We start from the raw sequence: 56,672 nt of genomic DNA on the forward strand, positions 1-56,672 counted from the left end.
GCGGTTGAAACGTTTTCCGCGTTCCATAATAGGTTCCAGATCGACCACATTATTTCTATTTCCGCTGGCACCTTTGGATTTGGCTACCAATGCGAGAATTTTTTTATCCCGAAGAACAGTACCAATACCACCACGCCCAGCCTGTTTCAGACGAACAATCTTACGACGCATATCGTAAAAACTGAAATTCAGCATCCCAATAAGGGAATGTTCGGCTGCACTTCCGGCAGAAACCACCGATACATTATATTTTCCCTTTTCGCTATCTGCATACATTGTGGTAAGTTCTTCTGCCAAAATATGGCTGTCGGCAGGTAGCCCGTTTGCTTCAAGAATTTCTATCACCTCGCGGGTTTCATCTATCAGTACCACTACGTCTTTATCAGCTTTGCCCTGTACTTCTAATGAATCAAAGCCGGCAAATTTCATAAACGGGCCGAAGAATCCACCTACATTGCTGTCAATCACAATATCGGTTTGCGGAGAAATGGTAACAACGATGGATTTTCCGGTACCGGAATATTGGGTGATTCCACAAATGGGTCCTGTATTGATAACAATTTCATTATCCGGATCGTTCCATTTTGTATCCGGACGGGTGGCATCCCACAACAGCTTCAATCCAAAACCTTTTCCCCCGGTAAATTTTTCTATCATCTGTTCACTTACCGGCTTTTCTTTGATCTCGTTGGTGCCAACATTTACATACAAAGTTCTTTTATTATATCCTTTTTCAATAGGATTCCAGGTATATTTCCAGGAAGCAATGAGTTTTAAGGCATTTTTATCTTCACTCATAGTTTATATGGGTTAAATTTAGTCAGTTTATTTTGGTGTACAAAGGTAAAAAACTGCATTTAATCTTTAACAAAGTATTGAAAATTTTCTCGTTATGTAATTTTATGCATAACAAAAAACCCTTTCCCGCAAGGAAAGGGTTTTTGTAAGTTACATTAGACAAACACTATTACAAAATATTTACTTTCAATGTTTGAATGGTGCTTCCTTTAATAATTTTCAGAAAATAAGCCCCCTGATGTAGTCCTGCAGTGTTAAGCCTATAGTTTTCAGAAATAGCATCTGCTTTTCTGACAATGTTTCCCAACATGTCATATAACAATATATTGCTATTACCCGCATTGGCAACTACCACATACGAGGAAGCGGGGTTGGGATAGATGTAAACTTTATTGGAGATAGATTTTTCAATTCCGGTTATCAGGACATCGGCAAATGCAGATTGCAAAATTCTCCGGTTTGAATTATCCTGAACGAAAGCAACAACCTGCAAATCATTCATGTCTTCAACAAAAGTTGTTGACATATCTACTGTAAATGTGCTGTCGAAAGGCACACCGTCGGTAAAATTCAGAAGCAGCCCTTCTGCGTCGGGAACCATCTTCATCATCACATGATGGAACTCTGTTTCCCCGTTATTTCCTACGTTTTCTGTAGTAATTTTTTCTATAACTGCAATTTGTATAGTCATGTCATTTACAGTAAGGTACGGAAGAATGTGCAGGGGAATCTGTACTTCGTTTCCTGAGTAAGTAGGTTGTATTCCGAGAGATACAAAAGCCGGTTCGTCAGATGCCTGCGTAAGAGCTGAAGTAAGACCACCGGTAGTCATTGGTGCAGTATTTCCCTGAAGAAACAGAGTTGGAACAGCATTTACGCCATAGAAATATCGGCGGACTCCACCTTCTTCGGTGTAGTAAGGGTCGCCGGGAGCAGGCCAACTCATTTGGTATTTAATAAGTGAAAACTCGTTTGGATGAGCATTGCAGAATGGGATGAAAACTGTAGAATTAAAATTGGCACACGGTCCGCAGGTTGAGCTTGTAAACTCTTCAAAAAGTGGAAGCATGCTAACATTTTGCGAAGCTACTGCTATTGATGCGTTTATAGTGTCGTTTCCAGGATTGTTATCGGGTCCGGCTCCGTTTATATTGCTAACCCAAACTTTAAAGGCATGATTTCCGACAGGGGCATTCCACAAATCGTTACAAGTAAAATCATAACCACTTCCAAAACTGAGATCCAAACCGCTGAAGGATGTTGTAAAAACCTCGCCTCCATCGGCATTCCAGTTAACATCGAACGAAGTCAAGTTGTCGAGACCTACGTTTTTAACAACACCGGTAATTTCCTTACTTCCCTGCGAAATATAGGCAGGGACGGTAAGCTGCGACATCCTGGCATCGAGAGCCATAGGCTGGTATAGCACAATATCATCTATACACCAATAATTTAGATTATAAGATGCTCCTGAAAAGAAAATACAAAGCTGAAAATCATTAGCTCCGACATCGCCATTATTAATAAGAACTGAAATACTGGTTGCAGGAGTTGTAGAAGGAGTGTTATCCTGCCATACAACATTCCAATTTCCAGACCGTGATTTGGTAGCTACACCTATGGTATAAGTACCGTCATAATGGTCAAGCATATAGCGAAAATCAAGAGCAACATTCTCAATCCCAGTAAGATCTATTGCAGGGCTGATCAAACGGGTAGTTCCGTTGAATTGTGGACTCCAGTTGAGCATACCTTCTGGTGCACTACCTCCAGCCTGCGCCGTATTGGAAATTTCCCAGTTTCCAGCATGGGTATCTATTGTCCAACCAGTAGGCGGCATTTGAGAATCTGAAAAACTTTCGGCAATGTAAGTTTGCTGTGCATTAAGCAATATACACACAAACAACATGCTAATTAAAAGTAAAATTTTATTCATATTAAATGGATTTAGATATTTATATATTTTATTCCACAAAATTATTAAACATTTTTACAAAAAATATTAGATAAATGCTTTTTTTTGTAAAAAATAAGAACAATGGCTCAGCAAATAACTATTCCGCTTTCAAAAAGTACATTACGCCCCTTTACCCTACAAGATGCACGCTCTTTAGCGCTGCATGCAAATAATCTTAAAATTGCCAGGAATTTACGTGATGCCTTCCCCCATCCTTACAATCTGGAGGATGCTGAAAAATGGATAGAAACCACCAAATATGAATCGGACAATCTTATGCTTGCCATAGAGATAGGTGGCGAAGTTGTAGGAGCTGTAGGAATGCACAGGTTTAAGGATGTGTACAGGCTAAAAGCGGAAATTGGATATTGGCTAAGTGAAAAATATTGGGGAAAAGGCATCGTAACAGAAGCATTATCAGCATTTGTACGACATATCTTTTCTACTACCGATCTTATCCGGATACAAGCCGAAATTTTTGAGCACAATAAGGCTTCAATGCGAGTATTGGAAAAAGCCGGGTTTGCATGTGAAGCCATTCATCGTAAGGCAGTGATTAAAAACGGAAAAATTCTTGATGAATATATTTACGTGATATTCAGACAATAAAATTCAATATTACAATTAATCATTCTGAGGAATAATTACTTCCACCGCACCCTGCCCATAGTTTGCAAGCGAAGCATCACGATACTGAATGTTTTCGTATTCATTAAGGATGGAGCAAATTGTGGCTTTTAATACGCCATTTCCCTTCCCGTGTATAAAAATTACTTCCCGGTATTTTTCTTTAATGGCACTTTCCAGACAACGGCTGAAATAGTTTATCTGTGTGGTAAGCATATCTTTACTGTTCATCCCGGAAATGTTTTCAACCAATTCGGCTATGTGTAAATCCACTTCCGCTTTTTTAAAGGCAGTCCGGTGCTTGCTTATCAGCGCAGGTTCCTTTACCAGTTGCACTTCAGTTTGCTCCATAGAAGTTTCTTTTGAATTTTTTTCAGGAAATACAAGCAGGCTTTCTAAAGCAACTAATTGAATGATAAAAGATTTTTCTTCAATAAAAGATGAAAATTTATAATTGTCCTCCTTTAAAAATTTAACCGGTTTAATAGAATAGGGTGTAGAAGAAGGAACTTTAATACTATTTCCATTTTCAATATGAAACATAAGTTGTACAACTCCCTGACACCATTTTTCCACCTCCTCATGTTTTATTACTGATAAAAGCAGTTTATTTTGTGCTTCCACCGAACCGTAATCTATTCCCTCAAAACTCCCTCCTATATTTTTTAGAAAAATGTTATAAAGCACTGTATAATGGGTATAATTGATAAGTAGCACATCCAGTAAGCCAGTAATCAGCCAACGCTGTTCGTGTGGTACAAAAGCGAGGTAAACTCCAGGTGCTAACACCATTTGAGAGCTATAACGACCTAATTTGTTAGAATTTTTTTCAACTGGTTGCTCTATTTCTTTCACGGGGAAGTTGTCAGTTGTTTTTTTCACCGGTTCTATAATAATTAGTTCCGATGCCAGTGTAGGTATTTCAAAACCATCTTCTATGGCTACGCTTACCATATTGCCATTCAGTATTTTTGAAATTACGCCACCACCTTTGGCATTTAAAAACCGAACTTTGTCGCCTATGTTGAATCGCATTTTACTTTTTTTACAAAGGTAATTATTTTAATGCCTGCCAGACTTTTTTGATAATTAAGTAAAACCAAGAAAGTTTTTTGTAATTTTACAATCATAAAAATTTAAAATTTATGTTTAAAATTAATTTTTACATTTTACTGTTTCTAACGGCTTTTGTAGTTTTAAGCTGTGAAAAAAATGAAGAAAAGAAATCTCAGGTATTTTTTTCTTTTTCGCAAGAAGTGAATAACAATCCTCTTATTTTTGATAGCATTATGTATGTAAATGCTGCCGGAAACAACTTTATGATAACCGAAATTCAATATTTTGTTTCGGATTTTACGTTTTGGAAAGATGGCAAGAGTTACCCTTTCACTTCGCAGAAATTTATTAAATATGTTGATACAAATATTCCGGCTACATTGAACTGGGACTTTCCCGAAAAGTTGCCTGTGGGCAGTTACGATTCACTGTCATTTACTTTTGGAATAGATTCTGTTAAAAACCAGTCGAATATTTTTGCCAATCCGCCTGAGCGTGATATGTTTTGGCCCGAAATGATGGGCGGAGGTTATCATTACATAAAGATGAACGGCAAATGGATACCTGAAGGACAAAGTCAGGCCCAAGCGTTCAACCTTCATATTGGCATTGGCCAGATTTATGCTAACGACAGCTCGTCAACGGTAGTAAAATTTGTACAAAATTATTTCAAGGTAGTTATGACTAAGCATTTTCAAATTTTTGAAAATTCGAATTACCTTGCAATTGTGATGGATGTTAACAGTTGGTTTGACACGCCCGAAGTTTACAACCTCGATTTCTGGGGTGCTCATATCATGCAGAATCAGAATGCAATGCATGCAATTTGTCTGAATGGAAAAGACGCATTCAGCCTGAGACAATTTTACAAAGATAAATAATTTTTGCAAAATAATATAATGTCAAAGCATATTTTATTTGGTATAATAATAATTTTAATAGGTATTTTATCATGTAATAAAGATAATAAAATCTTTAAACCAACTCCTTACACAATTGAAGTACCAGCATTTTTTCCAACAGAATTGAACATTACCCCCGATAATCCTTTGACTTTAGAGGGGATTACCCTGGGAAGATTTTTGTTTTACGATGGTCGCCTTTCCGGAAGAACGGAACCCGATTCATTGATGAGCTGCAGCAGTTGTCACCTGCAGTCGAATGCTTTTGAATGCGGAATCAGCCATTCTAAATATACTGATGGTCACCCTTATGGCATTACCGGAATTTTTACTCCGCACGTAATGCTTCCGCTTTTCAATCTGGTTTGGAATCCAAACGGCTATTTCTGGAACGGTTTTATTGGTACCGAAAATCCAAATCCAGCAAAACGTACCCTCGAGGATGTTGTCTGGATGGGAATTACTGCACCTCACGAAATGAATGGTGATACCGGTAAAACTGTAGCATTGATACAATCTATTCCTGGTTACCCCGAATTATTTAAAAAAGCTTTTGGCTCAGAAAAAGTTACAATGAAAAATATCAGTCGGGCGATAACGCAGTTTATACGAACCATTATTTCTTCCAATACAAAATTTGACAGGTATTTAAGAGGAAAAGAGCAATTAGCCGAAAATGAATTGAACGGATTTGTGTTGTTTACTTCCGAAAACGGTGGTGATTGTTTTCATTGCCATGGCGGAGAGGGAAATCCGTTGTTTACCACCAACCTATTTTATAATAACGGAAAAGATACTGCTTTTACGGGTGCTCACGAAGATTTGAGAGACCGGTATCACGTAACCGGAAATCTGATGGATATTGGAGCATACAGGGCACCAACACTCCGAAATATTGAACTGACAGCTCCTTACATGCACGATGGAAGGTTTAAAACGTTAGACGATGTGATAAACTTTTATTCCGAAAACGTTGTATGGTCGCCATATATCAGTACTTTGATGCATCATGTGGGAACTTCCGGCATTCGCTTAACCCTTAAAGAAAAATCGGATTTAAAGGCATTTATTCATACATTGCAGGATGATGACTTATTGTCGAACCCTGCCTATTCCCAACCTGCCGTTTTTCCGGATGGGAGCTACAAATAAATGTTCTATTCATTTTTAAAACTGGCTGTTGATGTGATTTCCGGTTTAGTCGTTTGAATTAAAAAATCAGTAAACGAGTCGTTAAAACCGACTTCTACCGGTGTTTTTAATTGGGTGGTATTTCAGGTAGTAAATCCATTACACCCATAAGCTTGCTGCTCATTGAAATATAAGTTACACAAGGTAATGCCAAAGAAGAAATCTCCGGAGACAAGTATGAATGTACCGAAGAAATAGCATGCGTTGTAGCTACCCGGTTTTCAGCTTTCAATAAAGGAACGGTTAGAAAAGGATTGTTAAAGTTAAAAAAAATTGTGTTCGCATTCGCATGGGGCATTTCCCGAAAACAAATTTTCAAATAACAAAATAAAGTACATACGGGTATTTTTTAGTAACATCACCCCCCTTCCACAGCAATTCCATTAAACTTAAAGAAGATGCCCTGTTTTGTATTTTTTTGAGCCATTCGATTTTCAATCATGTGCATTATCTGGTAATGTCGCACTTTATTCCACCGAGGAGCAATAATATAATGTAACGGGGCTTCTGAGGTAAAGCGTTCAATGACAAAATCCGGGTGTAAATTTTCCAGAAATTCTACGATGAAATCAATGTAGGAATCAAGAGAAAAAAGAGAAAATCTTTCGGGGTATTGTTGGTATTCTTCAGCCATTGCAGTGTTTTTAATAATCTGTAACTGATGAAGTTTAACAAAAGTTAAAGGCAACTTCGAAATAATTTTTGCCTGTGCAAGCATTTTTTCTCTACTTTCCCCAGGAAGCCCAAAGATAAGGTGGGCACCGGTATTTATCCCTTTTTGGGCAGTAAGCAAAATGGCATTTTCGGATATTGCATAAGTATGGGCTCTGTTTATCCGGGTCAAAGTATCGTCATAGCAGGATTCTACCCCATATTCTATCTGTACATAATTTTTTCGGGAGATAGAGGCAAGCAATTCAATTTTTTCTTCATCAATACAATCAGGGCGGGTTCCGATAACAATTCCTGTAATCAAAGGATGGTTAAGAGCTTCCGTATATTTTTGTTCAAGCTCCGCAACAGAAGCGTAAGTATTTGAATAAGACTGGAAATAAGCAAGGTATTTTCTTGCAACCTTTCTTCTTCCGCTGTGAAAAGCTATTCCGTCATTAATTTGAGATGTAATGCTTTTTTCAGGTTTGCAATAAAAAGGGTTAAAAGAATTGTTATTGCAAAATGTACACCCTCCTACCGACAAACTTCCATCCCTGTTTGGGCACGAAAACCCTGCATCTATAGAGATTTTATAAACGTTTTCACCAAAAATTTTTTGGATGTACGAGGAATAAAAATTAAAAGCAGGATATGGTCTCTTTTCTGTCAACTAAAAACATTGAATACTGAATTCGGCTAACCTCTTATTGGCTATGGAGCAAAACGTTTTCCATTCCTAAATTTTACAATAAAGGCATCATGCACGTTATTGTCTGTCCTTGTCTCGTACATATACGTTTTTGCTTTTCCGTAATTGTTAAACGAACCGATGGTGTAAATGTAATATCCTTTATAGTAATCTTCTTTAATGGGAACGGTTATGTTGTATTGAGCAGCCAAATCGTCAATATTTGTCTTTTTTTCTCTTACAGCCATAATCTGCACCCGATATTCTATTTCATCACTTACAACTTGTGAAATAAACGTTTCCTTTGTAGTAGGTTTTTTATTTTCAGATAGCAGATCATTTTCCCCAGTTGGTTTAACATTGCCAATAACATTTATTGTATTTGAGAATGCCGTTACTTTATCAGTATTTCCCGATTTCCAGAATAATTTTCCGTTAAAATTATTGATTCCGGGTTGAGGTTGTTCGCACTTGAGAGTGTACAAAACAGAAATCACCGAATCTTCCGGAAGTTGTTCCCATTTTACGGTGAGTAATTGGTTGCCAAAATCCACTAAGCCATTTGTTAATGAGAACCCTGTCCAGGAAAAACCCATTGGCAATGTATGATGTATCTCTGCCGGTCCAAAGATGTCTCCTTTATTAATTGTAAGTTTTACGTCAAATGTACTGCCCGGAACAATTTGCGAGGGCAATTGGCAGTTTACATCTATTTGCGTTGTTTTAGCGGGTTTGTGGGTATTTTTTGAAAAATCCAGCACTTCCATGGATAATGCTTCGGGTGAAGGTTTTACTTCTTTATTTTTAAAATGGTACGAAATGCCCAGGAACGAATAATTATAAGTATCATATTTATAACCACCCTTTGCAGCATCAAGAATATCAGAATTTACAGTACGGATACTGGTTTCCACGTTAACCGACCAGCTATCTTTAAAATGGTAATTCGCACCAAGACCAACAGGGATAACTGTTTCTGTTGTTCTTTTCCCTAAGCCGTTTCCTTCTGTACCGTTGGAACTAACTATTTTCCCAGTCTTATAATTTTTTAGTTCTGCTTTCCAGTTCGACATTCCCAATCCGGCAAAGCCATACAAAGAAATTTTTCTATCGGGTTTACCTGGCGCAATCCAGTTGCTGAAATTAGCAACAGCGCTGATATTATATTCATAAATATCTGTTTCTGAACGTAAATAAGCAGGATTATCGTTACCATAGTGATCTTTTGTACCTTTTATTTTCCCATTTAAAAATTGCCCTCTCAACCCAAAAACAGGATTGAATTGCTTTTGAAGATAAAAACCGTAAGCGGATGCCCAGTCTTTTTTGTACGGAGCCATCTCATAATTATTGATGTCGCCATGGTAAATATTTGTGCCCATGTTTACATTTACTGACCAGTTTTTCCAAAATGAAAAACTTTCGCTTTGCGGTTCCTGAGCAAACAAGGTACTGCATAGAATACAAGATAATAAAATTGCAAATGTCCTTTTCATATAAAATAAGTAATATAGATATTTAACAAAAGTAATAAAAATATTCAATAAAAAAACTTCAATTATATAAATTTTGAAGAAAATTTTATTCCATAGTGCAAAAAAAATGAAAAAAGACTTTTTTAAATCAAATATATACCTATCTTTGCACCCTCAAAAAAATCAGTACTCATTAAGTAGAACCATTAATTATGATTATTGTTCCCGTAAAAGAAGGCGAAAGCATTGACAGAGCGTTAAAAAAATTAAAACGTAAATTTGAAAAAACAGGTGTTGTAAAAGAGTTACGTGAAAGACAAAAATTTACAAAACCTTCCATCAAACGCCGTGAGCAAGTGCTTAAAGCCATCTATATCCAAAAATTAGTTCAGGATCAGGAAAATAAATAAACCCTTAGGGCATTTTAAATAATTACTGAACCGTTCGCAGACATTACGGTGTTTGCGGACGGTTTTTTATTATTTTCTTTTGTTTATTAAAAATAAATGCTTAATTTTAACGTTTGAAATATAAGAGCAATGCCATTTACAAATCAAATGCATGCTAAGAGCTAAGTTTTTGAATTATATTGAAAATGAAAGAAGGTATTCTACACATACCCTAATTGCTTATGCAAATGATCTGCAACAATTTCATGACTACTTACTTCAAGCATACAATCTTGAAAACAGTGTAAATGCAGAGCCGGAAATGATACGTTCCTGGATTGTTTCCCTGATAAACACGCCTTTACAAACCCGAACTGTCAATAGAAAAATTTCTACGCTAAAATCATATTACAGGTTTTTACAAAAAGAAAAATTAATTTCAATAAATCCTGTAAAAACAATATCCGGCCCCAAAACAGCACAGAAGCTCCCTGAATTTATTGAAAAAGATAAATTGGCTAAATTGCTGGACGAATTGTTAATAGGAACAGACTACCATTCGGTAAGGAATAAACTGATTATTGAACTATTCTACTCAACGGGAATGCGATTGTCTGAACTTGTCCAACTTAAATTTTCCGATTTTGACTTTAGCCGTTCAACTGTGAAAATCAATGGAAAAAGAAATAAACAGCGACTGGTTCCAGTAACAACTACCGTTTTACAATTATTAACAACCTACAGCGATATTCAAAAAAAAGAAACGGAGAACGAATATCATGTATTTGTATTTTCTACGAAAAAAGGAAAACAAATGCATCCGCGGGTTGTTTACGGAATTGTAAAAAACACCCTCGAAATGATTACATCACTCGAAAAGCGTAGCCCTCACATTTTAAGACATTCTTTTGCCACCCATTTGCTTAACAACGGAGCCGACCTGAACTCAATTAAAGAATTATTGGGGCACGCAAACCTTGCAACAACTCAAATTTACACACATAACTCTTTCGAAAAGTTAAAAAATCAATATAAACAAGCCCATCCAAGGGCATAAAACAAAGGAGGACTTATGAAAATCAACATCAATTCAGTTCATTTTAAATCCGATAAAAAATTAGATCAGTTTATTATCGAAAAAATTGAAAAATTGACCGGAAATTACGACGGTATCATTGGCGGCGATGTGAAGTTAAAACTTGAAAAGTCGGAAGCTCTGGAAAATAAAGTTGCTGAAATCCGTCTCCAAATCAGAGGAAGTGATTTGTTTGCCAAAAAACAAAGCAAAACTTTTGAAGAAGCCACCCTTGAAGCAGTAGAAGCCCTCAAAAAGCAACTTATTAAGCACAAAGATAAGAGCAGAGAATAACTTTTTTTTAAAGTTCTCAAAAAAAATAAAAAATATTTGTTCGTATCTTAAAAGTTTCTATTTTTGCAGTCCTTTTTAAAGGGCTGCTTTTTTATCATACATGCCGATGTAGCTCAGTTGGTAGAGCAGCTGATTTGTAATCAGCTGGTCGGGGGTTCGAGTCCCTCTATCGGCTCAAGTTCTTTAACATAGCTGAAATTAATATTGGGGAGATACCAGAGCGGTCAAATGGGGCAGACTGTAAATCTGTTGGCGAAGCCTTCGGAGGTTCGAATCCTCCTCTCCCCACAAACTGCGGAAGTAGCTCATTTGGTAGAGCGATAGCCTTCCAAGCTATAGGTGGCGGGTTCGAGCCCCGTCTTCCGCTCTAAAAAGCCGATGTAGCTCAGAGGTAGAGCATCCCGATTTAATCGGGAGGGTCAACTGAGCATCAAAGGAAAAAAGCCGATGTAGCTCAGAGGTAGAGCACTTCCTTGGTAAGGAAGGGGTCATGAGTTCAAATCTCATCATTGGCTCAAAAGAATTTAGATAACCAAAATTGTAAACTTTTTAAACATTAAATTAATATGGCAAAAGAAAAATTCGATCGTTCAAAACCTCACGTTAACGTAGGTACTATTGGTCATATTGACCATGGGAAAACTACGCTGACTGCTGCTATTACTCTCGTTTTGGCAGATAAGGGCTTTTCGGAATTCAGGTCATTCGATTCGATTGATAACGCTCCGGAAGAAAAAGAAAGAGGTATTACCATTAATACCGCCCATGTGGAGTATCAGACTGCCAATCGTCATTATGCACACGTTGACTGTCCAGGACATGCCGACTACATTAAAAATATGGTTACAGGTGCAGCCCAGATGGACGGTGCTATTATCGTTGTAGCAGCTACTGATGGTCCTATGCCCCAAACCCGCGAACATATCCTGCTTGCTCGCCAGGTAGGTGTACCTCGTTTAGTTGTATTCATGAACAAAGTTGACCTCGTTGATGATGAAGAAATATTAGAAATCGTTGAAATGGAAATTCGCGATCTGCTTACTTTCTATGGATTTGATGGAGAAAACACTCCTGTAATTCGTGGTTCAGCTCTTGGTGGATTAAACAAAGAACCTGTTTGGGTTGAAAAAATTATGGAATTAATGGAAGCTGTTGATACATGGATTCCTCTTCCCGAACGTGCAGTGGATAAACCCTTCCTGATGCCGATTGAAGATGTATTTTCCATTACCGGTCGTGGTACAGTAGCTACCGGGAGAATCGAAACCGGCGTTATTCACGTTGGAGACCCTGTAGATATTATTGGTATGGGTGCCGAAAAACTGAAATCAGTATGTACAGGTGTTGAAATGTTCCGTAAATTATTGGACGAAGGCGAAGCTGGAGATAATGCAGGTTTGCTTCTCCGTGGAATTGACAAAGACGAAATCCGTCGCGGAATGGTTATTGCAAAACCCGGTTCCATAAAACCCCACAAACATTTCAAAGCCGAAGTATATATTCTCAAAAAAGAAGAAGGTGGACGTCATACTCCTTTTCATAATAAATACCGTCCTCAATTCTATTTCCGTACAACAGACGTTACCGGCGAAATTATCCTTCCCGAAGGTATTGAAATGGTAATGCCCGGCGACAACCTGAGCGTAACCGTAAACCTGATTGCTGAAATAGCAATGAACAAAGGTTTAAGATTTGCTATCCGCGAAGGTGGCCGTACCGTAGGTGCCGGACAGGTAACTGAAATCATTGACTAACTAAATCACTATATGCAAATAAAGGTATCCTCCATAAAAAGGGTATCTTTATTTGCCATATTAAAATTAATGTTTACAATAAAGGCAATACGGGTGTAGCTCAACTGGTAGAGTGGCGGTCTCCAAAACCGTAGGCTGTGGGTTCGATTCCTACCACCCGTGCTAAAAATAAGTAATTCAATGGCAAACAAAGTAGTTGAATACATGAAGGAAAGTTATGATGAATTAATTCATAAAGTTTCCTGGCCCACTTGGAGTGAGTTGCAAAATAGTGCAATTGTGGTATCCGTTGCTTCCCTAATAATCGCAGTAATCGTTTATCTGATGGATATCTCATTTCAAACGTTATTAGAACAGTTTTATAAATTGTTTTAAGTAGCGTTCACTATTTTTATCTATATATAATTGTTTATTTGAAATAACCCTGTCAACTTCAACCAGCAAGTATGAGCGAACAAGTGAAAAAATGGTATGTTGTAAGGGCGGTTAGCGGTGGAGAGAAAAAGGTAAAACAATACATCGAAAGCGAAATTAACCGTCTGAACCTTAAGGAATTTGTTTCACAAGTACTCATTCCGACAGAAAAAGTTTACCAAGTACGTAAAGGGAAAAAAATTAGTAAAGAACGCAATTACTTTCCCGGCTACATTCTCATCGAAGCTGTTTTGATGGGAGAAATACCTCACATTATTCGTAACGTTCCGGGTGTCCTAGGATTTCTGGGTTCAAAAAACGAACCCGTATCCCTTCGCCCCGCAGAAGTTAACCGCATCCTCGGAAAAGTTGACGAACTGAGCGAACTGGGTGAAGAAATTAACGTACCATTTATTGTAGGCGAAACCGTTAAAGTAATTGACGGACCTTTTAACAGCTTCAGTGGTATCATTGAGGAAATTAACGAAGAAAAGAAAAAGCTGAAAGTAATGGTAAAAATTTTCGGGCGTAAAACTCCCCTTGAACTGAGTTTTATGCAAGTTGAAAAAGAATAGGCACAATCAAAAAGACAAAAAATTTTCTATTAACGCATTAGCAAAAGTCGAAAAATGGCAAAAGAAGTTAGTGGATTTATTAAATTACAAATCAAGGGCGGAGCCGCCAATCCTTCACCCCCTATCGGACCTGCATTAGGATCGAAAGGTGTGAATATTATGGAATTTTGTAAACAGTTTAATGCCAGAACACAAGATCAGGGAGGGAAAATTATTCCCGTAATTATTACTGTTTTCAAAGACAAATCATTTGAATTTGTTATTAAAACTCCACCCGTGGCTGTACAGTTGCTTGAAGCAACTAAGCAGAAAAAAGGATCGGCTGAACCTAACCGCAATAAAATTAGTTCGGTAACCTGGGATCAGATTCGTGCAATCGCTGAGGTAAAAATGCAGGATTTAAATGCATTTACTTTAGAATCAGCTATGAATATGGTAGTAGGTACTGCACGTAGCATGGGAATTACTGTTACCGGCGACAAACCTTTTGCTGAATAACAACCGATTTTTATACAAGAGTCGTTATTAAACCTATAACAAATTGCGAAATGGTTAAACTGACAAAAAAAAGAAAAGAAGTTTTAACAAAATTTGACAAGAATACCCAGTATTCTTTATCGGATGCCGTTAAAATTGTAAAGGATATCACCAGTACAAAATTCGACGCTTCAGTTGATTTTGACGTTCGCCTTGGAGTTGACCCCCGCAAAGCCAATCAAATGGTTCGCGGTACGGTAGCCTTACCCCATGGAACCGGAAAAACCATCCGTGTTTTGGTTTTATGTACTCCCGATAAGGAAGACGAAGCCAAAGCTGCCGGTGCCGATTTTTATGGTCTGGACGATTATATCCAGAAGATCAAAGAAGGCTGGACAGATATTGACGTGGTAATCACCATGCCCAGCGTAATGCCTAAAGTAGGCGCCCTGGGTAAAATTTTAGGTCCCCGCGGTTTAATGCCCAATCCCAAAACCGGTACGGTTACAATGGAAGTAGGCAAAGCCGTAAAAGACGTAAAAGCAGGAAAAATTGACTTTAAGGTTGATAAATATGGTATAGTGCATGCAGGAGTTGGAAGAGTATCCTTCGATACTGAAAAACTCGTTGATAATGCAAAAGAATTTTTACAAACCATTATCAAACTCAAACCAACAGCTGCCAAAGGTACTTACGTAAAAAGCGTTTATATCTCCAGTACTATGAGCCCGGGAGTCCGTATTGACCCTAAATCAATCACTTTATAGTAATTATTAAGCTAAATTTAAGGTAAATACGTCATGAAAAAAGAAGAAAAGAATACTCTCATAGATTCCCTGACTAAAACTATCACAGAGAATAACTACTTGTATATAACCGATATCGCTGATTTGAACGTTGAAAAAACCAACAAATTACGTAGGTTATGCTTCAAGAGAAATGTACAACTGATAGTCGTTAAAAATTCTCTGCTCCGCAAAGCAATGGAACGTTCCGGAAAAAACTTCGGCAATCTGTACGAAGTGCTGAAAGGAGCTACCTCCATTATGCTTGCCGATGCTGGCAATATACCGGCAAAATTGATAAAAGAATTTCGGAAAGAAAGTCCTAAACCTATACTCAAAGGGGCTTATGTTGAAGAAATGACTTATGTTGGCGACGACCAGGTTGATTCCCTTATCAATATTAAATCAAAAACCGAACTCATTGCCGATATTGTTGCATTGCTACAATCTCCTGCCAAAAATGTTATTTCCGCCCTTCAATCGGGAGGTCAGAATATTTCTGGCATACTAAAAACCTTATCGGAAAAAGCCGAATAGGTACTCTATAATTTCACAAAAGTAAAAAATTAATTAAATTATTGTAAAACAACTAAATCTATAATAAAATGGCAGATTTAAAAGCTTTTGCAGAACAACTGGTTAACTTAACCGTTAAAGAAGTAAACGAATTAGCAAAAATTTTAAAAGAAGAATACGGAATTGAACCCGCAGCAGCAGCACCAGTTATGGTAGCAGCAGCAGCAGGAAGTGGCGAAGCCGCAGCAGCCGAAGAAAAAACCCAATTTGATGTGGTTATTAAAAGCGCCGGACAATCAAAATTAGCCGTAGTTAAACTGGTGAAAGAACTCACCAGCCTTGGTTTAAAAGAAGCTAAAGAATTGGTTGATGCTGCTCCCAAAGCAATAAAAGAAGGTGTTAGCAAAGACGAAGCCGATGCACTGAAAACACAACTTGAAGAAGCTGGTGCTGAAGTAGAAATCAAATAAGAACCAGATTCGAAAGTATGAAAAGCGATAGACTGCATGCCTGCAAATGGCATTGCAGTCTGTTGTTTACCTGTTTGTACCGGACATGTTTTTATAGTTTTCAATTCTTCTAACTTACAAACCTAAAACCATTTGGCTTTGAATACCAACGAAAGAATAAATTTCAGCTCCTCAAAGATTCAATCTGAATACCCTGATTTCCTTGAGATTCAAGTAAAATCATTTCAGGATTTTTTCCAACTGGAAACCAATCCCGAAAATCGTGTTAATGAAGGACTTTACAAAGTTTTCTCCGAAAATTTCCCCATTACCGATGCAAGAAACAACTTCGTTCTCGAATTTCTTGACTATTTTATTGACCCCCCGCGCTATTCCATTGAAGAATGCATTGAACGTGGTCTCACGTATAGCGTGCCTTTAAAAGCAAAACTCAAACTGTATTGCACCGACCCCGAACACGAGGACTTTGAAACCATCATTCAGGATGTGTATCTGGGCATGATACCCTACATGACACCTAAGGGAACTTTCGTAATCAACGGAGCCGAAAGAGTTGTGGTATCACAGCTCCATCGCTCGCCCGGTGTATTTTTCGGAACAAGTTTCCATGCCAATGGTCAGCAGTTGTTTTCGGCAAGAATCATCCCCTTCAAAGGCTCGTGGATGGAATTTACCACCGACATAAACAATGTAATGTATGCTTACATTGACCGAAAGAAAAAATTACCCGTAACTACTCTGTTACGCGCCATCGGATATGAAAGTGATAAAGATATTCTCGAGATTTTCGACCTTGCAGAAGAAATAAAGGTAAGCAAAGCAGGATTGAAAAAAGTAGTAGGACGACATCTCGCCGCCCGTGTACTCAAATCATGGATAGAAGACTTTGTAGATGAAGATACCGGTGAAGTGGTTTCCATCGAAAGAACCGAGGTTATTATTGACCGCGAAACCATTCTTGAAACCAAACACATTGATTTAATAGTTGATGCAGGGATAAAAACCATACTGCTACACCGCGACGAAAACATTGCGCTCGACTATTCCATCATTTTTAATACATTACAAAAAGATACTGCCAACTCTGAAAAAGAAGCCGTCGAATTCATCTATCGTCAGCTTCGCAACGCAGAACCCCCCGACGAAGAAACAGCAAGAGGTATCATTGAAAAACTCTTCTTTTCCGACAAACGCTATGACCTTGGCGACGTGGGCAGGTACAGAATTAACAAAAAACTTAACCTCGACGTTTCGCTCGAAACCAAGGTTCTTACTAAAGAAGATATCATTTCCATCATCAAATACCTCATCGGACTTATCAACTTACGTACCGAAGTAGATGATATTGACCACCTGAGTAATCGTAGAGTACGTACCGTAGGCGAGCAACTATACAACCAGTTTGGTGTAGGTTTAGCCCGTATGGCACGTACCATACGTGAAAGAATGAATGTTCGCGATAATGAAGTTTTCACTCCCACCGATCTTATCAATGCAAAAACGCTGTCATCGGTAATCAATTCATTTTTCGGAACAAACCAGTTGTCGCAATTTATGGATCAAACCAATCCTCTTGCCGAACTTACCCACAAAAGAAGGGTTTCAGCATTAGGACCCGGAGGATTGTCGCGCGACAGAGCCGGATTTGAAGTACGCGACGTACACTATACCCACTACGGAAGACTTTGCACCATTGAAACCCCCGAAGGACCAAACATCGGGCTGATTTCATCACTTTGTGTGTATGCAAAAATCAACAAACTGGGATTCATCGAAACTCCCTACCTCAGAGTAGAAGAAGGCAGAGTACACTTCGACGAAAATCCTACATATCTTAGCGCTGAAGAAGAAGAAAATAAAATTATTGCCCAGGCAACCACACCAACTATTGAGGACGGAACTTTCAAAGATGAAAAAATTAAAGTTCGTTCTCTTGCCGATTATCCTATTGTCGAAAGAGAAAAAATAGACCTTATTGATGTGGCACCTAATCAAATAGCATCCATTGCAGCTTCTCTCATCCCCTTCCTTGAACATGACGATGCCAACCGTGCCCTTATGGGTTCAAACATGATGCGGCAGGCAGTCCCCCTGCTTAACCCGGAAGTACCTATTGTTGGTACCGGTATCGAAGGCCCGGTAGCCCGCGATTCACGCGTGCTGATAAATGCCGAAGGCGACGGAATAGTGGAATATGTTGATGCCGCCGAAATAACCATTCGGTATACGAGGGTTGAAAAAGAAAAACTCGTAAGCTTCGATGACGATGTACGCACTTACAACCTGACAAAATTTACCCGTACCAACCAAAACACTTCCGTTAACTTACGTCCCATCGTTAAAAAAGGACAAAAAGTTAAAAAAGGACAGGTGCTATGCGAAGGCTATGCAACTAAAGGAGGCGAACTGGCACTGGGCAGAAACCTGATGGTAGCCTTTATGCCTTGGAAAGGATACAATTTTGAAGATGCTATCGTTATTTCCGAACGCGTAGTGCGTGAAGATATTTTTACATCATTGCATATCGAAGAATTTACTCTCGAGGTACGCGATACCAAGCGTGGCGCCGAAGAACTCACTAACGATATTCCCAACGTAAGTGCAGAAGCAACCAAGGAACTCGACGAAAATGGGTTAATCAGAATTGGTGCCGACGTTAATGAAGGAGACATCCTTATCGGGAAAATCACCCCTAAAGGAGAAAGCGATCCTACACCCGAAGAAAAATTACTCAGGGCAATATTTGGCGATAAAGCGGGCGATGTAAAAGATGCCTCCCTGAAAGCCCCTCCTTCCATGAAAGGTGTAGTTATTGAGAAAAAACTTTTTTCAAGGATTTTCAAAGACAGAAAATCGAAAGCCAAAGAAAAAGATGTCATCAAAAAATTAGACGATGAATTTAACCGCGACAGTGAAAAACTGAAAACAAAACTGGTAGATAAACTGCTGGTTCTCGTAAGCGGAAAAACCTCGCAGGGCGTGTACAATAATTTTAAGGAAGAAGTTGTACAAAAGAAAGCCAAATTCCATCAAAAAATGCTGATGGGAATTGACTATATGAATGTTAACCCCAACAAATGGACAACAGACAAAGAAAAGAACGACCTGATAAAGGAACTCATCAATAATTATTCAATAAAATACAAGGAAATTCTTGGTATTTATAACCGTAAGAAATTTGTAGCTTCTGTTGGCGACGAATTACCCAACGGAATCGTTCAAATGGCAAAAGTGTATGTTGCAAAAAAACGCAAACTGAAAGTTGGGGACAAAATGGCGGGCAGACATGGGAACAAAGGTATCGTAGCCCGAATAGTACGCGACGAAGACATGCCTTTCCTTGCAGATGGAACCCCCGTCGACATAGTGCTGAACCCTCTGGGCGTACCCTCGCGTATGAACCTTGGACAAATTTACGAAACCGTTTTAGGCTGGGCAGGTAAAAAACTGGGAATGAAATTTGCAACCCCTATTTTTGACGGAGCCAGCATACAGCAAATCAATAATTACATGAATGAAGCCGAACTTCCCGACAACGGACAAATATATCTGTACGACGGAGGAACCGGTGAAAGATTTGACCAGCCTGCTACCGTAGGATACATCTATATGATGAAACTGCACCATATGGTTGACGACAAAATGCATGCAAGGTCAATAGGTCCCTATTCGCTGATTACACAACAACCTTTGGGCGGTAAAGCACAATTCGGAGGTCAACGATTCGGCGAAATGGAAGTTTGGGCTCTTGAAGCATTCGGAGCATCAAACATACTTCAGGAAATTCTTACTGTAAAATCAGACGATGTTGTGGGAAGAGCCAAAGCATATGAAGCCATAGTAAAAGGCGAAAATATGCCTATACCTGGTATTCCCGAATCCTTCAACGTTTTGGTTCACGAACTCAGGGGCTTATGCCTTAACATAACTTTTGATTAATGTTGAAGTTGAATGGAAAACATTCCGGTAAAATCAACTTATTTTTATAACAATCAGCATTATACACAATATGGCATTTAAAAAGGAATCATCACCTCTCAACAATTTTTCAAGCATGACTATCAGTCTTGCTTCACCCGAAACCATTCTTAATCGTTCGAGTGGAGAGGTATTAAAACCCGAAACTATAAACTATCGTACATACAAACCCGAACGCGACGGTTTGTTCTGCGAACGCATTTTTGGTCCGGTAAAAGACTGGGAATGCCATTGCGGAAAATACAAACGTATTCGCTATAAGGGTATTGTATGCGACCGTTGCGGCGTAGAAGTTACTGAAAAAAAGGTACGACGCGAACGAATGGGGCACATTCAATTGGTAGTCCCTGTGGCACACATCTGGTTTTTCAGATCTATGCCCAATAAAATCGGTGCTCTGCTCGGTTTGCCCTCCAAAAAAATTGACACTATCATTTACTACGAAAAATACGTGGTAATTAATGCCGGCGTTGCAAAAGATTTTCAGTTAAAATCAGGCGAAAAAGTAGATTACCTATCTTTCCTTTCGGAAGAGGAATATTACGAAGTATTAGACACCCTTCCCAAAGAAAACCAGTACCTCGACGATAATGATCCAACCAAGTTTATCGCCAAAATGGGTGCAGACGCATTGTACGAACTTCTTTCGCGATTAAATTTGGATCAGGTTTCTTTCGAACTCCGCGACAAAGCGAACAAAGAAACATCGCAACAACGCAAACAAGAAGCACTGAAACGCCTCCAGGTGTACGAAGCTTTCCGCGATGCCCAAAAAAGAATAGAAAACCGTCCCGAATGGATGATAGTAAAAGTAGTTCCTGTAATTCCGCCCGAACTCCGTCCTTTGGTTCCCCTTGATGGGGGAAGGTTTGCCACATCCGACCTTAACGACCTTTACCGCAGAGTTATCATCAGAAATAATCGCTTAAAACGTCTCATCGAAATAAAAGCTCCCGATGTAATTATGCGAAACGAAAAACGCATGCTACAGGAAGCCGTTGACTCACTTTTCGATAACTCACGTAAAGCCAGTTCGGTAAAAACCGAATCGAATCGTCCCCTTAAATCGCTTAGCGATAGTCTGAAAGGAAAACAGGGACGTTTTCGCCAAAACCTGTTAGGAAAACGTGTTGACTACTCGGGTCGTTCGGTTATTGTTGTGGGACCTGAACTCAAACTCAACGAATGTGGTCTGCCTAAAGAAATGGCTTCCGAATTGTTTAAGCCTTTTATCATCCGCAAAATGCTGGAACGCGGTATCGTTAAAACCGTAAAGTCGGCAAAGAAAATTGTGGACAGAAAAGACCCCGTCGTTTGGGATATCCTTGAAAATATCCTGAAAGGGCATCCTGTTATGCTTAACCGTGCCCCTACTCTTCACCGGCTGGGGATTCAGTCATTTCAGCCCAAGCTTATCGAAGGAAAAGCCATTCAGTTGCACCCGCTCGTTTGTACGGCTTTTAATGCCGATTTCGACGGCGACCAGATGGCAGTACACGTTCCCTTGGGCAACGCAGCCATCATCGAAGCCCAGATTCTGATGCTTGCCTCGCACAACATTCTTAACCCTGCCAACGGAGCCCCCATTACCGTACCTTCACAAGATATGGTTCTGGGTTTGTATTACATGACAAAAGCCCGCAAATCGGAAGGAAATTTTAAAGTAAAGGGTGAAGGAAATACTTTTTACTCTCCGCAGGAAGTAATTATTGCTTTTAACGAAAAGAAAGTTGACCTGCATGCAGTTATCAATGTCCGCCTGAAAACCATGGAAAATGGTCAGCCCGTTGTGAAAAAAATGGAAACAACTGTTGGCCGTGTACTATTCAACCAGGTTGTACCCGAAAACTACGGATACATCAACCAGATACTTACAAAAAAAGCCCTCCGCGATATCATCGGTGATATTCTGAAAAAAACCGGAACTGATAAAACTGCCAAATTTCTCGACGATATTAAAAACCTTGGATATACCATGGCATTCAAAGGGGGTTTGTCGTTTAATCTTGGAGATGTAATTATTCCCAAAATCAAAGAAGATCTGATTAAGCAGGCAGACAATGAAGTGGATGAAGTTTTGAACAACTATAACATGGGCTTCATCACCAACAACGAAAGATACAACCAGATTATTGACATCTGGACACACACCAATTCGCAGCTCACAACTACCGTGATGCAGCAATTATCCAAAGACCAGCAGGGATTCAATTCAGTGTATATGATGCTTGACTCTGGTGCCCGTGGTTCAAAAGAACAAATCCGGCAGTTGTCGGGTATGCGTGGTTTGATGGCTAAACCTCAGAAGTCTGGCGCTTCTGGAGGTGAAATCATTGAAAATCCTATTCTTTCCAATTTTAAAGAAGGTCTTTCTGTACTTGAGTATTTCATCTCTACGCATGGCGCTCGTAAAGGTCTTGCTGACACCGCTTTAAAAACAGCCGATGCCGGTTATCTCACCCGCCGCCTTGTGGATGTTGCTCAGGATGTCGTCATCACCGAAGAAGACTGCGGAACTCTGCGCGGATTGCTTACTACCGCTTTGAAGAAAAACGAAGAAGAGGTAGAGTCGTTGTACGATAGAATATTGGGACGTACTACCCTGCACGACATTTATCATCCACAAACAGGAAAACTTATTGTGCCCGCAGGAAAAGAACTTACCGAAGACATCTGCGAACAAATACAAAATTCGCCAATTGAAGCCGTTGAAATCCGTTCGGTACTTACCTGTGAATCGAAAAAAGGTGTTTGTGCAAAATGCTATGGTCGCAGCTTAGCTACAGGTCATATGGTTCAAAGAGGTGAAGCAGTAGGTGTTATTGCTGCACAATCCATCGGCGAACCTGGCACTCAGCTCACCCTTCGTACATTCCATGTCGGCGGTGTGGCAGGTGCCAATATAGCCTCATCTTCCCGTATAATAGCCAAATACAATGGCGTTCTTGAAATTGACGAATTGCGTAGCGTAGAATATACCAATGCTGAAGGAAAGACTTACGAAATTGTTCTCGGACGTTCGGCAGAAATGCGGATTGTTGACCAAAATACGGGTATCGTGCTTTCTTCAGGAAACATCCCTTACGGAGCCAACTTGTATTTTACCCATGGAACTCAAATTCACAAAGACGAACTCATCAGCGACTGGGATCCATACAATGCCGTTATCCTCTCCGAAGTAACCGGTAAAATACTCTACGAAAATATTATCGAAGGAGTAACTTACCGCATCGAATCCGACGAACAAACCGGATACCACGAAAAAGTAACCATCGAATCGAGACAAAAAACCAAAAACCCGGGAATTAAAATTTTATCATCCAGCGGTGAAGAAATCAGAGCCTACGATATTCCTGTGGGTGCCCATATTATGGTTGAAGACGGAGATAAAATCCATGCTGGCGAATTACTTGTAAAAATACCACGCGCCGTAGGCAAAGCCGGTGACATCACCGGAGGGCTGCCTCGTGTTACCGAATTATTCGAAGCACGTAACCCCTCCGACCCCGCCGTAGTATCCGAAATAGATGGTGTGGTTTCTTTCTCCAAAAAACTTAAAAGAGGAAACCGCGAAGTAATCATCACTTCCAAAACCGGCGAAGAAAAGAGCTATCTGATAACCACTTCCAAACAGATTCTTGCACAGGAAAATGATTATATAAAAGCCGGAACGCCGCTATCAGAAGGTGCCATGACTCCGGCAGACATCTTAGCCATTAAAGGACCTATGAAAGTACAGGAATACATCGTTAACGAAATCCAAGAAGTGTATCGCTTACAAGGTGTAAAAATCAACGACAAGCATTACGAAGTCATTGTACGGCAAATGATGCGGAAAGTGGAAATAGAAGACCCTGGTGATACTAAATTTCTGGAAGGCGAACTGGTTAATAAAACCGATTTCCAGGAAGAAAATGATGAAATTTTTGGGAAAAAAGTAATAATTAACAGTGGAGATTCAGTAAATTACAAAGCCGGTCAAATCATCAGTGCCCGTAAATTGCGTGATGAAAATTCTCTGCTGAAACGCAGGGATAAAAAACTGGTAGAAGCCCGCGATGCACAGTCAGCCACTGCCCGTCAGGTATTGCAGGGGATAACCCGTGCTTCGTTGCAAACCTACAGCTTTATTTCTGCCGCTTCGTTCCAGGAAACTACCAAAGTTCTTACCCAGGCAGCTATTAATGCCAAACGCGACGATCTGCTGGGTTTGAAAGAAAATGTAATTGTTGGACATAAAATACCGGCAGGAACCGGACTCCGCGAATACGATAACCTTATCGTAGGCTCACGGGAAGAATATGAAACCCTAATGGAATCGAAAAACGACTAAAATCATTATGTTATGAACAAACAGGAAAATCAGATCAATATCGAGTTGAATGAAGAAACGGCAGAAGGAATCTACTCAAACCTTGCCATTATCACCCATTCCAACACAGAGTTCATAGTTGATTTTATCAAGATGATGCCCGGAATTCCAAAAGCGAAGGTAAAATCGAGAATCATTCTTACACCTCAACACGCCAAAAGATTACTTAGGGCGCTAAAGGATAACATTTCTAAGTTTGAGCAAATGCACGGTACCATTAAAGATACCGAAACCGAAGGAATACCTTTTCCCATTACCGGACCCACAGCCCAGGCTTAATAACCTCAGAAAATTCTTAAAAATGGCTTCCCCCAAAAGGAAGCCATTTTTTTTATTTTTTGCAATAAAAAAATATTGCATATGTGTTAATTAAATTTTATTTATCTTTGAATCAATTTTACGTTCATATAAAAAATGTCTTCTTCCCGATGTAAAATTATAAATTTCGAATTTATATATAAATATAATTATAATTAACTAAAATGTTAACTTAAAAATGTCAATCTATGAAGAAACATCTACAATTGTTTGCTATTCTGTTTCTTATCATTTTGTGGGCATTTGCCACTGAGGCATTTGCACAGGAGATGAAGATTACAGGAAAAGTAAAGGATGCTACCGACGGTAGTTCGCTACCGGGAGTAAGCATTCTGATCAAAAACACCACGCGAGGTACGACAACCGACATTGATGGAAGCTATTCTATCACTGCGGGTGCCACATCCACACTGGTATTTTCATTTGTAGGCTACACTCCTCAGGAAGTAGTAGTCGGAGCACAAAAAGTGATTAATATCTTTTTAAAACCTTCCGTTACCGGTTTAGAAGAAATTGTTGTAATCGGCTATGGGCAGGTAAAGAAATCCGATGCTACTGGCTCACTGTCGGTACTCGGTTCGAAAGACTTTAACCGGGGTGCAATCTCCAATCCAATGGAACTCCTGGTAGGAAAAGCCGCAGGTGTTATTATTAATACCAACAATGGAGCTCCGGGCGCTAATTCAACCATTCGCATCAGAGGAGGCTCTTCGCTTAAAGCAAGTAACGACCCATTAATAGTCATTGACGGTGTTCCTTTCAACGATGCTAACATTAGTGGAGTAAGCAACTCATTGAACTTTATCAACCCAAATGATATTGAATCCTTTACAGTGTTAAAAGATGCTTCAGCCACCGCTATCTACGGTTCACGTGCATCTAATGGGGTAATTCTTATCACAACTAAAAAAGGCAAAGTCGGTGCAAAAATGCGTGTCAGCTACAACGGAATCCTGTCATTCGGAACCGTACAGAAAGATGTTGATGTTTTAACCGGGGATGAATACCGTGCCCTTGCACACGAAAAATTAGGCTCAAATAATATTAACGAAACTGCTTTGGCAAGCTTAGGCACAGCAAATACTGACTGGCAGAAAGAAATTTACAGGACAGCAGTTTCGCACGACCACAATATAAGTGTTGGCGGTGCAGTAAAATCTGTACCCTACAGGGTTTCGTTAGGCTACACTGACCAGGAGGGTATTCTGAAAAATACAAGCATGAAACGCAATACTCTTTCTTTCAACCTCGACCCAACATTTTTAAACGGAGATTTAAAAGTGAACGTAGGTGGAAAAGGTATGTACACCAAACAGGATTTCAGCAACGATGGTGCAGTAGGTGCCGCAATTCTTTTCGACCCGACTCAACCGGTTATGAACGGAAATAGCCGCTATGGTGGATATTTTACATGGACAACCACTGGTAGCGGCTATGCCGGACCCAATGCCGAATACAACCAGATGGCTACCTCGAACCCTGTTGCCATGCTCGATTTAACCGACAACAAATCCGACGTTTACAGAGGTAATGGCAACATACAGTTTGATTATAAAGTGCCTTTTATCCCCGATTTGCACGCTAATCTTAATATGGCTATTGACGCATATAAAAGCGACGGACACAACAACGTGGATACCATTGCCGTTTGGACGCGCCGTGAAGGTTTTGGACGACTAAATGATTATAATCAGGAAGGAAATTCAAAAACACTCGACTTTTTATTAAATTATAAAAAAGATTTAGATGCCTTGCAAAGTAAAGTTGAAGCTATGGCTGGTTATTCTTACCAACGTTTCTGGAGAAAAAAATATAATTACCAACACAGTATAGTTGACTTAAAACATCCTCATATTGTTGCCGATAGTATGACTTTTGAGACAGAAAATGTGCTTGTATCATTCTTTGGCAGGATAAATTATTCATTGATGGATAAATATTTGCTTACTGTAACTCTCCGCGATGATGGTTCATCAAGATTTGCCCCGGAAAACCGCTGGGGATTATTCCCATCACTTGCATTGGCATGGAAAATCAAGAACGAAGACTTTCTGAAAGATGTAAAAGCTGTTACCGACCTTAAACTAAGGTTAGGTTGGGGTGTAACTGGTCAGCAAAACATTATCACCGATGATAATAACAAACTTCTTGATTATCCTTATATGGGCACATACACATCATCAGTTGAATCTGCCTGTTATCAGATTGGTTACGAAACTGTTGACGGAGTAATTGACTATACAAAACCCATTTTTGTTACCACACTTCGTCCAAATGCCTACGACCCAAGTATTAAATGGGAATCAACTACCACACAGAATATAGGTCTCGACTTCAGTTTCTACAACGACAGAATTTCCGGTTCGTTGGATTATTACAAACGCGAAACCAAAGACCTTATCAACAGCATTCCCATTCCAAACGGAAGCAATTTCTCAAACTATCTTACAACCAATGTTGGATCACTCGAAAACAAAGGCTTTGAAATTTCACTTAACCTGAAACCCATTGCCAAAAGAGACATGACATGGGACGTTGGTTTCAACTTTACTTATAACGAAAATAAAATAACCAAGTTTCTACGTACAGATGATCCTACTTACAATGGTATCCCTGCAGGCAATATAAATGGAGCTACCGGAAACAATATTCTAATTCAAAGTGTTGATTATCCAACATATTCTTTCTTTGTGCTGCAACAAGTTTACGATGTCAACGGATTCCCAATCGAAGGATTGTACGTTGACCTAAGTGGCGAAGGCGGAAACATTTCAAGTAACCTTGCTAATTTTTACCATTACAAAAAACCAGTACCCGATTACCTGATAGGTTTATCTTCACGTTTCAGCTACAAAAAATTCGACATAGGTTTTTCAGCCCGTATCAACCTAAACAACTATGTTTACAACAATGTAGCTTCACAGACCTTCTACGGCAACATGTATAACAACAACTACTGGCAAAATTTATCATCACAAATTAAGGATACAAAATTTAACAATGCACAGTATTTTTCGGATATTTATATCGAAAATGCCTCTTACTTTAAAATGGATAATATTTCTGCCGGATATAACTTTACAAAAATCATTACCGAAAAACTTCGTGGACGTGTAAGCTTCACAGTTCAGAATGCTTTCACAATAACCAAATACAAAGGCATAGACCCCGAAGTAAATAATGGCAGCGACAAATTGGGTATTGATAACAACTTCTATCCCCGTGCAAGGGTATATATGTTAGGTGTTAATTTAGATTTATAATAATAAAAAGGAATTAAGATTATGAAACGTATAAAAATAATATCATTATTTATAGTTTTATTCGCATTGGTTTCCACATCTTGCATAAACGATTTGGACACCAAACCATTGGATAAAAACACTGTAGTTCCCGATAACCTGCTCGACCGCCCTGGTGCCATCGAACAGGCTTTAGCAAAACTCTATTCTTCTTTTGCCGTTCCCGGGCAAGATGGTGTTAATCTATCAGGAGATATTTCTGGCATTGATAATGGCTTTGGTGTTTACACCCGTGCCCTTTGGATGCTTCAGGAATTACCAACTGACGAAGCCATCTGCGCATGGAACGACCAAACCATTAAAGACTTCCACTGGCAGACATGGTCAGCCACCGACGTTTTCAACATGGCAATGTACAGCCGTATTATTTACACCGTTACCATCTGTAACGAATTTATAAGAAACACCGAAGGAAACGACGACCCTGATGTGATAAAATGCAACTCCGAAGCAAGATTCTTAAGGGCATTGGCTTATTTCCATGCCATTGATATGTACGGAAATCCAGCTTTTGTTACCGAAGCCGACAAGCCCGGAAAATTCTTCCCGAAACAAACCACCCGCGCCGAATTGTTTGCCTACGTTGAAAGCGAGCTTAGAGACATAGCCGACAATAACAAATTAGGAGAACCCAGATTCATGTACGGACGCGCCGATAAAGCCGCCGCCTGGATGCTCCTTGCACGTCTTTACCTTAATGCAGAAGTTTATACCGGAACCCCAAGATGGGCTGATTGTATAACCTATTGCAACCTGGTTAAAAACGCCGGCTACATTCTCGAGCCCGATTACCATGCAAACTTCTGTGCCGACAATAATTTAAGCCGCGAGTTGATTTTTGCAATTAATAACGATGGACAATACACACGTTCGTATGGTGGAACCACTTACATTATTCATGCCGCTACCGGAGGAGGTATCAGCGCTGCTGCTTTAGGTATCGGAAGCGGATGGGGCGGAAACCGTACAACCCCTGAATTTGCCAACATCCTTACTAATAATTATCATCCTCCTCGTTCCGACTCAATGTTCACGCAAGTACCCGATAAAAGAGTTTACCTTCAACTGCTTAACAACTGGGACATTATTAACGTAGGTACTTTCACCGATGGAATAGGAGTAAGGAAATTTTCAAATGTTAACCACGATGGCACAGAAGCTATTCATCCTCATAACGATTTTACCTGCACCGACTTCCCTATTTTCCGCCTTGCTGATGCTTATCTGATGGAAGCCGAAGCCTTACTCCGTTCGGGTGGCGACAGGGGTACTGCACTTAACGACATTAATGCCTTGCGCGAAAGAGCTTATGGCAATATAAACGGAAATATCAACGACAGCCAACTCACCCTCGATTTCATACTCGATGAACGCGGAAGAGAACTTTACTGGGAAGCCGTTCGCCGTACCGATTTAATCCGATATGGCAAATTTACCGGAGATGCTTACTTATGGCAATGGAAAGGAAATTCTTTTTATGGACTTGGTACACCCTCTTACCGTAACCTCTATCCTTTACCCGCATCGGAAGTTTCGGCTAACCCTAACATTCATCAAAATACTGGTTATTAATTTTTAATCTTGGAAAAATGAAAAAAATCTTTTTAATATTCTTCATTATTGCGGGTATTGTTATTTCTTCCTGCAAAAAGGATGAAACAAAGGTTGAATTAACACAATTCATACCCGGAGCGCTTCTTTCTCCCGCTACAAATTCAGAGTTCGTTCTGCTAAAAGCTAATGCGGAAGACACTCTCATGACTTTTAACTGGGACGCAGCTACCTACACTTTCAGCAACGGCGACCCTGCTACCATTGCAGTTAACTATACTATCGAAATGGATACCACTGGTAATAACTTTGCAAATTTTAAAACGGTGTATGCCACCAACGACCTGCAATATCCCATGACAGTAAAAGCAATGAACAATTTCTTGATAATTAAATGGGAAGACCTGCCAAACGTATTATCTACCTACGATTTCAGGGTAAGAGCGTCTTTATCCGAATCTACTTCTGAAGATGTATTTTCCGATGTAATCACGCTTAATTTCACACCATATTCAACGGAAGTAATACTATCACCCATTTACTTACTTGGAAATGCCACAGCAGCAGGCTGGGACAACAACCTTGCTTTGGAAATGACACATATAGGCGAAGCAGGAGAATATGTTATCGTAGCTACCCTATCTGGTGCTGCTGATACTTATATAAAATTTATTACAAGCCTTGGACATTGGGCACCTCAGTGGGGCACCGACGCCACTGGAACTAACGAAGCCGGACCACTTGTTTATCGTCCCGATGAATCAGTTGCCGACCCCTTAGCCATTCCAGCACCAGCTACTAACGGAGATTACAGAATATTAGCCGACACAGCTAATTTAACTTACACTATTACACCTGTTACAGGAGTTTTATACCTACTTGGCGATGCTACTACTGCCGGATGGAACAATGCAACACCACTCGAAATGACAAAAGTAGCTCCGGGTATTTTTGAAATAACTACCACTCTCACTGCAGGCGGAATGAAATTCCTCGAAGTTCCCGGACAATGGGCTCCACAATGGGGCACCGATGCCACTGGAACAAATAGCAGAGGCATACTAATTTACCGTCTCGATGAAACAGTTCCCGACCCAACTAATATACCTTCACCTGGTGCAGGAACCTATACAATCACAGTTAATCTGGCTACCCAAACCTATACTATTACTGCTGTTAAATAATCAGTTATTCGTTTTTTAACAACATAATTAAAAATGATAAAATCAAAAGGGTTGAAATGCTATTGTTTCAACCCTTTTATTTTTTTCTGAAAAAATTATCACTTGACGGAATAAATAGATGGCGACGGTATTATATAACCTGAATTGGAGATAAAACATGTTTTACATCTGACTGATATTAATCCGTCAGGGTTTTAACATCAATAGAAATAAATTTTATTTCTGTGGATTCTCCGTCAGGATATCAATAACTAATGCCCTATAGACAAACTTTTATAAGAAATCAACATGCTATTGACATTGATCGCCAACGGCAAAATGTAACATGCTAAAATATTACAATAATGGTTTGCAACCTTATGCTGAACCCGGGTAAATAAATCAGAGTTTTTTTATTTCTGTTGAAGTTTTAAAAAAAAAATTAAAAAATTGTAATTGTAATTTTAATATTTTTAACTTTGTAAGTTAAAATATACATTTAAATTTAGAATTTAATCATTAACCTTTTAATCAAATGCCTATGAAAAAACTATTACTAAGTATGCTAATTATTGTAGCTGTAGGGCTCTTTAATTATGCAAATGCTCAATTCAATGTTACTTTGAATGTTGATATGCATGGTTCTGGCTTGAACGGAGAAACTATTTATTTTGCCGGTGATTTTGGTGGAATTTATGGCTCATGGGATGAACCAGGAAACAATGCAAATGATGTGTTAACAGATGCTGATGAAGATTCTGTTTATTCAATAACCTTAACTGGTATTGCTGCTGGCAACTATATGTTTAAGTTTTTCATGGGACCTACCTGGAGTACTGGTGAATGGACTGGCGATCCTAACCGTAGATGCTCCATCGCTGCTGATAAAACTTTGGACTTTGTTTGGGCTGATAAACCTTTTGCTATTACTTTAAATGTAGATATGCATGGATCCGGACTTAATGGTGAAACTATCTACATAGCAGGTGACTTTAAAGGCGACAATGGCTCATGGAACGAACCCGGAACAAATGCTTCCAACATCTTAACCGATGCTGATGCCGATTCTATCTATACTATTATTGCTTATATTGGTGCAGGTGATCATCAATTTAAGTTCTTTAAAGGTGAAGGTTGGGATGGCGGCGAATGGACTGGTGATCCTAACAGAACTTTCACTACTATTGAAGCTGACTCTTCTTTAGACTTCGTTTGGGGCGTGAACCCAGAAGGTATCAACGATAATCCTCTTGCTGGTAAAGTAAGTGCTTATCCTGTTCCTTGTAACAATACGTTGTATGTAAATGCAACGATTGATGTTAAGCAAGTTATTCTTTGCAATGCTTACGGACAGCAAATTTCCAGATTAAACAATGTTGCAGCCGGTAAAATTTCTATCAACACCTCTAACCTTGCCGATGGTATGTATTTTATTACTTTCGTAGGGAAGAATGGTGGACAGTTAGTTCAAAAACTTCTTAAGAACTAACGTAACTATCATTTCTGAATAAAAAAGGAGCTCCCTACCGGAAGCTCCTTTTTTATGCTTATGAGTACAATAAACCAAAATTTATTATAAAATACAAGTAATTGGGTCTTTTAGAGTCGGCGTTGGTTCTTTTAGAGTCGGCGTTCCTTCTTTTAGAAGCAATGTTGGGTCTTTTTTATAGAATGTTCCTTCAAAAAGAAGGAACATTGGGTCAGAAAGAGGGAACTTCCCTTCTTTTTGAGGGATCATTCCCTCTTTTAGAACCATTAATTTCTCTAAAAGAAGGAATGATGGCTCTTTTTCATTCAACGCCGACTCTTTTAGAAGCAAACGCATTTCTTTTTCAGGCAAGGCAGACTTTTTAACCATTGAAGCCTGCAAAGAAAGTGAGAAACACCATGCTGTTACTTTACCAGGAGTATTAATGGGAAGAATGTGGCTATAAAAAATAACCTGCCCGTTTTTTCATTTCAACCAGCAGGTTATAAAACCGGAAACATTACCGTTTTTAGTTCTGCAGTACTTCGCCTTCTGTTTTGGCTTTACGACCCGAGAAACGTTCCTTCAGGTCGTCGGAAGCCGGTTTTGCACCCGGAACATTCCGTTTGGCTGCATCCTTTACAGAAGCATAAATTGAAAGCGCAGCGATATAAGCTTCGCTCCCGGCAAGCAGGATGGAATCATCAAGCAATGTATTCATTTCTTCGATGGAATGTATGAAAGTAAGCAGGTATTTTACCGCCTTAACATCTTTCTCCATTTCATCCAGGTTGATGTATGCAGGCACAAGATGCGGATACAAGCGACCGTAATCCAATGCTTTTTCCACAAAGGCAATGGTTTTATCACCCATTTTGGCATAAGCATGCCGTTCTTCGGAGGTAAGGGTTACCAATCCGGCAGGTAACATACTTTTCAGTTTGGCTACTTCCGAAATAAACCCATCCACCTGTTGCTGGGTAATGTCTAACGAAATTCTGTTTTCGCCTTCCATAAGTTTGCATTTAGGTTAGCCTACTGTTTGCAAGCATTTCGGATGTGCTTACCTAAAAACCAGTAGTTTTATGGCTCACTGTTTTTATGCACATCAAATATATGAAATATTACCCGAATTTATTCATTTTGTTGAAAACTTTTTTTACAAAAAGGAAAAATTTATTTCATTCCGGGCGTGCGGCTTCAATTAACAGATAACCCATTTACTTCCGGGTTATTAATCCGGATAAGCCATCCACGGATGTTGTAAAGATAATCGGTTTTTTGCAGAATTATAAATTCCGCTCAGCCGAGGGAATCCCGATTTAACCGGGACCGCTCAGCCGAGGGCTTAGCAGGAAAATACTTATTCCTTAACGATCTTCCACACACTCCGTTTATCTCCTGCTTTAAGCTTCAGGTAGTAGATACCAGAAGGTTGGGCTGTGAGGTTGATAGCCCCGCTCCCGGTACCTGACAGTGGAGAAGCCGATAACAACATACCGGAAGAATTATACAGGGCGCTTTCCACTCTTGTACCTTCCGGCAGGTTGCTGATGGCTACATTTACCTCACCCATGGTAGGGTTAGGCGACACCGTAATGGTAAGCTCTCCTAAGGTTTCCGTTAGCAGCTCCCTCCCTTCGGGAGGGTTGGGGTGGGAGGTTGTTTGTTTTAGTGTTACCACGTTGCGGGTGGTACGGTTGCCACTGGCATCGTAGGCATAGCTGATGGCTTGGGAAAATGCTTGCTGCAAACCAAAAAGAATTATTAAGAGTAATAGAAGGTTGATCTTTTTCATTTTTTATGGGTAGGTTATTGTCCAGTTCATTATTTGCAAGTCTTGTAAGCTTAAATCATAACGCTTTAATACAAGGTAATTCGCTTTTACAGTGTCCCAGGGGGCGGTTTCTAATACATGGGCATCAAAAATAAAAACAGATATGGTATCAACTTTATCATTAAAAAGACCCTTTGAAGGAGCCCCATAATAGTTTTTTTGAATACTATATGCTTCAATTTTATGTATCTGTGGATTATATATAGGATTTGCTACATGATTAAAACTTGTGTCGGGATAATCTATTGTCCATGCAGTATAGATTGGTATATTGGACATATTATTTACACGTAGTTTTAAGTCTTCATTATTGACCTTGTTGCAGGTTGTATTAATTGTTAGCAAACCTAAGATAATTAAATAAATTGGTTTAATAGTTAAATAATTTGATTTCATATAATTATTTTTATTGATTTATTATAGATATGATGCCTCCTCCTAAAAAATCCCCGCTGAGCGGAATTTGCAATTCCGTTCGGAACGTTAGAAAATTTGCAATTTTCTGTTTTCATAATTTATTTTATTGTCGGCAGTAAAGTTGCTAATGGTGGTTATCTGCGGCGACGGGTCCCTGTTTGCTGGTCCGCTTACCGTTTGCACCGCTTGGGGCTTCCCCTGCTGATATGCAAATTCACCTGCTAAAATAGTGTTTTTTATAAAACCAATAGCTGAAATACAATTCCAACGGTATTCCGAGCGGTCCCGATGACTATCGGGACAAATGCAGCTCAGCCCAGGAATTTGCTGTATAGCCTCATTTAATAACCTAAAACAAATTTTAGTTATTCACCTCGTAAACTTATTGCAGAGGGTGTACTGTATATTTGGAGCCAAAATAAAAAACTAATGCAAAGGAACCCAAGATATACAATATCAGCAATATGTTTCCTATAAGCTTCTGTCTTTTACTCTCATCTTTATACTTTTCATAAATCCTGTCTCGATTTCTATATAAAAATAGATAATTTAAACCAAAAGCCAATAATCCCAAAGGGATAGTATAACTGTAAATTTCGCTTTTAGAACTAAATTTCATATTTGCTAATGAATTATGGTTTAAAATAATTTGGATAACAAAAATATTCGCTAAATGACACATACTAATAAAAAGCATAGCATTAGTAGCAGGCATATCGTTTGTGGGTATTCTTTTAAAAGTTTGCCACAATTTATAATATAAATATTTCATTATTAACATGTTTAAAACTAGTGATTAAAACCCCTTATCGGATAAGGTGCCCGGTCCGGGTGTCCGGTAATCATATTCATATAGGCTTTACTTGCCTGATAATTTGCTTGTATAACAAATCCAGGACATCTGCCCACTCCAATAGCTATAACGGTAACTGTTGTATTAAGCCCTGTTTCACCCCAAGATTGTTTTTTAACCCAGACCTGCTTTTAAACAGGCTCAGTTTTTTTGCTCTTTATAGTGGGTATCTCGAACCAAAATAATATACAAGTGCTGCCGATGCAATTATGTATAGTACCAAAGAGGTGTTGCCAATTATACTTTTGCTCTTGCTCTCATCCTTGTATTTCTCATAAAGCTTCTCTCGGTTCTTGTATAGATAAAAATAATTTATTAAATAAAGAACTAAGCCAAGTGAGCATGCAAATAGAATTATTTCATTCTTTGAATTCGGTTCAATATTAAAACTAAAGAAATGATTTACTAAGACTTGGATAGTTGCAATATTTATAAAATGGAGTATGCTAAAAACAATCATAGCATTTGTGGCAGGCATATCGTTTGTGGGTATTTTTTTAAAAGTTTGCCACAATTTATAATATAGATACCTCATTTTCAGTGTTTTTTATTTAGTGATTAAAGCCCCTTACAGGATATGGTGTCCAATCCGGGATTCTGTAATAAAAGTATCGCATAACCTGTTATTCACAATAATCTATCATCAATTACTTTAAAGGCTTTCCTAAGATAAAAAACAGTACCACGCTGAGTACAATGTACAAAAGCAAATAAATTGTCCCTTTACGCCTTTCTTCTTTGGTCTCATTTTCATATCGTTTACATATTTCATTCTGTTTGCCAAAAAGGGTTTTAAATCCTATAAAAAGCAAAATAAAATACAATACTAAACCAAAGGAATAGACAAAATTTTTGCTGATTTCAAAATTAAAAAAATATCTAATTACTGACATGGCCGTTAAAATATTAAACCCCAGTAAAACAAGTAATAATAGTAATGCATTAAATGCCGGTGTATCATTAGATTTCACTCTCTTTAACTGCTGGTAAATTCTGTAATAAAAGTATCGCATGGCTCAATTAATTTTTAATGTAAAGCATTTGTTTGCCAAATAGTTACTTGTTATGCACCAATATATTGCTATTAGTCACAAAATAATTGTGATTGCCTTCTACTTCAATGTTATAAACCGTTTCAGGATGCTTTTCGAGAACAGAACTTGTAACATGTTCTATTGAACCATCTTTTGTTTTTAAGACCATGCCAGGTTGCAAATCCTTTACTTTTACCCAGCCTTTGCCCTCTACATAGAAAGGGTGTTCTGCTGTTACAAATATCCTTTGGTTATCCGTTGTAAGCTCATAAATCTCCTGCGTTTTTCTCTCAAACGACTTTACAACCTTGCTCAGTTCAACTGTATTCTTTTCCATGTTATATGAGTAAACGCTATCCCCGCTGAGCGGAATTTGCAATTCCGTTCGGAACGTTAGAAAATTTGCAATTTTCTGTTTTCATAATTTATTTTATTGTCGGCAGTAAAGCTGCTAATGGTGGTTATCTGCGGCAACGGGTCCATATTTGCCGGTCCACTTACCGTTTGCACCGCATGGGGCTTCCCCTGCTGATATGCAAATTCACCTGCTAAAATAGTGTTTTTTATAAAACCAATAGCTGAAATACAATTCCAACGGTATTCCGAGTGGTCCCGATGACTATCGGGACAAATGCAGCTCAGCCGGGATAGTAATAATTTAATACAGCAAATAAAAAATAATTCTACTGCTGCCATTTTAAAACAATTTGCTCTGTTTTTAAATATATCCGCTTTTTAATATATGTTGTAATTTATACTATAACAGCATAGTATGGCTTAAAAAACAACTGAAATAAGTTATTTTTATAACCGTTTCCTGTATGCTCCGGCTGTATTTCGTTACATAAAATACATTTGCACTTCCCTTTTTACCCCTGTTTTTTGTAATAAAGTATTAATAGGATTTATTAAAAAACTGAATTAAAAAACTATTTTAAGAAAAAAACCAAGAAATGTACATAAAAAAATTTTAAACAAATACTACTCTATTTCCCCATTAACTGTACCACATTCATAGTATCGGAAAAGTTTGCTGCAAATAGTTTTCTCTAACCATCCATATATTAATGTTTCCAAAATGGATTTCAACTGTCGGTTTCCGCCATTCAGCATTTTATTTTATACCCTATGTTTCACTTCTCCTACTTTTGCACAGTAAAATTGTTCACAACCGAACGGTTCGTGCAAGGAAACAGAACAACGTTTCCTGAAAAAAGTTAAACTTATTCCTATGATGTAGATGTTTGCAATTTTGGCACATATTTTGACAAACCCATAAACCATTTTACGCTTCCAAATAACCATAAACCATAATAAACAATGAAAATGATTAAACAAATTATCCTGGTTTTCTGTCTTACAATAGCGGGAACACAAATTGCAAAAGCAGACGGAGACGCGGGTACCGTAAAACGCTATACAATAAGCGGCAATATAAAAGACAAATCCACCGGTGAAGAACTCCTGGGTGCCACTGTGTTTGTGAAAGGATTACAATCAGGTGCAGTTACCAATTTGTACGGATTTTATTCTCTTAGCCTGCAACCCGGAATTTACACCCTGATGTATTCTTATGTCGGGTACAACACGATTGAAAAAGAAGTCAAACTTTCGGCAGATGTTACCTTTAACATTGAACTTGAAACCAAACAGGAAGTATTGCAGGAAGCCGTAATCACCGGGGTAAAAAAGAACGAAAATATTACCAAAACCGAAATGAGCGTCATGAAGATGGATGTGAAAACCATCAGTAAAATTCCTGCACTGATGGGTGAGGTTGACATTATCAAAGCCATACAATTGCTCCCCGGCGTACAATCCACCAGCGAAGGCTCTTCGGGTTTCAGTGTGCGAGGCGGCAGCCCCGACCAGAACCTTATCATTCTGGACGAAGCCACAGTGTACAATGCTTCACACCTGATGGGTTTCTTTTCGGTATTTAACAACGATGCTATCAAAGATGTGCAGATATACAAAGGTGACATTCCGGCTTCGAGCGGAGGAAGACTTTCGTCGCTGCTTGATATTCGTATGAAAGAAGGTAACTCAAAGAATTATTCAGCTACCGGAGGCATCGGGACTATTTCGAGCCGCTTAACGCTGGAAGGTCCGGTAATAACCGACCGTTCGTCATTTATCGTTTCGGGAAGAAGAACCTATGCCGACATGTTTCTGCCACTTTCATCCGACAAAGGATTACGCGACAATAAACTGTATTTCTATGATTTTAATGCCAAAATAAACCACCGCATCAACGATAACAACCGTTTATTTGCTTCAGGGTATTTCGGAAGAGATGTTTTTAAAAACAATGGTTTTGAAATGTCGAATGGAAATAAAACCGCTACCCTGCGCTGGAACCATCTTTTCTCTAAAAAATTATTCTCAAACTTTACCATGCTGTACAGCAAATACGACTATAAACTGGGAACTGCTTCGGGTACAGCCGACGCATTCGAATGGATTTCAAATCTTGAAGATCTGAGTGCAAAAGGCGACTTCAGCTATTACATCAACCCCAAAAACACCTTGAAATTCGGTGCTTCGGCTACTTATCACACCTTCGATCTCGGAAAAGCCGTTGGAAAGGGCGAAGAAAGCTCGATTACCGATTACCTAATCCCGAAAAGTTATGCTTCGGAATATGCGGTGTATGTCGGCGACGAGCAAACCCTGTTCGGCTGCCTGACCATGAAATACGGTTTACGATATTCCGTTTTTGAAGATGTGGGACATGCAACCTATTACGTTTACGACAAAACCAATTTCAAAGAATACACCGTTACAGACACCATTCACCAATCAGGAAACGGAGCCTACAAAACCTATGGAGGATTGGAACCCCGTTTAGGACTTACACTTACTCTGAATGAAGTGTCTTCGGTAAAAGCCAGCTATTCGCGTACACGCCAATACATTCATCTGGCTCAAAATTCCACTTCCGGTACCCCTCTCGACCTTTGGTATCCGTCTTCACCCAATGTAAAACCCCAGCTTGCCGACCAGTATGCCATAGGATACTTCAGAAACTTTAAAGACAATATGTTTGAAACCTCTGCGGAAGTATATTATAAAAACATGGAACATTCCATTGACTTTCGCGACCATGCCGACCTGCTACTTAACCGCGCAATGGAAGGCGAACTCAGAGTTGGTAACAGTTGGTCATATGGTGTGGAATTCTTAGTTAAAAAAAACGAAGGCAAACTCAATGGTTGGGTTAGCTATACTCTTTCAAAATCGGAAAGAAAAATTAAAGAAATCAATGAGGGCAAAATTTATCCTTCGTCGTACGACAAGCCCCATAACATTAATATAGTTTTAAATTACGAACTTAGCAAAAGGGTTTACGTTTCAGCTAACTGGATATATGCAACAGGAGCTCCGTTTACTCCCCCGATAGCAAGGGCAAACATTGGCGGAAAAATAGTTCCTATTTACGCCGAACGCAATAGTAAACGTATGCCCGATTATCATCGCCTCGACCTTTCGCTTACACTGAAAGGAAAAGAAAAACCCAACAAAAAATGGCATAGCGACCTGAATTTCTCTCTATATAATGCTTACGGAAGAAAAAATGCCTGGGCAATAAATTTCGTACAGAATGAAGATAACCCTAACGAAACGTATGCCGAAAAAATTTACCTCTTCTCAGTAATACCTTCCGTAACTTATAACTTCCATTTTTAACAGCAAAAACCGACAACAAACATGAAAAAATTAACATTTATCATAGCAGGACTTGCACTGATGACAGCCTGCACCGAAAAAGTTCATATTGATCTAGGAAAAGACACCGAACGCTTAGTCGTTGAAGGTATAATCACTAACGACACCATGGCACATACCATAAAACTTACCACAACTACCGAATACTATTACGACCAGCCCGCACCAACAGTAAGCGGAGCCATAGTAATCCTCAGCGATGGCATTACTACCGATACCCTGAAAGAAAATACAACCGGAAGCGGCATTTACCAAACCCGCACCGACTATTACGGAGTAGCCGGAAGAACTTATACTCTTAACATAGTTCTGCAGCAACCTATTGATGGACACAAAGAATACACATCAACCTGCGAAATGAAACAGGTTCCCGCTGCTGATTCCATCCAGATGGAATACAAAAAGAATTATTACGGCGACTTGGATTTCTGGGTGTTAAAAACTTATTTCCAGGAACCTCCTGAAGAAAATTTTTATATGTTTCAGTTCAAGAAAAACGGGGTCATGCAAACTGATACTATCAGTGAATATGCAATTTCCGACGACAGATTTTTCAACAGCACTTACCTCGACGGGGTTGGCATTTTCTGGCTGGGGCAGGATAAAGATTTTGATTATTACTATCCCGTTCAGCCCGGTGATACCATTACCCTAATAACGGCAGGAATTACAGATGAATATTATCATTTTATAATGGATGTAATGCTCGAAACCGGAATGCAGACGCCTATGTTCAGTGGTCCCCCAGCTAATGTTAAGGGAAATATCAATAACGGAGCCATAGGATTTTTCGCCGCATATACCCGTAACGAAGTTACCACCATAGCCCGGTAATCCTTTCCGGAAAGTAAAAAATCGTGCAGTTATTATGTTGCACGGTTTTTTTATGCCATCTACTACCAAATTCTGTCGAGTCTTTTTAGGACGATACACTTTAAGGTAGTTATTGAATGGGTAGGGTCAAGGGAAAAGAAGTTATCTGAGGAAGAAATTCTGTTGTTTGATATAAAAGTTCAGCTATTTTAATTTGATATTAAAATGATTATCTGAGTGGTTTTTTGGACCCCACCCCATCCCTCCCCTCGTGAGGGGAGGGCGCTATAAATCTAAATTGCAGGTAGTTATTTGATGGGTAGGGTCAGAGGAAATGAAGTTATCTGAGGGAGAAATTCTGTTGTTTGATATAAAAGTTCAGCTATTTTAATTTGATATATAAATAGTTATCTGAGTAGTTTTTTTGGACCCCACCCCATCCCTCCCCTCGTGAGGGGATGGCACTATAAACCTAAATTGCAGGTAGTTATTTGATGGGTAGGGTCAGAGGAAAAGAAGTTATCTGAGGGAGAAATTCTGTTGTTTGATATAAAAGTTCAGCTATTTTAATTTGATATATAAACAGTTATCTGAGTAGTTTTTTTGGACCCCACCCCATCCCTCCCCTCGTGAGGGGAGGGCGCTATAAATCTAAATTGCAGGTAGTTATTGGATGGGTAGGGTCAAGGGAAAAGAAGTTATCTGAGGAAGCGATTCAGACATCTGAGAAAGAAGTTCAGTTGTCTGAGTAGTTTTCTCGGAACATAGCGGTCCCGATAGTCATCGGGATGTATTTCCACAATTATATTTAAATAAAAATATACCAACAGCTCATCAAATAAAAGATTAATATGCTGCTCAGAACATAAAAGAATTTCTAATTCCGCAAAACAAATATAATCTGATATATAGTAGTTAAAACAAAAAGGGGCAAATGGCAAGGATAAAACAGGTGAATTGAATTTTGTCCGGCAGCAAAAAGGAATAAAACAAAATATGTTACTACCTTTGCGCACCAAAGCGGATGTGTCGTAATTGGTAGCCGAGCCAGACTTAGGATCTGGTGCCGAGAGGCGTGGGGGTTCGAGTCCCCCTATCCGCACAAAGTAAATAAAAAGCTGCATAGGCTGGAAACGTGGCATGGAAATTACCTACCTTTTTGAGGGACGAAGTCCACGAAATCATCCGCAAGCCAGTAGAAGACTACCGCAGAAAGTTTGAAAATTTGGAATCTATTTTGTCGGAGGTATAATTTTCACAACTGCGAAGCGTTAAATTTTATATTTTCGTTCCCAAAATTCCTTGCATGAATAAAATCATCCTGCTGGTACTGTTTTTATGGAATACCCTTTGCGTTTTTTCGCAAACCCCACAACTTCCCGATAGGATAAACGCCTGTAATAATGAAGCGGTTATGCTTGATGCAGGGGAAGATTTTGCATCCTACCTCTGGAATACCGGCGATACCACACAAACCATCACCGTAAAAGAACAGGGTAAATATACGGTTACAGTAACCGATACCTTAGGCATTGTAAGTAAAGATTCGTGCATAGTACATTATCTTATATTTGAAATTATACCCAAAAATCCTGTTATTTACTGCCCCGGCAATATCACCCTGAGAGTAATACCCGACACTCTGGACTGTATATGGATGCCACTGGGCATTACCAACGATACCGTTAACGTTAGTCCAAACCGTACCACACAATACCGGGTTACGGTTTCAGACGGTAACAACTTTACTTGTACCGACACAGTTACAGTAAAAGTAATTCCCCCTTTTTCTGTTATCCTCGAACAAATTAGTAAAGGCTGTTTTACCCCCCCCGACAGTACCTGCGACGGAGGCTTTAAAGCAGTTATAAAAGGCGGTATGCCGCCTTACACAATACTATGGGATGGTGCAGAAGTAGCCTGGGATACTATTGCCGTTAATTTGTGTGCAGGCAATCATAATTTCTCTGTTACCGATGCCTCCCTCTGCGGCTTCGACACCACTTTTTACGTTGATTCGTACAAAGCTTTGAATGCTACTATTAAGGCTGACCCGGAAAAGGTTTATTTACAAAATCCGACTATACAATTTTCCTTTGAAATTGAAGAAAATGCATCAGAATTATACGACTGGGAATGGTATTTTGGTGATGGCAGTCCGGTATCAAAAGAAAGTTCTCCTATACATGTTTATTCAGGAATCAAAAAATATTACGACCCAAATAATCAATCTTATACCGATACCTTGCACTTAGTAAGGCAGATTGAAGGTTGCCAATGTGACACAAATATCATTTATACAATTCCCATTGAAGAAATCAAATTCGAGCTTCCAAATGTCATGACTCCCAATAGTGATGGCGCCAACGATGTTTTCAGGATAGATAGTATGATTTATTATTATAAACAAGTAGAACTCGTCATTTTCAACCGTTGGGGCAAAAAAGTGTATGAATCATCAAAATACAACAACGATTTCAACGGTGGTGGTTTAGATAACGGTGTTTATTTTCTTATTTTACGCTGCCATGGTTATTTCCGCGATGATGTTTTTAAAGGTTCGCTTACCATCATCAGAAACTAATAACCTGATTTTGAAATATATTTTACCTCGAACTCAGGTTAACAATTAAAGTGCATTTTCTGCACTTCCAGGTTTTCCACAGTTAGCAACTCTTTTTCTAAGCGCTGTCGTTCATCGGGATCCCCGATAAGTTCGAGAATGATAAGTCCGCAGGAGCTACAGTATTCTTCCGAAATATCGTGCATACCCAGCCGGGTTTTAATGGAGCATCCGTATCGTGTAAGGATGTCTTGTACTTTTGTGGCATCCTTTACCCTGTCGGAAATATGAATGCCGATTATTGTTATTTCTTTCATTGCATTAATGATTAAAAACCATTTTTTGTACTTCAATACCCCGGACTTCGGATAATGCCTTTTCAAAGCGTACACATTCTTCCGCATTGCCGCCCAAATGCAAAATTATTATTCCTGTCCGGCTACAGGTGTTTTCACTCAATTCGTGAAAACCCAGCCGCGATTGGATAACATGGGCATATTGGGTCAGTAACACCTGCGTTTGTCCGGCTTCTTTAATGCGGTCGGTAATTAAAAGGCCTATTATTCTTGTTTCCTTCATAAAAATTATTTTTTACCTGGTATCCTTTATTAAAAAAATTTAGAAATACAAATCTCGTTCCCCTTGTTTAATTTTTTCAATCCGGTTACGAATTTCCTGCACATCCTGATGATGTTTTTCAAGGTCAGCCAGGTTATCTTCAATAAGTTTCCAGCCTTTGCTGCGTAAGTTTTCTGAAGCATAATCCACCAGGTATTCCGTCAGGGTAAGGATAGCATTTGGTGAGCAATATTTTTTGATAAATCCAGGAACTGAAAATTCCATAAAATGTTCGCCGGTACGTCCCAAGCGGTAACAAGCCGTACAAAATGAAGGGATATAACCCTGATCGAGGAGTTCATCAATAATTTCATTAAGCGGACGGTCGTCGTTAATCTGAAATTGTTCACGGTGAAGGTTCTGATTTTTATGTTCATCTTCGGCGTAAGCTCCAATTTCAAGTTTTGTGCCACCGTCTATCTGCGAAACTCCAAATTGCATAATTTCCTTGCGAAGTTTTGCCGGTTCACGTGCGGTTAAAATCATACCGGTGTAAGGAACTGCCAGACGAAGTATTGCTACCAATTTGGCAAAATCTTTATCCGAAACATGGTATTCGTCCTTAAGTTGCAGATTTGACGCATCTTTTATACGGGGAAATGAAATAGTGTGCGGACCCACATTATAACAAGTTTCAAAATGATTGGTATGACGCACCAACCCCATTACTTCGAAACGCCAGTCGTAAAGGTTGAATAATGCTCCTATGCCAACATCATCAATTCCGGCTTCCTGGGCGCGGTCGAGAGAGGTTAACCTCCATTCAAAATCTTTTTTAATGCCTCCAAGATGGTAGCGTTTATAAATTTCGGGATGATATGTTTCCTGAAAAATCTGGTAAGTTCCGATTTTGGCAGATTTTACCTTCCGGAAACCTTCAATATCCAATGGTGCAGCATTGATGTTTACGCGGCGAATTTCCCCGTTTCCCTTTTTAACTCCATAAACCACATCCACTGTGTGGGCAATGTATTCAGGCGAATATTCGGGATGTTCCCCGTAAACCAAAATAAGCCGTTTTTGCCCGGTATCCTCTAAATTTTCAACAGTTTTTATCAACTCCTGGTCGGTTAGCGTCCGTCGTATCTGGTCTTTGTTCGAAGTTCGGAATCCACAATACTGGCAATTATTAATGCATTTATTTCCGATGTAAAGCGGAGCAAACAGCACTATACGGTTGCCATAAATACGTTTTTTAAGCTCACGGGCTCCTTCTTTTATTTGCTCAACCAGTTCGGGCTCTGTTGCATTTATAAGGACAGCAGTTTCTTCGAGAGTTAACCGTTTTTTATCAAGCGATTTGGCAATAACATCGGCTACTCTGAACTTATCTGATTTAGTATTATTTATATAATCCCAAATTTCGTCCGGGTCAATAAAGTTTTTCATTCGTTGGTCGGGAATCCGGCATTTTTCAGGCGTAAAAATCATCGTACTTTCTCCTGTTTCGTTTCAATTAATGACACAAAATTAACATTAATACCCGCGTATTGTTGCTAATTATAGGAAATAATTTTTAAAAAGATTACTTTTGCAACGTTTAAAAAGCGGAAGTAGTTCAGCGGTAGAATATCGGCTTCCCAAGCCGAGGGTCGCGGGTTCGAATCCCGTTTTCCGCTCATTTTTGTTTGTAATATTGTTGGATATGAAGAACCTATTTATCAAGATTCAACTCATAATAGTTGCTTTTCTGGGCTTTGCTTTCCTCAACTCATGCAATCCCTCGCAACAAAAGAAAGAAAAACTTACACAAATAGGTATAAAGGATACCGTGTGGGGGCAAACTACAGATGGGAAGCAGGTACATTTATTTACGCTGCAAAATGCAAAAGGTATGGTTGTAAAAATTACCGATTTCGGTGGGATTGTAACCTCCATACTTGCTCCGGACAAAGATGGAAAATTTGACGATGTAGTATTGGGCTTCGACAGCCTTGCTCCCTATTTTATTAATAATCCGCATTTTGGTGGAATAATAGGCAGATACGCCAACCGCATCGGCAATGCAACTTTTATTCTTGATGGGAAAAAATACCGGCTTGTAGCCAACGATGGGAAAAACACTCTTCACGGCGGGGTAGTGGGATTTGATAAAAAACTTTGGTCTGCCGAAAAATTTAGTGATTCAACTAAAGTAGGCATTCATTTATCGTTGCTTAGCCCTGACGGTGACCAAGGTTTCCCTGGTAACCTGAAGGTAACTGTTACTTACACACTCACAAATGCAAACGAATTAAAAATTGACTACGAAGCCACAACCGACAAAGCTACCCCTATCAACCTTACTCACCACAGTTATTTTAACCTTGCCGGAGCAGGAAACGGTAATATCCTCGCTCAGTCTGTAATGATTAATGCCGAAGAATATGTTCCTGTTAATTCAAGCCTTATCCCTACGGGAGAAATGAAAACCATCCGTGGTACCGATATGAATTTTTTAAATGCCCATCCTATTGGCGAACGCATTAACAATATACCGGGTGTACCAGGCGGATACGACCATACATATGTAATCAGGCATAAAAAAGGCGACCTGAATTTGGCTGCCACTGCTTATGATTTTGTTAATAAACGGTTTTTAGAAATTCTCACTACCGAACCTGGAGTACAATTTTATACAGGAAACTTTCTCGATGGAACATTAACGGGAAAAGGAAGTAAAGTGTATAATAAATATTATGGTTTTTGTTTCGAAACACAGCACTTTCCTGATTCGCCTAACCAACCTGATTTTCCGAGTACCATTTTGAAACCGGGCGAAATCTTCACCTCACATACGGTTTACCAGTTTTCGGTAAGATAAAAAATATCCTTATAGGACACTTTTTTAGTCTAAAGAAATTCAAATAATATTCTTCCAGAAGTTATAAAAGCAGTAGCGGGAAACATCTCTTTCCGAGGTGTTTCCCGCTTACCGTTTACTAACCGTAGTTACTAAATGGTTTCAAGCTACTGTTATTCCGACTGACTGCAACGTTTTCTCTCTTTCGGGAGGTAATTGTTTGTCCCAGGGTGCCTGTGGAATAGCCACTTCCGTGAAAGCAGATATTTTCCCCTTTTTCCCCTATCCTTCTACTTATTTCAGGTCAGAATTGTTTTTCAACTTTCCTTTCCTTCTTCGGGTGCATTATTGCAAGAACTTTTACAAGCTGTTGTTTTCTACCCCCTACTTCAGTTTCGGATTCGCCTTTTATCTCTTGCTTGATGATATAAAATTACAAAATATAATTAGTATAAATCAAGTTTTTAACCTTATAAATATCCACAATTTGCCAACAGGGTTTATCAACAGTTGTTTATATCTTTCTTGAAAAATATTTTTTTAATTTAATGTATTACAATTTGTTATATAATTACAAATCGTCTTGACAAAATGATATCCCCATAGATATTTGTTATCAATCGGGTAAGTATTGCAACAGTAGCTTTCCTTTTTTGATCCGAAGAAGTTTACACCTGATCTTTTTCCCCTGAAAACTCTGGAAAGTTGCAGGATTTTCGACGGAAAATTCCCCTTCAAAACCCAATGTATCTTTTACAATGGCATAGTTTTCCGGTTTCCCTGTTTTTTTGTGTATGCGCTGTGCTGTTTCAATAAAAAGGAAATAATATATTTTGCCTTCGCGATAAAAAGGGTGTTGTGGCTCGAGGAAAATTTTTCCGGTACAATTTATTTTATCTACCCGGCAACGCAGAGTTTGTCCCATTGTAAAATCATATTTTTTATAATAGCAGGAGGGTACGAGATGCCGCATATCCGTGGGGTCCTCCAATACAAAATATTCTGAATTATCAGCAAGCAAAATGGTATCTTTCAAGAGAAAGAAGTACCATTTTCCTACCTTTAGTTTTTTCCTCCGGAAAATTAACGACATCCAACGCATCTGTGCATAATAAAGAAGCGCTCAAAAGTAAAAAAAACATTTAAAACGCAACAACCCGCTTACCTGAATTAAGTAAGTGCACGGGTAACCATTTCTGCAGCTTCCTGTAAAAGTGTAGCAGAAAAAACTTTTAGATCTGACTGTTCAATAAGCTGCCGGGCTTCCACAGCATTGGTACCTTGCAATCTTACAATGATTGGAATTTTAATATCGCCAATATTTTTATAGGCATCAATAATTCCTTGTGCAACACGGTCACAACGTACAATGCCCCCAAAAATATTTACTAAGATTACTTTTACATTCGGGTCTTTTAAAATAATACGGAAAGCCTGTTCAACCCGGGCGGCATTTGCAGTACCTCCTACATCCAGAAAATTGGCGGGTTCGCCTCCATAAAGTTTAATGATATCCATGGTTGCCATCGCCAAACCGGCACCATTTACCATACAACCCACATTTCCGTTCAGTTTTACATAATTGAGATGATTCTGGGTAGCTTCCACTTCTATAATATCTTCTTCACGAATATCGCGCATACTGGCATACTCAGGATGACGAAATAAAGCATTGTTGTCGAGGCGTATTTTGGCATCGGCAGCTATAATGTTATTGTCAGATGTTTTTACCATTGGGTTGATTTCAAGTAAAGTAGCATCAGAATTGCGATAAGCATTGTATAAAGCCCTGATAAACCGCAACATTTTCGTATACGCTTTTCCTGTAAGCTGAAGATTGCAGGCAATCTTACGGCACTGGTACTCCTGTAAACCTACGCAGCGTTCTATTTCTTCAATAAAAATTCTATCTGGTCTTTTTTCAGCCACTTCTTCAATATCCATCCCTCCTTCGGGCGAATACATAATCATGGTTTTATTAGTATTGCGGTTGAGCAGGATGCTTAGGTAAAACTCTTGTGTTTCAAATTCACCGGGGTAATAAATATTCTGTTCTACGAGCACCTGGTTTACCAACTTGCCTTCGGTACTGGTTTGTGGTGTAACCAGATGCATTCCGATGATTTGATTGGCTTTTTCACGTACGTCCTCAAGTGATTTGGCAATTTTTACGCCACCTCCCTTGCCACGTCCTCCGGCATGTATCTGAGCTTTTATCGCCCAACGGTCAGAATCGGTAAGCAACTGGATAACTTCGGCTGCTTTCACTGCTTTTTCAGGGGTTTCTGCAACCATTCCTTCGGGTACGGTAACCCCAAAACTTTTTAAAATTTGCTTTGCCTGGTACTCATGGAGGTTCATGGCATTATTTTTTTGAGTGAGATGATTAATTTGTACCAAAAATAAATAAAAATCATATTGGATATAAACAAAAATATAATTGTCAATACGAAGAATTTGTTCATTTTGTATCTTTGTAAAAAAGGAAATTCATGCGGATAGAATTAATAAAGACAGATATTACCCTGTTGCAGGCTGATGTCATAATAAATGCGGCTATTTGAGTTTGCTGGAAGATTGAGGTGTGGATGGTACTATCCACCGCAGCATTGGTTGAGGAATGCAAAATGCTGCACGGTTGCCCCGTAGGGGAAAGATTATCGTTTACCGGCTCGTTATCGGCAAGCATAAACCGTTCCGAAGATAACTACTACTTAAAAATAGACTTTAAAAAGTTTCAAGTTTTATTGCTTTTTATATCTTTGCAAGCACTAAAACAATTGGATGTTTACCTTTAATTCGGATATTGTTCTGTAAACAATCTGTACTTTTTGTGTAGATTGTATCTTTGTTTGTTCTCGGATAATCCTTTTCGAGAACAGTTTTCTATTAAATTAATTTAAGTTTTAATCTGCGTACAATGATGAAAGCATTGTGATGCTTTTCATGTATGCAACAAAATAAAAGAAAATGAACAACAAAAAACAAACAATTCACGACTTTGACTTGAATATTATTTATGATTTTTTTTCAAAAACAGAACGTCAAGGTCCCGGAAGTCCCGGAGAAACGCTTAAAGCATTGGGTTTTATAGGCGGTCTTACCGAAAAGTCCAAAATTGCCGATATTGGTTGTGGAACAGGTGGTCAAACAATAGTATTAGGAGAAAACACACCGTGTGAAATTATCGGTGTTGATGCTTGGCCCGATTTTATAAATCAATTCAACCAAAATGCCCAAATCAAAAATCTTCAAGATAGAGTGAAAGGCATTGTCGGCAATATGGAAAATCTTCCGTTTCAAGAGGGTGAATTTGACTTGATTTGGTCGGAAGGAGCGATTTATAACATTGGATTTGAGCGTGGACTGAACGAGTGGCGAAAATTTCTGAAACAGGGCGGATATATCGCAGTTACGGAAAACACTTGGTTTACCGAAGAGCGACCTGTCGAAATTCAGGATTTTTGGCAAAAAGCCTATCCTGAAATAGATACTATCCCGAATAAGGTTGCTCAAATGCAAAAAGCAGGTTATCTTCCAGTTGCCACATATATCTTGCCCGAAACTATTTGGACAGACTATTATACTTGGCAAACCTTGAGACGAAAATCCTTTCTGAAAAAATATAACGGCAACAAAGCCATAGAAGAATTTGTCGCTTCCATGCGATATGAGGCAGAGTTATATTACAAATATAAAGCATATTATGGCTATATGTTTTATATCGGGAAGAAGATTTAAAGTATGATGAAATCAGCCGTAAATATGCGGTTTGATTAAAATGTGAAATTGAAAATTCCTTTCGTGTGTGAGCTTTTACGCACGAAAGGTTTTTTAGCTAATTTTGAGAAATGACAATTGGAAAAATGCCAGCCAAGCGGTATATTATTCATACAGCAGGTCGGGTATGAAGGGGAGAAAACCATAACGAAAAAATGCTGTTAGCTTCGTACCATAAGACCATTACAAAAACCTTTTCAGGCTTCGACGATATTTAGTCCGACAACTGATTAATAGTAGGTTGTCATTTTGAGTGTAGTCAAAAAATAAATAAAACACAATTTTTATAACAGTCTCATTACCAACAATCTCTCCTGTCCGGCAACATTTGTATTTTTTATAAATAAAAATTTTTATCGAAAATTTTATTATATTTGTCTGCAAATAGAACGATTAGCGGGATATAGAGTCTCTTCCAGAATTCTATGCAGAAGCAGGTATGTCTGAGTAGCCAGAAAAAAAATTCATAGCTAACGTAAGTACGTCATGATTGTTACAAAGGAAATCCATGTAAGCGGGATGCAATGTACCGGTTGCGTAACAATTATTGAGGAGGCGTTATATCAAATTGACGGCATCCTTTTCGCTAAAGCAGATTATGATAAAGCTACCGTAGAGGTTAGCTTTGATGCTGACAAAACCGGTTGGGACGCTATTCAGCAAGCCTGTGCCGCCAAGGGATACACTTTGGAAATATTCCCGGTATCCAACTTTCAAAAAAAGATAAAAATAATCCTTTCGTTATTGGCTCTGGCGGGCTTGTTTGCCGTGATTATGCTTGCCCGTAAATTCGGGACGCGGTTAAGTTTGCCTGAAATTAATTCGCAAACCGGCAACGGAATGATATTCCTGGTGGGTTTGCTTACCGGATTGCATTGTGTGGGCATGTGTGGAAGCTTTATTATAGGCTATACTGCGAGGGATGCCGGACAGAGCCGGTCAGTCATTGGTTCGCATATATGGTACGGTGCCGGAAAAACTTTATCGTATGCCATGTTGGGTGCAATATTTGGCTTTGCAGGCTCGTTTTTCCATATTACCCCTTTGATTAGCGGAATAAGTATCGGCCTTGCCGGCGCTTTTTTGATACTGTACGGGCTGAATATGCTCCATGTTTTTTCAATAGTAAAAGCCATTCGTATCAGACAGCCTTTAGCAATGGCAAGTTACGCTACAAAAACAAGGCGGAAATCCAAAAGCCCATTCTTTATCGGCTTTTTCTCCGGTTTTATTCTGGGTTGCGGACCGTTACAGGTGATGTATGTGATGGCAGCCGGCAACGGAGATGCACTGGAAGGCGCAAAATTTTTAACTTTATTTGGTTTGGGTACATTACCCGCTTTGTTTTGCTTTGGCTTGCTTACGCGGATGCTCACCCTTACCATGACGCGCCGTTTTGTTCAGGCATCGGGTATAATTCTGATTGTTTTAGGTTCGATGATGCTTAACAAAGGCGTACTGAAAACCAGGTCTGGTGACGAGGCGAAGAAAAGTTGTTGTCATGAACAGGTTGATGAAAAACAGTAAACAAAAGGAACATGTGGGATGTTTGTTATTCAGTAGATAAACAAAGATTGATAGCAGAAAAGATGAGGAGATAAGATGAACAACATAAAAACCATTACCGTGCCGGTTACAGGGATGTCGTGCAGCAATTGTGCCTTGACCGTGGAAACGAATGTGCGCAAACAGCCCGGTGTTGCAGAAGCCAACGTGGACTTTGCCGGCGAAAAGCTGACTGTGGCTTTCGACACGGCGCAGCTCAGCGAAAAAGACATCATTGCCAGCGTAAAACAGGTGGGCTATGGCGTTGCAACCGGCAAAACGGAACTGCCCATCACCGGAATGCAGGATCATACCGATGCCTTAAAATTAGAGAAAATACTCGTTAAACAGAATGGCGTACTTTCCGCAAGGGTTGCCTATGGAACCGAACGGGCTACGCTGGAATACATTCCCGGAATGACAAGCATAGCCGAGCTTGCTGCTGTCATCCGCAAAGCAGGTTTTGATATTGTGCAGGCAGGCGAAACCGAAGAAATGGAAGACGTGGAAGCCAAAGTACGTGCTTCAGAACTTCGCAAACAAAAGCAGCTTTTGTGGATTGGACTTATATTTACCGTTCCATTGATCATCTTCAGCATGTCGCGCGATTTTGGTATCATTGGTTTCCAGCACGATTTGTATGCCATGCTTTTTGCGGCGACGGTAGTACAGTTTGTTGTCGGCTGGCAGTTTTACGTGGGCGCTTACAAAAGTCTTCGTTTTGGAAGTGCCAACATGGATGTGCTGATTATGTTGGGTTCATCGGTTGCTTATTTTTCCAGCCTTTGCGTTACGCTTGGGATTATTAACAGTCCCAATGTGTATTTTGAAACCGGGGCAGCCATCATCACCCTGATCAGGCTTGGTAAATACTTGGAAACACGTGCCAAGGGCAAAACATCGCAGGCATTAAAAGCTTTGATGGGATTACGTGCCCGGACGGCAACGGTAATTCGCGATGGCGTGGAAAAAGAAATCAGCATCGAACAGGTGGAGGTTGGCGATACCGTTGTCGTACGACCCGGCGAAAAAGTTCCGGTGGACGGGATTATCAGCGAAGGACGGTCGGCATTTGAAGAATCCATGATCACCGGCGAGTCCATGCCCGTGATCAAAGGTCCCGGCGATGAGGTGATAGGGGCAACCATCAACCGCGAAGGGTTAATAAAATTTGAAGCGGCAAAGGTTGGAAAAAACACTACGCTTTCGCAGATCATACGGCTTGTGCAGGAAGCACAGGGGAGTAAAGCTCCTATCCAGAAACTCACCGATGAGATCGGGAAGTATTTCGTCCCCATCATCATCGGCATTGCCTTGTTTACCTTTCTTGGCTGGGTGTTTGTTGCCCAGATCGACTGGACCGGGGCGATGATGAATGCCATTGCCGTGCTCGTTATTGCCTGCCCCTGTGCCATCGGACTGGCGACGCCTACAGCCATCATGGTAGGAACTTCCAAAGGAGCCGAAAATGGTATTCTTTTCAAAAACAGCGAGACGCTGGAACGTGCCGGCAAGGTAAACATCGTTGTGCTCGATAAAACCGGAACCATCACCCGCGGCGAACCTTCGGTAACAGATATTATTCCTTTTCAAAATTATACGGCCGATGAAATTCTTCACTTAGTAGCCAGCGCCGAGCGGGGCTCGGAACATCCGCTGGGGCGAGCCATCGTGAAATCGGCTCAGGATAAAGGATTGGCTCTTGCCGAACCCAAACAATTCCGTGCGTTTGGCGGTTTTGGCATCCGGGCTATGGTGGATGATCAAGCCATCGTCAGTGGTAATCCACGGATGATGCAGAATGAAGGTATCGCTATAGAAACATTTCAGACGGACATAACAGGACTGCAAAACGAAGGAAAAACCGTGATGATAGTAGCCGTCGGTCCTGCCGATGGTAGCGAGAAAGCTGTGCCTATCGGACTATTAGCCGTTGCCGATACGGTGAAGCCCGGGGCAAAAGAAGCTATTGCCGAATTGCGTCAACTAGGCTTGGATGTGGTAATGATTACCGGCGACAACCAAAGCACCGCCGATGCCATTGCCCGTCAGGTTGGCATTGAAAAGGTCGTGGCAGAAGTTTTGCCCGGCGGAAAGGCCGATGCAATAAAAGAAATACAATCTTCCCGCACGTTGGGCAACTATGCCCATCCTGTGGTAGCTATGGTGGGCGACGGCATCAATGATGCCCCGGCATTGGCGCAAGCCGATGTGGGTATTGCCATCGGAACCGGAACTGATATAGCGATGGCCGCCGCCGGCATCACGCTGATAAGCGGCGAACTGGCCGGAATAGGTCGCGCCATTGCCTTGTCGCGCGGCACCTCCCAAACCATAGTTCAGAACCTGATCTGGGCGTTTTTCTATAATGTCGCGCTGATTCCCGTTGCCGCCTATGGTTTGCTAAGTCCGATGTTTGCGGCGGGAGCTATGGCGTTCAGCTCCATTTTTGTGGTAACCAATAGCCTTCGTTTACGGGCATTTAAAATGCAAACGTTCGCTCCTAAAAAAACGTTGTTGCGTCAAGCCCTGGAACTCTTACCCCGTATTATTGCGCCTGCCGTTGCCCTCGCAGTTCTTATTATTGCTCCTATGGTATTTATGCCCGGGAATATGGAAATAAAAGGAGCAAATGCCGGAACGATGACTCCTCTTTTGATGATGGTGATGGCTATAGCCAATGCCCTGATCGCCGTTGCCTATGCATCCATTCCTTTTTTCCTGATTGTTTTTGTGCGAAAACGTAAGGATATGCCCTTTACCTGGGTTATCTTTTTGTTTGGGATGTTTATCCTTGCCTGTGGCACAACTCATGTTATGCATGTGATTGGCCTGTGGTGGCCCGTCGACTGGTGGCAGGCAACCGTGGATTCCATTTGTGCCATTATTTCCGTGGCAACGGCTGTAGCCGTATGGCCGATCTTACCCAAACTCTTAGCCATCCCCAGCCCCAATCAGCTACGGATGGTAAACAAAGAACTGCAAAAAGAAAAGGATAAGCTTTTGTATACCCAACATGAATTGCAAAAGGCTTACGATGAAGTGGAACACAGGGTAAAAGAACGGACAGCGGAACTGGAGCTTGCCAACAAAACACTTCAGGCCGAATTTAACGAACGCAGGCAGGCCGAAGAAGCCTTGCGCCTAAGCGAAGAGAAATTCAGAAGTATTTTCGAGAATTCGGTGGTTGGAAAATCTATCACTGCTTTAGACGGAAAGATGAAAACGAATAAAGCTTTCTGCCAGATATTGGGTTATTCCGAAACGGAATTGTCAATGTTTAAATGGCAGGAAATAACCCATCGTGATGATATAGAAAAAAATCAACAAGTTCTCGACTCCATTCTTTCGGGTGAAATGACATCTGGGCGTTGGGAGAAAAGATACATCCATAAAAACGGGAGTATCGTATGGGTTGATATCAGCACTACTTTGCAAAAAGATAAAGAAGGAAATCCGCTTTATCTTATCACTTCCATTAACGATATTACGGAACGGAAAAAAGCAGAAGAGGAAATTAAAAAACTCAACGAAACGCTGGAACAGCGTGTGAAAGAACGTACAACTCAATTGGAAGCCGCCAATAAAGAATTGGAAGCATTCAGCAATTCCATTTCCCACGATTTGCGAGCGTCCCTGCGGCATATCAACGGATTTATCGGTCTTTTCCTCGACAGCAAATCCTTCGAACTCACCGAGAAAGAAATGGGCTATATCCACACCGTAATAAATTCTGCAAAGGGAATGAGCACGTTGATAGACGCTTTGCTTTCGTTTTCAAGGCTCAGCCGCTCTGAACTCAGGAAAGCATCTGTGGATACTCCTAAGATGATCCAAAAAGCGTTACAAATGTTTGAGGAAGAAATTAAAACACGGGCTGTTGAAATCAAAATAAACCCACTTCCCGAAACCTATGGCGATACCCAACTCATCGGTCAGGTTTGGATCAATCTGCTGTCCAATGCCATCAAATATACCGGTAAAAAAGACAAAGCCGTCATCGAAATAGGAAGTTATGCCGACGAAAACAACACTGTTTTCTTTGTCAGGGATAATGGAACCGGATTCGACATGCAATATGCCGGCAAATTGTTTGGTGTATTTCAACGCCTTCACAAGGCAAGCGATTTTGAAGGAGTGGGCATCGGATTAGCCAACGTCAACCGCATCGTAACCCGCCACGGAGGCCGTTGCTGGGCAGAAGGCGAAACCGATAAAGGAGCAACATTTTATTTCAGTATCCCCAATGAATAATTTTATGTCTAGTCCTGAAATAGCTTGACAGGATTTCGAGCAAAATTAAAAACTAATGAGTCATTGGGGTCTTAACCCAAGTTGCAGCTCTAACAGTAAAAAAGGGGCAAAAATGGGGTGAATTTGGGGGTTGAGTAAATGCAAGCGGCTGATCATCAATGATGGGTTATAGAAAAGGGCTTTGTAGTGCCATGCAAT

The 56,672-nt window shown here is 39.8% G+C and carries 47 protein-coding genes and 7 tRNA genes; 35 read left to right on the forward strand and 19 right to left on the reverse strand.

Annotated features, from left to right (window positions below; translation table 11 throughout):
* Window positions 1-798, reverse strand: a 798-nt coding sequence (locus M0R21_08485; protein MCK9617861.1) for a hypothetical protein, incomplete at its 3' end; no start/stop codon positions are given.
* A 169-nt stretch (window positions 799-967) separates the two neighbouring features.
* On the reverse strand, window positions 968-2,734 hold the full coding sequence (locus M0R21_08490; protein ID MCK9617862.1) for a T9SS type A sorting domain-containing protein: 1,767 nt from the start codon (window positions 2,732-2,734) through the stop codon (window positions 968-970).
* 102 nt (window positions 2,735-2,836) lie between these two features.
* On the opposite strand from M0R21_08490, the gene M0R21_08495 reads away from it, so the two are divergent.
* Complete coding sequence (locus M0R21_08495) at window positions 2,837-3,364, forward strand: GNAT family N-acetyltransferase (GenBank protein ID MCK9617863.1); 528 nt, start codon at window positions 2,837-2,839, stop codon at window positions 3,362-3,364.
* Between the two features lie 15 nt (window positions 3,365-3,379).
* Here the strand turns inward: M0R21_08495 and M0R21_08500 are convergent, their stop codons facing one another.
* A complete protein-coding gene (locus tag M0R21_08500; protein ID MCK9617864.1) occupies window positions 3,380-4,417 on the reverse strand; it encodes a DUF2027 domain-containing protein in 1,038 nt (345 codons plus the stop codon).
* Window positions 4,418-4,527: 110 nt separating this feature from the next.
* On the opposite strand from M0R21_08500, the gene M0R21_08505 reads away from it, so the two are divergent.
* Both M0R21_08505 and M0R21_08510 read left to right on the forward strand, forming a co-directional pair.
* Window positions 4,528-5,319 (forward strand): hypothetical protein, encoded by a 792-nt coding sequence (locus M0R21_08505; protein MCK9617865.1) that lies wholly within the window; start codon window positions 4,528-4,530, stop codon window positions 5,317-5,319.
* 18 nt (window positions 5,320-5,337) lie between these two features.
* Window positions 5,338-6,492: a hypothetical protein gene (locus tag M0R21_08510; protein MCK9617866.1), complete on the forward strand. Its 1,155-nt coding sequence runs from the start codon at window positions 5,338-5,340 to the stop codon at window positions 6,490-6,492.
* Window positions 6,493-6,598: 106 nt separating this feature from the next.
* Here M0R21_08510 and M0R21_08515 read toward each other — a convergent pair whose 3' ends face one another.
* The 3 genes from M0R21_08515 to M0R21_08525 all read right to left on the reverse strand — a co-directional run bounded on the left by M0R21_08515 (window position 6,599) and on the right by M0R21_08525 (window position 9,369).
* Complete coding sequence (locus M0R21_08515) at window positions 6,599-6,763, reverse strand: hypothetical protein (GenBank protein MCK9617867.1); 165 nt, start codon at window positions 6,761-6,763, stop codon at window positions 6,599-6,601.
* Between the two features lie 126 nt (window positions 6,764-6,889).
* Window positions 6,890-7,855 carry a TIGR01212 family radical SAM protein gene (locus M0R21_08520; GenBank protein MCK9617868.1) on the reverse strand — a complete coding sequence of 322 codons (966 nt, stop codon included), beginning with the start codon at window positions 7,853-7,855 and terminating at the stop codon, window positions 6,890-6,892.
* A gap of 41 nt (window positions 7,856-7,896) precedes the next feature.
* Window positions 7,897-9,369: an outer membrane beta-barrel protein gene (locus M0R21_08525; protein MCK9617869.1), complete on the reverse strand. Its 1,473-nt coding sequence runs from the start codon at window positions 9,367-9,369 to the stop codon at window positions 7,897-7,899.
* 191 nt (window positions 9,370-9,560) lie between these two features.
* Here M0R21_08525 and rpsU point away from each other — a divergent pair, with 191 nt between their 5' ends.
* The 22 genes from rpsU to M0R21_08635 all read left to right on the forward strand — a co-directional run bounded on the left by rpsU (window position 9,561) and on the right by M0R21_08635 (window position 32,270).
* Window positions 9,561-9,758: a 30S ribosomal protein S21 gene (rpsU, locus tag M0R21_08530; protein MCK9617870.1), complete on the forward strand. Its 198-nt coding sequence runs from the start codon at window positions 9,561-9,563 to the stop codon at window positions 9,756-9,758.
* Window positions 9,759-9,909: 151 nt separating this feature from the next.
* Window positions 9,910-10,794, forward strand: a complete 885-nt coding sequence (locus M0R21_08535) for a tyrosine-type recombinase/integrase (protein ID MCK9617871.1) — start codon at window positions 9,910-9,912, stop codon at window positions 10,792-10,794.
* Between the two features lie 15 nt (window positions 10,795-10,809).
* Window positions 10,810-11,106, forward strand: coding sequence for an HPF/RaiA family ribosome-associated protein (locus tag M0R21_08540; protein MCK9617872.1), 297 nt, complete (start codon window positions 10,810-10,812; stop codon window positions 11,104-11,106).
* Window positions 11,107-11,208: 102 nt separating this feature from the next.
* Window positions 11,209-11,281: transfer RNA gene (locus M0R21_08545), tRNA-Thr, on the forward strand.
* Between the two features lie 31 nt (window positions 11,282-11,312).
* Window positions 11,313-11,394 (forward strand) — tRNA-Tyr (locus M0R21_08550).
* 6 nt (window positions 11,395-11,400) lie between these two features.
* Window positions 11,401-11,473, forward strand: a tRNA-Gly gene (locus M0R21_08555).
* A 76-nt stretch (window positions 11,474-11,549) separates the two neighbouring features.
* Window positions 11,550-11,621: transfer RNA gene (locus tag M0R21_08560), tRNA-Thr, on the forward strand.
* A 51-nt stretch (window positions 11,622-11,672) separates the two neighbouring features.
* Window positions 11,673-12,860: an elongation factor Tu gene (tuf, locus tag M0R21_08565; protein ID MCK9617873.1), complete on the forward strand. Its 1,188-nt coding sequence runs from the start codon at window positions 11,673-11,675 to the stop codon at window positions 12,858-12,860.
* 89 nt (window positions 12,861-12,949) lie between these two features.
* Window positions 12,950-13,022 (forward strand) — tRNA-Trp (locus tag M0R21_08570).
* An 18-nt stretch (window positions 13,023-13,040) separates the two neighbouring features.
* A complete protein-coding gene (secE, locus tag M0R21_08575) occupies window positions 13,041-13,235 on the forward strand; it encodes a preprotein translocase subunit SecE (protein MCK9617874.1) in 195 nt (64 codons plus the stop codon).
* Between the two features lie 71 nt (window positions 13,236-13,306).
* A complete protein-coding gene (gene nusG / locus M0R21_08580; GenBank protein MCK9617875.1) occupies window positions 13,307-13,849 on the forward strand; it encodes a transcription termination/antitermination protein NusG in 543 nt (180 codons plus the stop codon).
* A gap of 54 nt (window positions 13,850-13,903) precedes the next feature.
* The gene (gene rplK, locus M0R21_08585; protein MCK9617876.1) at window positions 13,904-14,347 is read left to right on the forward strand and encodes a 50S ribosomal protein L11; all 444 of its coding nucleotides are present in this window, start codon (window positions 13,904-13,906) and stop codon (window positions 14,345-14,347) included.
* 50 nt (window positions 14,348-14,397) lie between these two features.
* Window positions 14,398-15,093 (forward strand): 50S ribosomal protein L1, encoded by a 696-nt coding sequence (rplA, locus tag M0R21_08590; GenBank protein ID MCK9617877.1) that lies wholly within the window; start codon window positions 14,398-14,400, stop codon window positions 15,091-15,093.
* Window positions 15,094-15,126: 33 nt separating this feature from the next.
* Entirely contained in the window at window positions 15,127-15,648 is a 522-nt protein-coding gene (rplJ, locus tag M0R21_08595; GenBank protein ID MCK9617878.1) for a 50S ribosomal protein L10, read from the forward strand.
* Window positions 15,649-15,716: 68 nt separating this feature from the next.
* Window positions 15,717-16,097: a 50S ribosomal protein L7/L12 gene (rplL, locus tag M0R21_08600; GenBank protein ID MCK9617879.1), complete on the forward strand. Its 381-nt coding sequence runs from the start codon at window positions 15,717-15,719 to the stop codon at window positions 16,095-16,097.
* A 132-nt stretch (window positions 16,098-16,229) separates the two neighbouring features.
* Window positions 16,230-20,036, forward strand: coding sequence for a DNA-directed RNA polymerase subunit beta (gene rpoB, locus M0R21_08605; protein MCK9617880.1), 3,807 nt, complete (start codon window positions 16,230-16,232; stop codon window positions 20,034-20,036).
* A gap of 70 nt (window positions 20,037-20,106) precedes the next feature.
* Window positions 20,107-24,408, forward strand: coding sequence for a DNA-directed RNA polymerase subunit beta' (rpoC, locus tag M0R21_08610; protein ID MCK9617881.1), 4,302 nt, complete (start codon window positions 20,107-20,109; stop codon window positions 24,406-24,408).
* A gap of 12 nt (window positions 24,409-24,420) precedes the next feature.
* Window positions 24,421-24,726: a DUF3467 domain-containing protein gene (locus M0R21_08615; protein MCK9617882.1), complete on the forward strand. Its 306-nt coding sequence runs from the start codon at window positions 24,421-24,423 to the stop codon at window positions 24,724-24,726.
* 227 nt (window positions 24,727-24,953) lie between these two features.
* On the forward strand, window positions 24,954-28,028 hold the full coding sequence (locus M0R21_08620; GenBank protein MCK9617883.1) for a TonB-dependent receptor: 3,075 nt from the start codon (window positions 24,954-24,956) through the stop codon (window positions 28,026-28,028).
* Window positions 28,029-28,049: 21 nt separating this feature from the next.
* A complete protein-coding gene (locus M0R21_08625) occupies window positions 28,050-29,639 on the forward strand; it encodes a RagB/SusD family nutrient uptake outer membrane protein (protein MCK9617884.1) in 1,590 nt (529 codons plus the stop codon).
* Window positions 29,640-29,656: 17 nt separating this feature from the next.
* Window positions 29,657-30,802 carry a SusF/SusE family outer membrane protein gene (locus tag M0R21_08630; protein MCK9617885.1) on the forward strand — a complete coding sequence of 382 codons (1,146 nt, stop codon included), beginning with the start codon at window positions 29,657-29,659 and terminating at the stop codon, window positions 30,800-30,802.
* A gap of 520 nt (window positions 30,803-31,322) precedes the next feature.
* Window positions 31,323-32,270, forward strand: a complete 948-nt coding sequence (locus M0R21_08635; protein ID MCK9617886.1) for a T9SS type A sorting domain-containing protein — start codon at window positions 31,323-31,325, stop codon at window positions 32,268-32,270.
* Between the two features lie 84 nt (window positions 32,271-32,354).
* Here the strand turns inward: M0R21_08635 and M0R21_08640 are convergent, their stop codons facing one another.
* The 8 genes from M0R21_08640 to M0R21_08675 form a co-directional block, all read right to left on the reverse strand.
* Complete coding sequence (locus tag M0R21_08640; protein ID MCK9617887.1) at window positions 32,355-32,621, reverse strand: hypothetical protein; 267 nt, start codon at window positions 32,619-32,621, stop codon at window positions 32,355-32,357.
* A gap of 157 nt (window positions 32,622-32,778) precedes the next feature.
* Window positions 32,779-33,264, reverse strand: coding sequence for a hypothetical protein (locus tag M0R21_08645; GenBank protein ID MCK9617888.1), 486 nt, complete (start codon window positions 33,262-33,264; stop codon window positions 32,779-32,781).
* A gap of 348 nt (window positions 33,265-33,612) precedes the next feature.
* Window positions 33,613-34,047, reverse strand: a complete 435-nt coding sequence (locus tag M0R21_08650) for a T9SS type A sorting domain-containing protein (GenBank protein ID MCK9617889.1) — start codon at window positions 34,045-34,047, stop codon at window positions 33,613-33,615.
* Window positions 34,048-34,050: 3 nt separating this feature from the next.
* Complete coding sequence (locus M0R21_08655; protein MCK9617890.1) at window positions 34,051-34,482, reverse strand: hypothetical protein; 432 nt, start codon at window positions 34,480-34,482, stop codon at window positions 34,051-34,053.
* Window positions 34,483-34,885: 403 nt separating this feature from the next.
* Window positions 34,886-35,275 (reverse strand): hypothetical protein, encoded by a 390-nt coding sequence (locus M0R21_08660; GenBank protein ID MCK9617891.1) that lies wholly within the window; start codon window positions 35,273-35,275, stop codon window positions 34,886-34,888.
* A 728-nt stretch (window positions 35,276-36,003) separates the two neighbouring features.
* Entirely contained in the window at window positions 36,004-36,369 is a 366-nt protein-coding gene (locus tag M0R21_08665) for a hypothetical protein (protein ID MCK9617892.1), read from the reverse strand.
* A 43-nt stretch (window positions 36,370-36,412) separates the two neighbouring features.
* A complete protein-coding gene (locus M0R21_08670) occupies window positions 36,413-36,727 on the reverse strand; it encodes a Hint domain-containing protein (protein MCK9617893.1) in 315 nt (104 codons plus the stop codon).
* A 56-nt stretch (window positions 36,728-36,783) separates the two neighbouring features.
* Window positions 36,784-37,086: a hypothetical protein gene (locus M0R21_08675; protein ID MCK9617894.1), complete on the reverse strand. Its 303-nt coding sequence runs from the start codon at window positions 37,084-37,086 to the stop codon at window positions 36,784-36,786.
* A gap of 630 nt (window positions 37,087-37,716) precedes the next feature.
* Between M0R21_08675 and M0R21_08680 the strand changes: the two genes are divergently transcribed.
* The 4 genes from M0R21_08680 to M0R21_08695 all read left to right on the forward strand — a co-directional run bounded on the left by M0R21_08680 (window position 37,717) and on the right by M0R21_08695 (window position 43,516).
* Complete coding sequence (locus M0R21_08680) at window positions 37,717-40,080, forward strand: TonB-dependent receptor (protein ID MCK9617895.1); 2,364 nt, start codon at window positions 37,717-37,719, stop codon at window positions 40,078-40,080.
* 21 nt (window positions 40,081-40,101) lie between these two features.
* On the forward strand, window positions 40,102-40,953 hold the full coding sequence (locus M0R21_08685; protein MCK9617896.1) for a DUF4249 domain-containing protein: 852 nt from the start codon (window positions 40,102-40,104) through the stop codon (window positions 40,951-40,953).
* A gap of 999 nt (window positions 40,954-41,952) precedes the next feature.
* Window positions 41,953-42,034 (forward strand) — tRNA-Leu (locus M0R21_08690).
* A 204-nt stretch (window positions 42,035-42,238) separates the two neighbouring features.
* Window positions 42,239-43,516: a gliding motility-associated C-terminal domain-containing protein gene (locus tag M0R21_08695; protein MCK9617897.1), complete on the forward strand. Its 1,278-nt coding sequence runs from the start codon at window positions 42,239-42,241 to the stop codon at window positions 43,514-43,516.
* 38 nt (window positions 43,517-43,554) lie between these two features.
* Here the strand turns inward: M0R21_08695 and M0R21_08700 are convergent, their stop codons facing one another.
* Genes M0R21_08700 through hydG form a run of 3 tightly spaced genes read right to left on the reverse strand, consistent with a single transcriptional unit; the run spans window position 43,555 to window position 45,544 of the window.
* Complete coding sequence (locus tag M0R21_08700; protein MCK9617898.1) at window positions 43,555-43,812, reverse strand: hypothetical protein; 258 nt, start codon at window positions 43,810-43,812, stop codon at window positions 43,555-43,557.
* Window positions 43,813-43,816: 4 nt separating this feature from the next.
* Entirely contained in the window at window positions 43,817-44,074 is a 258-nt protein-coding gene (locus M0R21_08705; GenBank protein ID MCK9617899.1) for a hypothetical protein, read from the reverse strand.
* A 39-nt stretch (window positions 44,075-44,113) separates the two neighbouring features.
* On the reverse strand, window positions 44,114-45,544 hold the full coding sequence (hydG, locus tag M0R21_08710; protein ID MCK9617900.1) for a [FeFe] hydrogenase H-cluster radical SAM maturase HydG: 1,431 nt from the start codon (window positions 45,542-45,544) through the stop codon (window positions 44,114-44,116).
* 116 nt (window positions 45,545-45,660) lie between these two features.
* Here hydG and M0R21_08715 point away from each other — a divergent pair.
* Window positions 45,661-45,732 (forward strand) — tRNA-Gly (locus tag M0R21_08715).
* A gap of 26 nt (window positions 45,733-45,758) precedes the next feature.
* The gene (locus tag M0R21_08720) at window positions 45,759-46,916 is read left to right on the forward strand and encodes a galactose mutarotase (protein ID MCK9617901.1); all 1,158 of its coding nucleotides are present in this window, start codon (window positions 45,759-45,761) and stop codon (window positions 46,914-46,916) included.
* 595 nt (window positions 46,917-47,511) lie between these two features.
* Here the strand turns inward: M0R21_08720 and M0R21_08725 are convergent.
* A complete protein-coding gene (locus M0R21_08725; GenBank protein MCK9617902.1) occupies window positions 47,512-47,931 on the reverse strand; it encodes a hypothetical protein in 420 nt (139 codons plus the stop codon).
* A gap of 134 nt (window positions 47,932-48,065) precedes the next feature.
* Complete coding sequence (gene sucC, locus M0R21_08730; GenBank protein MCK9617903.1) at window positions 48,066-49,256, reverse strand: ADP-forming succinate--CoA ligase subunit beta; 1,191 nt, start codon at window positions 49,254-49,256, stop codon at window positions 48,066-48,068.
* Window positions 49,257-49,483: 227 nt separating this feature from the next.
* Here sucC and M0R21_08735 point away from each other — a divergent pair, with 227 nt between their 5' ends.
* From M0R21_08735 to M0R21_08750, 4 genes are all read left to right on the forward strand, one after another.
* Window positions 49,484-49,693: a hypothetical protein gene (locus M0R21_08735; GenBank protein ID MCK9617904.1), complete on the forward strand. Its 210-nt coding sequence runs from the start codon at window positions 49,484-49,486 to the stop codon at window positions 49,691-49,693.
* Window positions 49,694-49,865: 172 nt separating this feature from the next.
* A complete protein-coding gene (locus M0R21_08740) occupies window positions 49,866-50,636 on the forward strand; it encodes a class I SAM-dependent methyltransferase (protein MCK9617905.1) in 771 nt (256 codons plus the stop codon).
* A 525-nt stretch (window positions 50,637-51,161) separates the two neighbouring features.
* Window positions 51,162-52,202, forward strand: a complete 1,041-nt coding sequence (locus tag M0R21_08745) for a sulfite exporter TauE/SafE family protein (GenBank protein ID MCK9617906.1) — start codon at window positions 51,162-51,164, stop codon at window positions 52,200-52,202.
* Window positions 52,203-52,277: 75 nt separating this feature from the next.
* Window positions 52,278-56,474 (forward strand): heavy metal translocating P-type ATPase, encoded by a 4,197-nt coding sequence (locus M0R21_08750; protein MCK9617907.1) that lies wholly within the window; start codon window positions 52,278-52,280, stop codon window positions 56,472-56,474.
* Window positions 56,475-56,672: the final 198 nt, after the last annotated feature.

Source organism: Lentimicrobiaceae bacterium (assembly GCA_023227965.1).
GTDB lineage: Bacteria > Bacteroidota > Bacteroidia > Bacteroidales > JALOCA01 > JALOCA01.

Bases quoted from the DNA above. Each gene is read 5' to 3' on its own strand.
- M0R21_08490 (MCK9617862.1), bottom strand. From the start codon at position 2,734: ATGAATAAAATTTTACTTTTAATTAGCATGTTGTTTGTGTGTATATTG.
- M0R21_08495 (MCK9617863.1), top strand. From the start codon at position 2,837: ATGGCTCAGCAAATAACTATTCCGCTTTCAAAAAGTACATTACGCCCC.
- M0R21_08500 (MCK9617864.1), bottom strand. From the start codon at position 4,417: ATGCGATTCAACATAGGCGACAAAGTTCGGTTTTTAAATGCCAAAGGT.
- M0R21_08505 (MCK9617865.1), top strand. From the start codon at position 4,528: ATGTTTAAAATTAATTTTTACATTTTACTGTTTCTAACGGCTTTTGTA.
- M0R21_08510 (MCK9617866.1), top strand. From the start codon at position 5,338: ATGTCAAAGCATATTTTATTTGGTATAATAATAATTTTAATAGGTATT.
- M0R21_08525 (MCK9617869.1), bottom strand. From the start codon at position 9,369: ATGAAAAGGACATTTGCAATTTTATTATCTTGTATTCTATGCAGTACC.
- rpsU (MCK9617870.1), top strand. From the start codon at position 9,561: ATGATTATTGTTCCCGTAAAAGAAGGCGAAAGCATTGACAGAGCGTTA.
- M0R21_08535 (MCK9617871.1), top strand. From the start codon at position 9,910: ATGCTAAGAGCTAAGTTTTTGAATTATATTGAAAATGAAAGAAGGTAT.
- M0R21_08540 (MCK9617872.1), top strand. From the start codon at position 10,810: ATGAAAATCAACATCAATTCAGTTCATTTTAAATCCGATAAAAAATTA.
- tuf (MCK9617873.1), top strand. From the start codon at position 11,673: ATGGCAAAAGAAAAATTCGATCGTTCAAAACCTCACGTTAACGTAGGT.
- secE (MCK9617874.1), top strand. From the start codon at position 13,041: ATGGCAAACAAAGTAGTTGAATACATGAAGGAAAGTTATGATGAATTA.
- nusG (MCK9617875.1), top strand. From the start codon at position 13,307: ATGAGCGAACAAGTGAAAAAATGGTATGTTGTAAGGGCGGTTAGCGGT.
- rplK (MCK9617876.1), top strand. From the start codon at position 13,904: ATGGCAAAAGAAGTTAGTGGATTTATTAAATTACAAATCAAGGGCGGA.
- rplA (MCK9617877.1), top strand. From the start codon at position 14,398: ATGGTTAAACTGACAAAAAAAAGAAAAGAAGTTTTAACAAAATTTGAC.
- rplJ (MCK9617878.1), top strand. From the start codon at position 15,127: ATGAAAAAAGAAGAAAAGAATACTCTCATAGATTCCCTGACTAAAACT.
- rplL (MCK9617879.1), top strand. From the start codon at position 15,717: ATGGCAGATTTAAAAGCTTTTGCAGAACAACTGGTTAACTTAACCGTT.
- rpoC (MCK9617881.1), top strand. From the start codon at position 20,107: ATGGCATTTAAAAAGGAATCATCACCTCTCAACAATTTTTCAAGCATG.
- M0R21_08615 (MCK9617882.1), top strand. From the start codon at position 24,421: ATGAACAAACAGGAAAATCAGATCAATATCGAGTTGAATGAAGAAACG.
- M0R21_08620 (MCK9617883.1), top strand. From the start codon at position 24,954: ATGAAGAAACATCTACAATTGTTTGCTATTCTGTTTCTTATCATTTTG.
- M0R21_08625 (MCK9617884.1), top strand. From the start codon at position 28,050: ATGAAACGTATAAAAATAATATCATTATTTATAGTTTTATTCGCATTG.
- M0R21_08630 (MCK9617885.1), top strand. From the start codon at position 29,657: ATGAAAAAAATCTTTTTAATATTCTTCATTATTGCGGGTATTGTTATT.
- M0R21_08635 (MCK9617886.1), top strand. From the start codon at position 31,323: ATGAAAAAACTATTACTAAGTATGCTAATTATTGTAGCTGTAGGGCTC.
- M0R21_08645 (MCK9617888.1), bottom strand. From the start codon at position 33,264: ATGGAAGGCGAAAACAGAATTTCGTTAGACATTACCCAGCAACAGGTG.
- M0R21_08650 (MCK9617889.1), bottom strand. From the start codon at position 34,047: ATGAAAAAGATCAACCTTCTATTACTCTTAATAATTCTTTTTGGTTTG.
- M0R21_08655 (MCK9617890.1), bottom strand. From the start codon at position 34,482: ATGAAATCAAATTATTTAACTATTAAACCAATTTATTTAATTATCTTA.
- M0R21_08660 (MCK9617891.1), bottom strand. From the start codon at position 35,275: ATGAAATATTTATATTATAAATTGTGGCAAACTTTTAAAAGAATACCC.
- M0R21_08665 (MCK9617892.1), bottom strand. From the start codon at position 36,369: ATGCGATACTTTTATTACAGAATTTACCAGCAGTTAAAGAGAGTGAAA.
- M0R21_08670 (MCK9617893.1), bottom strand. From the start codon at position 36,727: ATGGAAAAGAATACAGTTGAACTGAGCAAGGTTGTAAAGTCGTTTGAG.
- M0R21_08675 (MCK9617894.1), bottom strand. From the start codon at position 37,086: ATGGCAGCAGTAGAATTATTTTTTATTTGCTGTATTAAATTATTACTA.
- M0R21_08680 (MCK9617895.1), top strand. From the start codon at position 37,717: ATGATTAAACAAATTATCCTGGTTTTCTGTCTTACAATAGCGGGAACA.
- M0R21_08685 (MCK9617896.1), top strand. From the start codon at position 40,102: ATGAAAAAATTAACATTTATCATAGCAGGACTTGCACTGATGACAGCC.
- M0R21_08695 (MCK9617897.1), top strand. From the start codon at position 42,239: ATGAATAAAATCATCCTGCTGGTACTGTTTTTATGGAATACCCTTTGC.
- M0R21_08700 (MCK9617898.1), bottom strand. From the start codon at position 43,812: ATGAAAGAAATAACAATAATCGGCATTCATATTTCCGACAGGGTAAAG.
- M0R21_08705 (MCK9617899.1), bottom strand. From the start codon at position 44,074: ATGAAGGAAACAAGAATAATAGGCCTTTTAATTACCGACCGCATTAAA.
- hydG (MCK9617900.1), bottom strand. From the start codon at position 45,544: ATGATTTTTACGCCTGAAAAATGCCGGATTCCCGACCAACGAATGAAA.
- M0R21_08720 (MCK9617901.1), top strand. From the start codon at position 45,759: ATGAAGAACCTATTTATCAAGATTCAACTCATAATAGTTGCTTTTCTG.
- sucC (MCK9617903.1), bottom strand. From the start codon at position 49,256: ATGAACCTCCATGAGTACCAGGCAAAGCAAATTTTAAAAAGTTTTGGG.
- M0R21_08735 (MCK9617904.1), top strand. From the start codon at position 49,484: ATGGTACTATCCACCGCAGCATTGGTTGAGGAATGCAAAATGCTGCAC.
- M0R21_08740 (MCK9617905.1), top strand. From the start codon at position 49,866: ATGAACAACAAAAAACAAACAATTCACGACTTTGACTTGAATATTATT.
- M0R21_08745 (MCK9617906.1), top strand. From the start codon at position 51,162: ATGATTGTTACAAAGGAAATCCATGTAAGCGGGATGCAATGTACCGGT.
- M0R21_08750 (MCK9617907.1), top strand. From the start codon at position 52,278: ATGAACAACATAAAAACCATTACCGTGCCGGTTACAGGGATGTCGTGC.